This window comes from Thermoflexibacter ruber (assembly GCF_900113045.1).
GTDB lineage: Bacteria > Bacteroidota > Bacteroidia > Cytophagales > Thermoflexibacteraceae > Thermoflexibacter > Thermoflexibacter ruber.
In genome coordinates this window covers 173,014-230,684 of the sequence record NZ_FONY01000001.1, presented here as the reverse complement: position 1 = coordinate 230,684, position 57,671 = coordinate 173,014, and the positions used below count along the sequence as shown (strand labels likewise).

Sequence of the window (57,671 nt, the reverse complement as noted above, 5' to 3'; positions counted from 1 at the left end):
AAAAAGTAACTCTCTGTATTTCACTAAAGGCCATTCGTCATTATCTACAATGAGTTCTAACTTATCAGTGTGGTAGCGAATTACCTCAAAGAAAGGTTTTACTTTTTCGCAGTAAGCCACTGATTTTTCATGTCCTTCCAATTCATTGGCGGCTTTGCGGGCTTCTACCATATCATCTACATTTTTCTTGATAGTCAAGATATGGTGCGAAATAGTCTTGATGACATCTATGAAGTACTTAGCTTCTTCTTCTAAGCCAATGTCTTGTAAACCTTCCGCATTGTTAATCAGTTTATTCTGATAAGCTACCGCCGCAGGAATAATTTGATTCATGGCAAAGTTACCCAAAGCACGAGATTCTATCTGAGTTTTGAGCGTATATTGGTCGTGCATGATTTCTACTCTTGCATGGAGTTCTCTTTCGCTTACTATGCCGTTATCTACCAGCACTTTTTTGGCACTTTTGCTTAAATAAGCCTGCAAGGCATGAGGGGTAGTCTTGATATTGGAAAGTTTGCGTTTTTCAGCTTCTTTTACCCATTCTTCGCTGTAACCGTTGCCCTCGAAGCGGATTTTCTTAGAAGACTTGATATAATCCCTAAGTACCTCTACGATTGCCAATTCTTTCTTCACGTCTTTGGCAATTTTAGCATCTACTTCTTTCTTGAATTGTACTAATTGGTCAGCAACAATGGTATTCAATACTGTCATTGGGATAGCACAGTTTGCCGAAGAGCCTACGGCTCTGAACTCGAACTTATTTCCTGTAAAAGCAAAAGGAGAAGTACGGTTACGGTCAGTATTATCTAACAAAATGGGGGGAATCTTGTCAATACCTAACTTCATATACATATTGTCGCCTTTGTCTATCTTGATATTGCCGTTGTGTTCTAACTCGTCTAACACTTCTGTCATTTGCTTGCCAATGAACACAGACATAATGGCAGGAGGTGCTTCATTTGCACCTAAGCGGAAGTCGTTACCTGCTGAGGCAATGCTTGCCCGCAAAAGGTCTGCATTTTCATAAACAGCTTTGATAGTATTGACAAAGAACACTAAGAATTGGAGGTTTTCTTTTGCTTTGCTACTTGGAGCGAAAAGATTTACCCCTGTATTGGTTGCTAATGCCCAGTTATTATGTTTCCCGCTACCATTGATGCCTGCAAAGGGTTTTTCGTGCAATAAGGCTTTTAAACCATGACGCTCAGCGACCTTGTCCATGATGTCCATGATAAGTTGGTTGTGGTCATTGGCTAAATTTACCTCCTCGAAAGTAGGGGCGCACTCGAATTGACTTGGGGCAACTTCATTGTGGCGCGTTCTCAATGGGATACCTAACTTTAAAGCCTCAATCTCGAAATCTGCCATGAAATCCCTTACTCTTACAGGAATAGAGCCAAAATAGTGGTCTTCGAGCTGTTGCCCTTTGGCGGGAGAGTGTCCGAAAAGGGTACGTCCTGCAAGTACTAAGTCAGGTCTTGCATTGTACAAGGCTCTATCCACCAAAAAATATTCTTGTTCTATACCAAGCGTAGCGATTACCTTAGTTACATCTTTGTCAAAATATTCTTTAATGACTGCGGTTGCTGCTCTATCAATAAAGGATAGGGCTTTGAGCAAGGGTGCTTTGTTGTCGAGGGCTTCGCCAGTGTAGGAAACAAAAACAGTAGGGATACAAAGTGTTTTTGTTGCGCCTAAGTCTATGATAAAAGCAGGAGAGGTAGGGTCCCAAGCAGTATAACCTCTTGCTTCAAAAGTATTTCTGATGCCACCACTTGGGAAGGAAGAGGCATCGGGTTCTTGACGAACTAAGGCACTACCTTTGAATTTTTCAATGACTTTACCTGACCCTGCTACATCAAAAAAAGCATCGTGTTTTTCTGCGGTTACGCCAGAAAGGGGCTGGAACCAGTGTGTAAAGTGTGTTGCTCCTTTTTCAATCGCCCAAACCTTCATCGCAGAAGCTACTGCATCGGCTACGTTGTCATCAATAGAGTCTCCTTTTTCTATTGCGTCTTTGAGTTTTTTGAAGGTATCCGCCGAAAGGTTCGCTTTCATAGCCTCCTCGCCAAATACATTCATACCATAATAGTCTGATACTTTTTTTGAGGGAGGTGTAACAGTAACGGGTGTTCGTTTTTGTGCTTGCTCTAAGGCAATAAATCGTAGTTTAGCCATATTTTTGAGGTTTTTGTATGTTTGATTAAAAATTTTAGTCAAATTTGAGAAAAAGTTGTATTATTTTCAAATTTTTATCAAAAAAATAATGATTTTTTCAAAAAAATCTAATTTTTACGACCAAAATGGCATTTTTTTGAAGTAATTATTCTTTTTAGATAAGGAGAAACTGAATGTATAGAGGATGGGATTCTCCAGAAAAGAACACAAATTATACTAGATGATACAGATAAACGACAAACCTAAGTTGTAAAAAACTGTCTAACCCGTAAAATCTGTGTTTCAAATTAGTGAATAGGTAGTTTTTGAGAGCCATCAATTAAGATAATAAGGGCAGCGTTAAACTGATTGCAAATACATTAGTAAGCAATCTCCACATTGCCAAGCCAATAGCTACCGCGAATAGTCAAAGTGAATGAAGTGAGTGGTTTTTCTTCCTGATTGTTACCTGTAAGCATACTCAGCCAGTTTTTTCGCTTATCTTTGACAGTAAAATTTCCTGCAAACATTTGGGCTTCTCGCTGGATAGAACCGCCTTTGGGAATAAATATTTTGATGTCCCCTAACATTCCTCCTACCCAAATATCTATGTGCTTACCTTCTAAATTTTCATTTCTTAGGTCTATGATGGTACTACCAAGCAAATTCTCTACATTGATTTTTAGGTGATTACCCTGTAAGACGCTTTTTCGGAGGTCTATTTTTTGATTTCCCAGAATAGTAATGAAATGTTGGGTAGAGGCATCTAACAATGCGATTTGACGCTTATCATCTCCCAATATAACCCTGTAGCTATTGATGCTTTGCAAAGAGGAACTCGGCAAGGAAGAGCTGGAAGACGTTACTTCCTGCGAAGGAGCAGGAGCTAACTCTTTGGGAAATAGCTTATGCTTGACTTCCAAAGGGAAATCAAATACTATCACTTCTAAATCCTCGATAGATTTGGCGGCAAGAGCCTCATTCAAGCGGCTTTCATACTCTGCATCATCAAGATTTTGATTAGCAAAGGCTGTTTGCAATTCTTGGATAACTTCCTCTCTTTTCTTAGGTAGCCCGTAAGTAGTTTTCATATCAAATTAATTTATTCAGATTGTATGCTATCAGCATATTAGGCAAAAGTAAGATAATTATTTTTCAAAAATGCACTAAAATTATAGGCAAAACAAAAAACTTTTGCTAATAAATTTGATATGTAGGCAGAAAAGACTAATTTTGCACCCTGATTTAAAAGTTTCAAGGGGTAACAAATTCTCATAGTCATGAAAAAAGATATTCATCCAAATTACAGAGAGGTCGTATTCTTAGATACATCAAGTAATTTTAGCTTTATTACTCGCTCTACCGTAGAAACTAAGGACACTATTACCTTAGAAGACGGTAAGACCTATCCATTGGTGAAAGTAGAAGTAAGCTCTGCTTCACACCCATTTTATACAGGTAGCAAGGCTAACTATGTAGCGGCGGCAGGTAGAGTAGAAAAGTTCAACAAGAAATACAAAAAGTAATTTTTTTATTTTCCTCTCGTCATAAGCGAGAGGAAAAATTTTATCTACTTATCTTCTTCTAAACCCTTCCAACATCTCGTATCGTCTGCAAGGCTTTACTTATTTTCTTCTTCTGAAAATTCTAATTTTGTTTGGTTTAGATACGGTAGTATTCTATTTTCTGCCAACTTGACGTATTCCTCTGATATTTCATAACCTACAAATTTACGGTTATTTTTGAGGGCTGATACTGCACTCGTACCACTGCCCATAAAGGGGTCTAAGATAACATCATTCTCGAATGATAATAGCTGTATCAATCTATGAGGCAATTCTTCAGGAAAAGGTGCAGGGTGTCCTATCTTTTTTGCGCTTTCAGGGTTCATTGTCCAAACAGATTTTGTCCATTCCATAAATTGCTCTTTGGCAATGGTGCTTTTCTTATCTTTGCTATCCCTTTTGTAATCGCCTTTGGAAAATATTAAAATATATTCGTGTGTATCTCGCAAAACAGGATTAGAAGCAGACATCCAACTGCCCCACGCCATCGAGACTCCTGCCCCTGCCCCCTTCTGCCAAATAATTTCGCCACGCATATTGAACCCCATTTTTATCATCATTTGTGAAATATGGTCAGATAAGGGAATATAAGGTTTCCTTCCCAAGTTAGCTACATTGATACAAGCACGCCCTCCATTTATTAATACTCTGTATGTTTCTTTGAATACTTTATATAGCATTTCTAAATATTCTGATAAAGATAAATCTTCATCATATTCTTTGGTAACGTTATAGGGCGGAGAGCTTATCATTAAATGAATACAGTTGTCAGGTAATTCCTGCATATTCTCAGCGTTACCCAAAATGATTTTATTTTCGTATATTTTTGGTAATAGATTCTCCTCTGTAGAGAGTTTAATAGTTGGACTTACTTCTATATATAATTTTGATTTATAAAACTGTTCTGAATTATGATTAATCCGCGAACCTGTACCAAAACTACTTGTTGATGAACCATTATGATTTTTCATTAGTTTAAACTTAGTGTAATCACCTGTCTTAATTGATAAGAATACCGAATGTAGATTCTTTTGTTCGTAAAAACTTTGCTACTAAGCAAACTTCTTTTCTTTGAAGGTTTATAAAAGCTATCAATCATGTCCTGTACTATTCCACATATAAAATCAATACTTTTCTCTGAGGTATTTTTACTAATGATTTCGTTTTCAGAAAGCATTTGCTGAAAACTTTTTTTGGGTTTATGATACCATTGATGAAATACATACAGAACTTCCCACAGTTCAGTATCATTAATCTTAAAATTAACCTTTAATTTGGTTTTTAGATTCATAGAGCAAAATTCTACTTTCTTCATAAAAATAAATTTTAGTTTGTTTTACAAAACAAGAAAATGTTTCTAAAAGAAACAAATATTTCTTTTAGAAAATTTAGCTATTTAAAATTTGCTCAAACTCTTCTTTCTTCTGTTGAAAAAAACGCTCTAATTTCTCTATTTCTAATATACCAAAATCAACTTTACCGTTTAGTCGTTTACTAATCATAGAACGATAAGAGGAATTAACTTGTTCTTTTCCCCAAATAATTTCTATCAGAAAAGCCTGACTAAAACCTTGGCAGGCTTTCCGAATAAGGTCTTGTTTATTCTTCATTGTCCCAAAGTTCAATCCAGCGTTCAAAAGCATCAAACTCAATGCGTCCTTTTTGCCAATTTATGGATATTTTTAGTGTTTCGCTATGTTTTACTAAAAATTTCAGTGCTTTTCCTCTCATTTCTACTCCTCTTGGATTTGTACCTGCTTTGGGTAATTTGATGTATTCTGCCCTACCCATTTGCTCAAATATCTCTAACTGTACACTTTTAGGAATGCAATACAATCCTCCCTGCCTTTCCCAATAAATATGTTCAAAAATCATATCACAACTTGGCACATATTCCGTGCTAAATTTAACAGCACTTTCAGCATCTACCGTCCAAACCAATTTTAATCCATTTAATGAATTAGATAATGTTTTGATAGAAAAAGGTTTATCAAACACATAAACATCAGCTTCTGGTTCTGTGATAGGAATATCTGTTTTTACATTCTGTTCCCCAAACTTATAAATGAGCAAGGCAACCAATATTCTTTCTCTTAAAGAACCAACTTCCATGCCTACTTTCCCCCCTCTCATAGTTTCCAACTCTGCTATTTGAAAAAGTTTAGGTAGTTTTTCTTGAATTTTCTTTACTGTCGTTTGGTCTGTAAATAAGCTATCTATTGTTGTTTTTATTAAGGATTACTTTGTGAATATATGCTTACCATTTTTGAACGCTTTATTTCTTTCCTTCCACTTTGTTTTCTTCTGTTGCTTGCTCTTTTCCTTTGATAGGAGTGGTAATCAAACCCTTGCGTCTGAGCAGGGTGTCCATGAACTTGAGCTCGAGTTCGCCTTTGAATAGGTCAAAAGGAAGATGAATGAACTGCGCTCTGGAAATAGTCAAAATAAAAGCATCTTTGGTTTTTTCTGCTTTTTTGATTTTGTCCCAAGTAATCTGGCTGCCTTCTTTGGTATTGATTTTCATGAGTATTTGGCGGCTATCTATCTCATAAGAAAATTTCTCAAAGAGCATTTTATACTGGTCTAATTGGGTAATGGCGGTAAATTGTATGTACCAAAAACCCAAGTAAAGTACGACGAGCAGTATGGTAATAGAAAAGCACCACCAAAAAGCCCCACTGATGAAAATAGGCAAAAGCATAATAGCCAAAGGCACAAACCACACCCACCAAAATTCCTTCAGTACGCTTTTTAAGCACATATTGATATATTGCTTTTTAGGAAGTCCGTATTTTTTTGTTTTAATAACCATTTTGTAAAATTTATGAGTTTTAAAGTTTGAAGTAGTTATGAATTATAAGTTATAAATTACGAACCAATGCAAGTGATTGATAATTAGTAATTTGCGTAAATAATTATAATATAAATTAATTTTGCGTAGCTACTAATAATGAATATTTTTATCATTTTTATTTATTGTAAAGAAGTTTAGTTGGATTGATAATAGGTAATACAAAATTTTGTAGTGCCGTTCCTTGAAACCTTGTCAAAAGAATTCCTCGTGCAGTAGAATAGGTTACAGAGGAGAGAGCATTGGCTAAATCTGGGTGTAGTTCAATCAAATTATTTGTGTCGAGCTTTGCCAGCTCCTGTAAGTTTTCAACGTGGTAAATGAAAACCAAATGAAAATTTCCAGTGGCTTCTTTAGGGTTTTGACCTTTACTTTTCGTTCTTATTTCAATCGTAAAATCTGTTTTTACAAGTTTCTCATCGATGTTAAAACCTAATTGTAAAGAATTATCTAAATAATGTCCTTCTACTTTTTCTGCGTCAAAATCTTCAGGTACCTCTACCTGACTTTTTACTATCTTAAACTCAACGATAGTGATGTTTTCAGGGTCAAATATATGATTGTTATCCAACATTGCTCAATAGATTTAATTCATCAGTCTGTTGAAGCTTAATAATTTTTAATGGCTCTACAGATGCGATTTTTTTATAGACAACAAAGGTATGTAGGCTACGGCTATAGCCATTGATAAATGAGGCTTGGTTTTTTCGCTTAGGAACTTCTAATAATGGTTCACCAAGCTCAGCCGATAATTTTGCCAGTGAACGTAGTGTGAAATTATGCTCTCCATTCAACCATTTAGAAACTTCAGATGGCTTTTTATCAAGTTTTTCTGCTAATTCCTTTTTTGTGATTTTATTTTCACGCAATAGCTGATTGATGCGGACTACTAAGTCTGCATACCAATCTACAAAGATTTCTACATCTTTGGGAGTGTTTTTCAACAACCTATCTACTGTTTGGCTTCTCATTGTCTTATAGTATTATGTCTGTTGTTCCATCAAAGTTTTGCAAATACCTTTCATCACTTGATATTTCAATCATATCCAATTGCAGTGCTTCTTCAATTTTTTTGACAAAGGTTTGTGCTTCATAAAACTTTACACTTAAATTTTTACTTTCCTGTACTGAATCAGCATCTTTAATACCTCCATTGAAAAGAACAACGATTTGTTCACTTATGCGGTAACAAAATAGTCTAAGCGGAAAATTGATACCTAAGTCTTTTATTTCTTCTACCCATCCTTTGGGTTTGGGTGGTAATGCTTGTGCCTTATTTTCTGCTCTGTCAAAAAAGTCGTCGGTTGCGCCATATCTATTACCAATACTTTCAGTTATCAATCGGAATAATTGTAATGCCTTCTCCTCGAGTGGATTTCCTGATGCAGCATAGGTGTCAAAAAATCTGTCAGTTTCTGATGGTGCATCGTCTTCATTCGTAATCCACCTGACGGTATAGAATGTACAAATGTTTCCTTCATCATACCATATTTCTATTGCAAATTTATTCACTTATAACTGAATTACGCAAATTTTTGTTTCACTTTTAAGTTAATTGCTCGTGGTTTATATTTAGCTATCAGAATTGGACAATATTGCGATTTATTAAGCTACCTTACCTTTCATTGTTGCAACCAATTCATTCTATTGAATCTTATCAAAATGCTTTCAAACTCAAATCTACGGCTTTGGCAGAGTGAGTCAGCGCACCCATAGAAATAAAGTCGACTCCGCAAGCGGCAACAGCTGGCAGGTCTGCTAACTGCAAACCTCCCGAAGCCTCTGTCAGGTATTTGCCATCGATGAGCTTTACAGCTTCTTTCATCATTTCCAAAGACATATTGTCCAGCATAATTACTTCTATCCTGCCTACTTGCATGGCTTCTCTGACTTCTTCTAAGTTGCGGGTTTCTACTTCTATGCGTAGGTCTTTTCCTATTTTTTCCTTGTAAGCGATGGCGGCTTTGATAGCGTTGCTCACTCCTCCCGCATAGTCTATGTGGTTGTCTTTGAGCATTATCATGTCGAACAAGCCAAATCTATGGTTTTCTCCCCCTCCTATTTTCACTGCCCATTTTTCCATTAGGCGAAAGTTCGGTGTGGTTTTGCGTGTGTCTAAGACCTTGGTTTTTGTCCCAGCTAAAGCATTAACGGCTTTTCGGGTTTGGGTCGCAATAGCACTCATGCGCTGCATGCAGTTTAACACTAATCTTTCTGCCGTCAAAATGGATTGGGCTTTCCCTGCGACTACAAAAGCTACTTCCCCCTTTTTTACCTCAGTTCCGTCTGAAATAGCAATGTTTAGCTGTAATTCAGGGTTTACTCTCTTGAAAATACGCTCTGCCAAAGTTACTCCTGCTAATACACAGTCTTCTTTGACCAACAAGCGAGCCTTGCGGACAGCATGAGCGGGGACGGCAGAAAGTGAAGAATGGTCTCCTTCGCCCACGTCTTCTTGCAATGCCCTGTCTATAAATTGATTAATTGACTCGGAAGTAAGGTAATCGTATTTCATGCCACAAAGTTAAGAAATCTGCATTACTTTTATGCTTTTGTGTCTTTCAAAGTAATCTTTACCGTCTTAATGCGTTTTTTATCTGTTGCTATGACGGTAAAAATAAATTTGCGATAGCGTTTTTTCTCCCCAACGCGAGGCATACGACCAGAAAGTTCTAATAGTAATCCCGCTAAAGATTCGCTTTCTCCTTTGACTTCGTTGAAATAGTTAGGTTCTACATTAAGGATTTTGCAGAGGTCATTGATAGAAGTTTTGCCGTCAAAGGTATAGTTGGAACTATCCACTTTATTAAAAGCTAAGTCGTGTGTGTCGAACTCATCATTGATATCGCCAATGATTTCTTCTATAATGTCCTCTAAAGTAATCAATCCACGAGTGCCGCCGTACTCATCTACTACGATTGCCATGTGAACGCGCCTTGCTTGGAAATCTCGCATGAGGTCGTCTATTTTTTTGTTTTGAGGGATAAAATAGGTATCTCTGCGAATAAGTGTACGCCAATCAAAGTCCTCATTTTCCTCTATGTAAGGCAAGACATCTTTGATATAAAGAATACCCTCAATTTTGTCTAAATTTTCTCTATACACAGGCACGCGAGAATAACCTGTATGATTAATAGCCTCTATAAGTTGGTGAAAGTTCATTTCTATATCAAAAGCACTGATGTCTATGCGTGCTTGCATAATTTGCTTGGCGGAGATAGTCCCGAAATTGACAATTCCTTTGAGAATTTCTTTTTCTTCAGAGGTAGTCTCTTCGCTATTGGTAGTCATTTCTAATGCCTCATGCAGTTCATCTACAGATACTTGGTAGCCTTTTTTCTTAACAATTTTTTCTATTAGCACTCCCATTTGCATTAGAATCCATGAAAAAGGACTAAGTACTTTGTTAAGAAAGTTCATAGGACTGGCAGCAATGCGGGCTACTATAAAAGCTTTTTGCCCTGCTATTACTTTGGGCATCACCTCGCCAAAAAAGACAATAAGTACAGTGATGATAATTGTTAGAATAAAAATTTCCAGTCCTTGTCCTTCGTGTTCATCTATTACTCCAAGCATGAGGTAGTTAGAAATAGTTGCAATACTTACATTAACTAAGTTATTCATTATTAGTATAGTAGCTAATAACTTATTTGGATTACTTAGTAGATTAGCAATATTTCTCTCGGCTTTGTTTTCGCTATTGCGGCATTGGAGGAGCTGTTGGGGGGTCAGAGAAAAAAAACTCAACTCGGAGCCAGACATAAAGCCTGAAGCACCAAGCAGTAAAATAATCACTATGATTCCAATAGGCAATACCACCATCATTTCGCTGGGCGACATGGTGAGTAGGTCTGCTAAGATATTTATATGAAAATCGTCCAAAATAGTGTTAAAACTTAGTTTTTACTAAAAAGGCAAGTCGTCAGGTTCAGTAGCAGGGGGGATTTCCTCATTTACCGTACTTCCCACTGGTGTTTTAATCGCATAAGGAGGTTCTTCCATAGGTGGAGGAGGGATGTTGCTACTGCCTCCACTACCCCCTTTGGGCGTAAGCATATTCATCGTATCTGCTACTACTTCAGTAACGTATTTTTTTATTCCGTCCTGCTCGTAGCTTCTGGTAGTAAGTTTGCCCTCGATATACACCTTATCGCCTTTGTGCAAATATTTTTCTGCTACTTCGGCTAAGCCTCTCCAAAGCACGATGTTATGCCATTCTGTTTTTTCCTGTGGATTTCCGTCCTTGTCTTTGTAGCGTTCGGAGGTTGCCAAAGAAAAAGTAGCTACCGCTACCCCATTTTCAGTCCTTCTCACTATGGGGTCTTTGCCCAAATTGCCCAAAAGAATTACTTTGTTTACCATATCTTTTTTTTGAGTAAATTTTAACCAACAAAATTAAAATAATCTTTCCACTTAACAAGTGTTAAATATACGTAAATCTTATATATTTAAAAATTTTCCTTCAAATAATTTACTATCAGGATAGGTTTAGGAAGGTGGTTTATCTCTGCTAAGGTGTAAAGTTGCAAATTATTCTCCTCTCTTAAAACTTTTGCAACTTCTTGTGAATGAAGTTTTAAATGAATGAACTTCGCTGAGATTTGCTGGTGAGTCAAGATATGCTTGTAAGGTTTTGATTCTCGCTGAATCGTGATTGCTTTGAGCATCTCATCTTGATTGTCTAAGGCTTGTCCGCTTCGCATACTCAGCAAACCCACCTCTCCCAAATGCTCATAGATACTTGTCATCAATGGGAAATGTATATGATTGAGTTCGTTTTCTTCTAACAAGGTAAAGTCGTACAAACCTTGCCAAATATCACCTTCTTTTCTCATTTTCATCATGAGCTTATTTTCAAATTCAAAAACTAAATAATTGAAATTGCGGTATTTAGTTTTGATTTTTTTGATTTTTATGGGCAAGGTTTCTTGCTTTTTTTGAGCAAATGCAAGGCATTTGTCCGCAAAAATACAATGAGGGCAGTCAGGCGAAGTGGGTTTGCAATACACTGCCCCAAACTCCATGATTGCTTGGTTATAGACCGCACTTTTACCTTTGGGCAACAGTGCATTTGCCAATTCATTAAAAATCTTTTGCCCTTTATGACTGCTAATGTCCTCCTCTATGCCAAAAATACGCGCCAATACCCTGAATACATTGCCATCTACTACGGCGACATCCTCCCCAAAGGCAAAAGAAGCAATAGCTGCGGCGGTATAGTTGCCTACGCCTTTGAGTTGGAGAATTTCTTGGTAAGAAGTGGGGAACAGACCGTTCCATTTTTCTACCACCATTTTGGCACTGTAATGCATATTGCGAGCGCGGGAGTAGTAGCCCAACCCTTGCCATAGTCTTAATACTTCCTGCTCCTTCGCATCTGCCATGTCTTGGATGGTAGGGAAGGTTTCTATGAATTTTAAATAATAGGGAAGTCCTTGATTGACACGTGTTTGCTGTAAAATAACTTCTGAAAGCCAAATGAAGTACGGATTGTTGGTATCTCTCCAAGGCAGGTTGCGTTTATTCTGCTCATACCATTGTATCAATCGTTCTGCAAAGTCAAAAGAATCAGAGTTCATTGGTTTATTTTTCTTTTTTCTTTAAAAATTCCGTTGTATTGCCTGCCCATGTAGCTTCCCCACAAAATATTTTCAGGTTTCAAATGGCTTAGTTCTACCCGTCTAATGTTGAATCTGAGAGGAATACTGTAAAATGCACTTTCTGGGTCATGTTCTTTTTCTACCGCTCCTGCCAAATAAATAATGTCGGTCTTGCCGTTATTGTCCATATCTCCTACCCAAGGCGTTGATGCCCAATTCGTTCCTTTGAGCAAATCCAAGGGGATAGTTTGCTGATTTTTAACCTCTATGCAAACTAACTTAGTAACAGGTAAATTCTCTTCGTTTTGTTGGTTAAAAGTCAGCAATACCTCTGAAAATCCGTCATTATTTAGGTCTATGGAAAGAGGGGAAGTAAAAGAAAAGCCATTGCCTTGCAAATCTACTTGATAAATAAATTTTCCTGTTTTTCCGTCAATAACTGCTGTTTTGATGATATTTTTGAAAGAGGGCCAAGTGCCAATGCTAAAATTGATGAAAAAGTCAGGTATATCGTCTTCGTTGAAAAAGCCCACAGCAGGTTGATTATAGGCTTCTGTGCCTTCAAGACTTACTTGCCAAAGCAACTGATTGGTTTTACCGTCAATCGCAATGGTTTTTCCCTCTACCAAATTTTGCACGATGTCCAATACCCCGTCTTGAGTAATATCTACTAAAACAGGTGGAGCAATCACCCCTTTTTGATTAGTTTTGAAAAGTACCTCTGCTTTTGATATATCATTATTTAAGAGGTCTTTTAGTGTAGTTTTGTACAAATGCCCAGCAATAGTTTCTCCACCTGTACCAAAAATAATAGTGGGATTATCTTTTTCTACATCAAAAATGAGAGGGGAAAGGTAAGTTTCTTTGCCGTCTGGCATATCGGCTTGGGCAATAATTTTTTTATCTTTACTACTGATAATTAGTAATTTGCCCACAGGTCGGTTAGGATTATCCGCCCTCAGTGTAGCATCTCCCCCGTTGGCTATGAGCAAGTCTTTGTATCCGTCTGCATTTTGGTCAGGAATGAGTTGGGGAGTGGTAAAATTGAACCAGCCTAAGTTTTTGGGAACGTGGGCATCATCTGTTTGCAGAAATTCCCAAATTAGCTCGCCTGTTGCTCCATTGATAGCTTTGAGTTCGGCGGAGCGTCCCCCAATGAATACTTCTGGTACTCCGTCCCCTGTAATATCATAAAAAATCGCAGAGCCAACTACCTGATTGCGTGCAGGCTGATGCCAAAGTCTTTTCCCTGTTTTTCCGTCAAGGGCTAATACTCCCACATCAGTATAAATCCATTCACCGCTCCCTGTACCTACTACGATGTCTAAAATGCCGTCTTTATTCAAGTCTATGGTTCTTGGCGAGGAGTAAGCGGTAGTAACAGGGTAAACGGCTTCCCACAAAACTACATTTTCTTGGAAAGAGGGCTGACAAGAAAGAAAAAGAAGATGAACAAGAGTAAGGTAAGCAACTGTTTTTCTATGCTTTGGTTTCTTCATTGGTTTGTTCAAATACAACGCCTTCGTAAATATCTTTTAGTTTAATTTCTGTGTTTATAAATTTTAGTGTAAAAGTATCCTCTAAGTTATTTAAAATTTCCTGCTCCCACTTGTTTTTTGCAAGGCGTTGGAAAACATTAATTTGTACTTCAAATTGGGAGATAATAATGTAGGCTTGTAAGCTCTCTATTTGCTGATACTCTGTGAGTTTGTCAGATTTGTCTTTGGCTTGGGTGGACTTAGAAAGTACCTCAAAAATAGCCAAAGGATTGAGGATTTGATGTAGTTTATTGCGTTTTTCTTCTTTTTCACTTATCAAAATAATATCTGGATTTCTTCCTCTATTGAGTTCAGGAATGGCCACAGTGGTAGCTTGGGAATAAATTATTAGTCCAAGTCGTTTTGTGATTATGAACAAATTACCATACAAATTGGTAACTATTCGGTCGTGTTTTTGTGTAGGCATTTCAAATATAGTAGTTATTTCTTTTTCTTCAAAATCTTTGCTAAGCACATAGTCAATGAGGCTATCATCTACGGCTTTCATGCTTTGTACAGGAACGATTAGCCCATCTACATATTCAAACAAGCCAAAATCATTCATTCTTTCGCAGAACAACGCATAGTCTTCCAAAGTATATGTTTTAGTAAGTATCATAATGACAAAATTAAAAGTTTGATTACCCTACTTTATTACTATGCAATTTAGTAATTTTTCTATTTAATTAAAAAGCAAGGATTGGTTTTCTGTTTTAAGTCTTACTTTTGCAGTCTGAAAAACCTAAGGTAAAACTTTAAAAGAATGAATGACATACTTAGAATCGCTGTTCAGAAGTCAGGAAGACTCAGCGAGGACTCTTTTGCCCTTATCAAAGAATGTGGCATCGACTTCCAAAATGGGATTGGACAGCTCAAAGCACAAGCAACTAACTTTCCCGCAGAATTTTTACTGTTGAGAGATGATGATATTCCGGGCTATGTAGCTGATGGTGTGGCGGATATAGGAATAGTAGGGGAAAACGTCATGTTAGAGAAAAGCAAAGACACAGAGGTAGTCCACCGCTTAGGATTTAGTAAATGCCGTCTTTCTATCGCTATTCCCAAAAATGAGGAATACAAAGGCATTAAAGGTTTAGAAGGAAAGAGTATAGCTACTTCTTATCCCCGTATCTTGCGGCATTTTTTAGAAGCCAATCAAGTTTCGGCTGATATTCACGAAATTAGTGGCTCGGTAGAGATTGCTCCAAGTATAGGTTTGGCAGAGGCAATTTGCGACTTAGTGAGTTCAGGAAGTACTTTGTTTACCAATGGTTTAAAAGAGGTGGAAGTAGTGCTTAAATCTGAAGCGGTGCTTATCAGGCAAAAAAACTTATCAGAAAGTAAGACAAATCTATTGGACAAACTCCTTTTCAGGATAAAATCAGTGCAAAATGCAAGAAAGAATAAGTATATTCTCTTGAACGCTCCTAAAAGCAAAGTGGAAGAAATCAAAAAACTTATCCCGGGAATGCGTAGCCCTTCCCTCATGGAATTAGCTGACAAAGACTGGGTTTCTATGCACTCTGTTATCAATGAAAACGATTTTTGGAATGTCATAGAGGCATTGAGAGCTGCAGGCGCGGAGGGCATTCTGGTTGTACCCATTGAGAAAATGATTTTATAAAAAATTACAACCAATAAGAGGTTTCTATCAAACTTATTGGTTGTAATATGAAATATTAGCTTAGCTCGGCACCTACTTTTTCCAATAATTTCTTAGTTGCTCTTACTCCTTCTTCTTCTGAAAGTTCGTTACCTTCGTATTCTATACCTATATGACCCGTATAACCTGCATTTTTCACGATTTGGAGCAGTCTGCGGTAGTCCATATTTGCCTCATTCCCTTCTGCATCAAAAACATTGGACTTAGCACTCACTCCTTTGGCAAAAGGCATCATTTCTTCTACGCCCTTGTAGCGGTCATACATATTCTCACAGCCCTGCTTCCAGTCATCATTTTTGTATTTCATACAAAAATTACCAAAGTCGGGGAGCGTACCACAGTTAGCTTTTCCAACAGATTTCATGACATTGGCTAACCAAGCACCATCAGAAGAGTAGCTTCCATGATTTTCTACAATGACATTGATGCCTACTTTTTCAGCAAATTCGCTCAATTTGCCTAAGCCATCTATTGCCGCCTTAGAAACCTCCTCGGCGGTGCCTTTGCCGTAAGCGTTCACGCGAATAGAATGACAGCCTAAGAATTTCGCCGCTTCTACCCACTGGTAGTGATTTTCTACTGCTTTCATGCGCTCTTTGGCATCTGTTGAGCCTAAAAAGCCTTCTCCATCAATCATAATCAGTACGTTAGTAACGCCGAGGTCACCAGTGCGTTTTTTCAGTTCCGTCAAATAAGCGGTATCTTTGGCTTTGTCTTTGAAAAACTGATTGACATACTCCACAGCATCTATCCCAAAATCATTTTTTGCCTTAGCGGGAAAGTCTAAATTGTCTAACTTTTTGTCAAAGAGCATCTTATGCAAAGACCACTCTGCCAAAGAAATCTTAAAGAAAAGGGGCTTATTGGCTGTTTCCATAGTCGTTTGATTTGCTGTTGTATCTTTTGAGTTCTCTTCATTATTGGCTTGTGTGCCGCTACCGCAGGCAGACAAGAAAGTAGGCAAAATAAGAGCAGAGCCTGTATAGCCCATCATTTGTCTAAGGAATAAACGTCTTTCATTTTTCATTTTCAATTAGTTATTTAGTGTTACACAAAAAAATTAAAATTACAAAACTTGGCTTAAAGGTAGATGAAAATAGTATCTTTTTTAAAATTTTCTACTTTGAATTTGAAAATTATTTTCCTTTCTGATTTTTGATGTATAGTGCTATTTTTATAATTGTTGTTTTTCTTTTTCTTAAAATAAACTGCTTTTGATTATATTTTTTCTAAAAAATCATAATATTTGTAAGAAAACTAAACTTATTACCAATCAAAAAAAACTTAAAGTAAAGCGAAAATGAAAAAATTGAAAGTTGCCGTAGCAGGAACAGGTTTTATAGGTCCTGCACACATCGAAGCCCTAAGAAGACTCCCTGACGTAGAAGTAGTTGGACTGACTGACGTAACCCCAGAAATAGCCAAGCAGAAAGCCGAGCAGTTAGGAGTAGAAAAAGCATACGCTAACTACGATGAGTTGCTAAAAGATGACCTCGACTGCGTACATATTTGCACACCTAATTTTTTGCATTATGAAATGGCAAAAAAAGCCTTAGAAGCGGGAAAAAATGTAGTCTGCGAAAAGCCACTTTCTATGACTATCAAAGAAGCGGAAGACTTGGTAGCTATAGCAGAAAAAACAGGTTTAGTCAATGCGATTCACTTCAATTTGCGCTACTATCCGCTTATCCGCCAGATGAAAACCATGCGAGAGAAGGGAGATTTGGGAGAAGTATATTCGGTCATCGGTTCTTATTTGCAAGATTGGCTTTACTACGATACCGACTATAACTGGCGATTAGAACCCGATAAGTCAGGCGACTCAAGGGCAATTGCTGACATCGGTTCGCACCTTATCGACTTAGTGGAGTACATCACGGGTTTAGAGATAGTGGAAGTCATGGCAGACTTTAATACTGTTCATAAAATACGCAAAAAGCCACTCAAACCCATAGAAACTTACTCAGGAAAAATGCTTCAGCCAGAGGATTACGCCGAAGTACCCATCAATACAGAAGATTATGCTACTGTACTCTTGCGTTTCAACAACGGCAATAAGGGCGTAGTAACAGTAAGCCAAGTTTCCGCAGGACGTAAAAATAGGGCAAGTTTGGAGATAGCGGGAGGAAAACAAACCTTTGCTTGGTGTTCTGAAATGCCTAATGAAATGTGGATAGGCAAGCGAGAAACTTACAACGGTGTACTTATGCGCGACCCTTCGCTCATGTACCAAGAAAGCAGAGAATTAGTTTCCTTCCCAGGAGGGCATAACGAGGGATTCCCTGATACTTCTAAACAACTTTTCAAAGAAGTTTATAAAGCTATCAAAGAAGGCAAGCAACCCGCGCATCCTCTTTTCCCTACTTTTAAAGATGGATTAAGAGAAATGATACTTTGCGAACGCATTGTAGAAAGTCATAAGAAACAAGCATGGGTAAAAATCTAATCACCTTAAAATGAGATTTTTATGAAAAAAATATTATTCCTTGTCTTATGGGTAGGTACAAGTCTGATAGTTTATGCCCAGCAGGATTCCTTGTTGCTGTACCCAGATGGTGTACCCGGAGCAATTCCTTTGAATATTCCAGAAAAGGTAACGGTCAATCCCAACGACGGCGTAACTATTACCACCGATATTCAGCAACCCAAACTGTTTGTATATCGCCCTCAAAAGCCTAACGGGGCATCAGTGCTAATTTGCCCTGGAGGTGGTTATTATGTACTTGCCATAGACCATGAAGGACATCAACTTGCTAAGTGGTTCATAGAAAGAGGCGTCACTGCTTTTGTGCTTAAAAATCGCCTTCCTGACGAAAGGTTGATGACTGAAAAGCACATTAGACCGCTCCAAGATGCCCAACAAGCCCTAAGAATCATTAGGAAAAATGCTAAAAAGTGGAACTTGGACACTAACAAAGTAGGTATCATGGGCTTCTCCGCAGGGGGACACTTAGCAGCCACTGTAGGTACGCGTTTTCAGAAGCAAGTAGGCGAAATTACAGACAATACGCTTAGTGTAAGACCTAACTTTATGATACTCATTTATCCTCTTATCTCCTTTCGCATAGGCACAGATAGGCTCAAAGGAATACAGGATAAACTACTTGGCAAAGAGGCAAACGAACTGCTGATAGACGAGTATTGCCTTGATAAGCAAGTAACCAGCGAAACGCCTCCTACTTTTATTGTGTACGCAAGCGACGACTCTCTCAATCCCGAGCATGGCATTGTTTTTTACAGAGAATTGCAAAAAAACAAAGTCCCCGCTGAGTTGCACATCTACGAAAAAGGAGGACATGGCTTTAGCCTGTCAAAGAAAAATAGAGGACACGTAGAAGCGTGGGACAGGGAAATGGAAGGCTGGCTTAGAGATAGAAAATTGATTGAATGAACATAAAAAAACTAAATAAAAATGAAAAACTTATTTTTTACTATTTTATGTGTTCTTTTCGTGGCAGTGGAAGGTTTTGCTCAACAATCTTTTACCCTAAATTCACCTGATAATCGATTGACAGTCAAGGTAGAAATAGGTGAAAAAATCACTTATACGGTAGCTATCAAAGGGCAGGAAATTACCGCTCCTTCGTCTGTTTCCATGACTTTGGACAACGGAACAGTGTTAGGCACAAAACCTAAGCTAAAAAATTCTAAAAATCAAGCCATTAACCAAAGCATCAAAACCATAGCTTACAAGCGAAGCCTCATAGAGGACAAAGCCAATGAGTTACAGTTAGATTTTGGAGATTTTGGGCTAAATTTCAGAGCATATAGCGAAGGTATTGCTTACCAATTTACTACTAAGTTCAAAAATAAAATCAAGGTAAAAAATGAGGAGTTTTCTCTCAACTTGAAAGAAGATGCCTTGCTAAATGCCTCGCTGTTAAATACTTTTTGGTCATCTTACGAGCAGTTCTACGACCAAGTAAAAATCTCTGAAATTCCTAACGACAAGTTTAGCTACCTTCCTTTACTTGTCAATCTAAGCAACGGTGTAAAAATAGGCATCACAGAAGCCGATTTGTACGACTATCCAGCCGTGTATTTGGGTAAAAATAAAAATGTAAGCCACTCTTTATTAGGAGTTTTCCCAGCCTACCCTACCAAAGAAGAAATAGGGGGGCATAACAATTTTGGAATAAAGGTAGTAGAAACTGCCGACTACCTTGCTGATGTGCAAGGTACGCGTACTTTCCCTTGGCGAATTTTATTCATTGCAGATGAGGATAAGCAACTACTTGACAGCGACTTGGTTTACAAGCTATCTCGCCCTGCCTCCCAAGATTTTTCTTGGGTAAAAACAGGTAAAGTAGCATGGGATTGGTGGAACGACAACAACGTCTATCATGTCCCTTTCCAAAGCGGTATCAACATGGCGACTTATCGTTACTTTATTGACTTTGCGGCAGCTAATGGCATAGAGTATGTCAATTTGGACGAAGGTTGGTCTGAGCAGTTCGATTTGACCAAGCTAAAAAACGACATCAATGTAGAAGAATTGGTCAAGTATGGCAAGGCAAAAAATGTGGGCATATTCCTTTGGTGTGTTTGGCACGTCTTGGACAAGCAGCTGGCAGAGGTCATGCCCTTATTCGAGAAGTGGGGAGTCAAGGGCTTAAAAGTGGATTTTATGGACAGGGACGACCAAAAAACCATGAATTTTTACCAGAGAATTGCAGAGGAATGTGCCAAAAGGAAAATCTTAGTCAATTTTCATGGAGCAACTAAACCTACGGGCATGAATCGGGCTTATCCTAACATCATTAACCACGAAGGCGTAAGAGGCTTAGAGTATAACAAATTTGCCCAAGACGGTACTACCCCCGACCACGCCGCTCAGCTTCCTTTTATCAGAATGTTAGCAGGTTACATGGACTACACGCCCGGTGCTATGCACAATGCCCAGAAAAAAGACTTTAAAACACTTTTCTCTCGCCCTATGAGTCAAGGCACACGCTGTCATCAGTTAGGCTTGTATGTAGTCTTAGAAGCTCCCTTGCTTATGCTTTCAGACTCCCCTACGGAATACTTAAAAGAGAGAGAAAGTTTAGATTTTATTGCTTCTGTACCTACTACTTATGAGCAGACCGTTGCCTTAGACGGCAAAGTAGGCGAATACGCAGTCATCGCAAGGAAGCAAAACGAGGTCTGGTATGTAGGTGGCATAGCTAACTGGGAGGGTAAAGAGATAACATTGAATTTCAATTTTTTAGGAGAGGGAGTATATAAAGCCATTATCTTTACAGACGGAGTAAATGCCGATAGAGTAGGCGAGGACTACCAAAAGAATATCAGGTCTGTTACAAAAACTACTCAAATGAAAATAAAAATGGCAAAAGGAGGAGGCTTTGCCATGCGGATAGAAAAGATGTAGGCACAAAACTTTATACTTCCCTACATCTTTTTCTCACAAATACCCCTAAATTTGCAAGGAAAACATACGCTTTTAAAGTGTATGTTTTTTTTTAGTTTTTAGCAAACAGATTTTAGCTTAGTATAGACATGAATATAGAATTGGACATCGCTCAGTTAATCGCAAAGGGAATCAAAGCAACCTTTCATCAAGAAATTGCACCAGAGGAACTTACGATACAACCTACCAAAAAAGAATTTGAAGGGGATTTCACCTTAGTAACTTTTGCACTTACCAAATCTTTGAAAAGAAAGCCAGAGGAGATAGGAGAAGCCTTAGGCGAGTATGCAAAAAATAACAGCGAATTGATTGCTAACTATAACGTCATTAAGGGCTTCTTGAACTTAAAACTTTCTGAAAGTTTTTGGTTACAGACCTTAGCAAGCATTACCCATACCAAAGACTATGGCAAAGCCCCCTTTCACGGCACTAAGGTCATGGTAGAGTATTCTTCTCCTAACACCAACAAACCCTTGCACTTAGGGCATTTAAGAAACAACTTTTTGGGTTACTCAGTCGCCGAAATCCTCAAAGCAAGTGGATACGAGGTCATGAAAACTAACTTGGTGAATGACAGAGGAATACATATTTGCAAGTCTATGCTTGCCTACAAAAAATTTGGGCAAGGAGAAACTCCCCAAAGTGCAGGCATCAAAGGCGACCACTTAGTAGGGAATTACTATGTAATTTTTGATAAAGAAAATAAAAAGCAAATAGAGCAGTTAGTAGCTCATTATCAAGCTGAAACTCCCAATGAGGACATAGAAAAACTCAAAGAGAAAGCAGGAAAAAATACGCCTTTAATTCTTGAAGCACAGGAAATGCTCAGAAAATGGGAGGAGGGCGACAAAGAAACAGTGGATTTGTGGAAAAAAATGAATGGCTGGGTGTACGAGGGTTTTGAAGCAACCTATAAAATGATGGGGGTGAGTTTTGACAAAATCTATTATGAATCAAACACTTATCTACTTGGGAAAAATGTGGTAGAGGAAGGTTTGGAAAAAGGTATTTTCTTTAAGAAGGAAAATGGATCCGTCTGGATTGACTTGAAAGAGGAAGGGTTAGACGAAAAATTGGTCTTGCGGGCTGACGGAACTTCGGTCTATATTACCCAAGATTTAGGAACTGCCGATTACAAGTATGCAGACTTCCCTATGGAAAAATCTATTTATGTGGTTGGCAATGAGCAAGATTATCATTTTAAAGTACTGTTTACCATTCTGAAAAAATTAGGGCGAAACTATGCCGATGGAATGTATCACCTCTCTTATGGCATGGTCGAGTTGCCTTCGGGAAAAATGAAATCGAGAGAAGGCACGGTAGTAGATGCTGATGATTTGATAGAAGAAATGATAAGCATTGCAGAAACTCGCACCAAAGAGTTAGGGAAAATAGATGATTTTTCAGCAGAAGAAGCCAAAAATTTGTATAGAATGTTGGCTTTGGGTGCGCTCAAATACTACTTGCTCAGAGTCGACCCAAAGAAAACCATGCTCTTTAATCCAGAGGAATCTATTGACTTTCAAGGAGATACAGGGGTTTATATCCAATACATTCATGCTCGTATCTGCTCTCTGCTAAGACGCGCAGAAGTACTCAATATCGATTACAACTTAGCTAACATTCCTAATGCCCAACAAGCTATCAAACTACACCAAGTCGAAATAGAACTGATTAAACTCATTGCTTCTTTGCCTAAAAAAATCAAAGAGGCAGCAGAGGAATATGCCCCTTCGGTGATGGCAGATTTTGCTTATACGCTTTCCAAAGCATACAGCAAGTTTTACAACGAACTTTCTGTGTTCAATGAACCTGATGAGGCGAGTAAAAGTATGCGCTTAGCCCTCTCTGCCGAAACTGCAAAGGCTATTAAAACGGCTATGGGGCTGATAGGGGTAGAAGTGCCAGAGAGAATGTAAGAAAGGGTATAAAAATTTATAAAGTGTTTTATTTTTTATTAGATTTGTAAAATAAAAAATGGGTGATGATTCCAATTGTATGATGGTATTTTATCTACCTGTTCTCAATTTGATGAGAAAAGTATTTGTTGAATAAAAATCTGTGTTTATCAGCCCAATCCGTATTATCGGTGTTCTATTTGGGAACACTGATGACACAGATTGTACCGATGAAAACGGATTTTTTTAACACATAAAATTATCATACATTTGAAAGTTCCACCATAATTTCATGGCAGAAATATACAAACTTTTTCTTAGTTTTGCAAGTACCTAAATAGTTACTATTTTTTCTATGCCCATTCTTTCTGCCAAATCTCGCAAATCCGTTACTACAGACTCGACAACTGGAATGCCATTTTCCAGTCTTTCAGTTTCCATTTCTCGTTCAGGGTCGCCGGGGATAAGTACTTTGTCATAGCCATCAGCTGGTTTAGTTGCTCTGAAGCGATTTATCCATTTGTCCATATTAGCCTTAAATTCCTCAGCAGGACGGAAAGCATCTATACGCATAGCCCCTAAGAAGTGTCCTAAACCCAGCCCTACAGGGTCAGACGGCAAGGGCAAAAAACTAACAAAGGGAGGCGCCCAAGGTCCGTAATTTGCTCCAGAGAAAACCGCAGAAAAAATATCTACAATCGCTCCTAAGCAGTAGCCTTTATGACTACCATGCTCCCTATCACTTCCCAAAGGCAATAAAGCCCCACCATGTTTGAGTTCATGAGGATTGGAAGATGGCTGCCCTTTTTTATCTTGAATCCAGCCCAAAGGAGCCTCTTGGTTTTTGCGTTGTAAGATTTCTAACTTCCCATTAGCGGCGGTAGTAGTAGCAAAATCTGCTACAAAAGGAGGCTGATGCAAGGCAGGAATGGCTACTGCTATTGGATTAGTGCCTAACATTCTTTCCACAGCAAAAGTAGGGGCGACCAAAGGACTTGCATTGGTCATGGCAATGCCTATCATATCATTTTTGACTGCTTTTAGCGTATGGTAGCCTGCAATCCCAAAATGATTGGAGTTTCGCACCGCCACCCAGCCTGTCCCTGCTATTCTTGCCTTTTCTACGGCTATTTCTATGGCTTTGGAAGCGATGACCAAACCCAAGCCAGCATCGCCGTCAAGGGTAGCGGTAGAGGGGGTTTCATGCACTATTTGGATATGAGGACGAGCATTGATTCGCCCTGCTTCCCATAAGCGTACATAACCAGAAAGCCTTGCCACTCCATGAGAATCAATACCTCGCAAATCTGCGGCAACCAATGCCTCAGCGGCTAATTCTGCATGCTCGGTGGGACAACCCATTTTGAGGAAAACTTGGTAGGAAAGATTTTTTAGGGTTTCGTATGAGAAAATTTCCATGATGTATGATAAGATTGAAATTACCTAAGCTATTTTTAGACTTCAAACTTATTCAAATCACTTTATATTTGAAAGATGAAAAGCAAAATATCATCTATATTTTATTAAGTGTAAACGAAATACGCCCGTAAGATTTTGTCAAATCATACAGGCGTACAAAATTTGCTGTTAGAACTTATTGTTCTATTACTAATTTTCTTCTTAGATTTTCCTTTTCTGTACTTACCTGTAAGAGGTACATGCCACCAGCCAAATTTACATTTAATTCGGTTTCCAGACTACCATCTACCTGTTGCAAAGTCTTCTGATAGACTACTCTACCACTGAGGTCTAACACACTGATTTGAGCATTTTTCCCTTTCAATTCGGAAATGGCAATACCAAAACTACCATTATTTGGATTAGGATAGAGTTTAAATATATTGTTTGAAGTTTCTTCTTCGATGCCTAAGATGATAGACGGGCGGGCAGAAACAGTGTTGGAAAAACCGCTACGTATATTGAAGTTTGTTAACAGAGCTACTACACGAAAATAATACGTAACACCATTTTCTAAGCCACTCACAACGAAAGAGTTATTGGTGGTAGTGCCTACTAATCTTTGGGCTGCACCATTAGAATACATGAAAACCTCGTATTGATTGGCAGAAGGAACATTCTGCCATGTCAAAATAACTTCTTTGCTACCCGCTTTGGCAGAAATTTCTGGTTCTAAAATGACCTCATTAGCATCTATTACATTGGTAATATGAATGTTAAATATTCTATCATAAGAGCCAAATGAACCAAAAGTACGCACCAATACATTGTATCTATTTCTTGCCTCAAAATCAAAGGACGTAGAGGCTCTCAGTTGATTATTATTGATATTAAAAAAGTTGTTATCCAACTGACCAGCAACGAGTGTATAGCTTGTAGCTTGAATACAAGGATTCTCAGTAGGAATACTTAGCGTACCAATTATACTATTTACTGCGTTGTTCTCTTGAATAGCATTATTGCTTAATATCAAATTATTCAAAGTAGCAGGTCTAAAGTTGCAGTTTCCACTTACACCGTTACCACTCATTACCCAATTAGAAGCACATGAAGAGAGCAGACTGAAATTGTTAAGTGTGCCATTGAAAACCACCCCAGAAGTTGCATTATTGGTAAGTGTTGTTCTACTGATGTTTATACCTCCTGCTATTCCTTGATTAAAATTGTAGTAGCTTAGTAGCCCTGGTTCATTACCACTTAGTTCACAATTTATAGTGCTTTTTATATCTGTTTCGCAGCGAGCATAATTCCATACTCTTACTTCGTCTAATAACCCATTCAGGTAACGCTGACCTGGTGCTATACTTGTAAAGCCAATATCAAAAGGACCGTTGGCAGTAATACTGCCTGCAATAGCGAGTTGGGCATCTAAATTTCCATTGACATACAAGCGCATCACTGCCCCATCGTAAGTGGCGGCGATATGATACCACTGTCCTGTGTTTAGCACGGTATTTCCATCTAATCTTTGATAGTTGCCATTGATAGACAAAGCAAATTGCGGCCTATTATTAGGTAGTGCCGCATCGCCTAAGCGAATAAGTGCAGCATTCCCAAGACTTGTTTCTACACCGATTAAAGAGGAAATAAATGGGAAGAAAGTTTGGAATTGTTTAGCATTAACCCAAGTTTCAAGTGTTATCTGATTACCTGATAAATTCATATTACCAACACTGACAAAATCATTGAATCCATCAAAATCCAAAGCGCGATTGCCAGTCATAGCAGTAGGTACGGCAGTAGTATTACAAGTACCACTTACACCATTTGTAGCACTACTTACCCAATTGGAAGTAGCTCCTGTAAGGGCAAAATTTTGTAAAAAACCATTAAATGTCATTCCAGAAGCAGTAGCATTACTTAATAAAGTGCTTACTGTGGTGTTGGTCCCCCCAGCAGTTCCTTGGTTAAAGTTGTAATAAACTGCCAAATTGCTTTCATCTCCTCGCAGTTCGCAGTTCATGGTTGCCATGATTTCTGCTTGTGTTCTTACTTTAGTCCATATCCTGAACTCGTCTATGGAACCCCTATGAAATACTCCTCCTCCGATGCCATCAGAGCCTAAAATTAACCCATTCAAATCCACATCAGGTCCATCAGAACTATTGATAGAAGCTACTAAAACACCATCAAGATAAATACCTCTGAAATTTCCATTATTCCCCTCTGAAACTAAGGCTACGTGAGTCCACTTGCCTAAATAAGGGGTATAATCAGCTGTAATGCGTCCATTGCCAACAGTATTACCATAATCCCAATACAAAATATTATCTATCCAAGGTGTATGAGAACTGATGCGATGAGTAGAGTTACTACCTAACATGAAGGAAGTAGAAACTTTGCCTGCATCTACTCTGTTCCAAAACTCGACTGTAATAGGACAACCTTTGCTTGACCAGTTGATATTTGGAATGACTACCCTGTCATCAACGCCATCAAAGTTCAAGCCTCGATTTTGACCATAAATAGGCAAAGAGAAAAAGCCTATTAGCAAGATAAAAAAGTAGAATATCTTTCTCATTTAATTTATAAAGTTTAAAGTATGTAAATTATGCTTTGATGAGTTCGATGCGGTAGGTAGTAGTTACTTTACCGGGAATATTTACTTCCCACTCAAAGACGAGTTTGTTAGCGGTACGAAGGTTTTTCAATTCTCTAACGATAACTGTTCCGTCAAAGATAATAGTGTTATTGCTTCCTTCCTTCCAATTTCCTAAAAGGGAAGGAGTAAAAATGACAGAGCCATCAGGATTGACAACTACATAAGTGCCGTTGTTTCTAAACTGAATAGTGAAGCGGTCGTACATTCCTCTTGGAGCTTCCTCATCACCAAATTTGGCATAAGTTACTTTCCAAGTTCCACCTCCTTCGTAGAGAATAGCGGCAAGGGTAGCATTTACTTTTTCGGAAGTACAGGCTGTCGTAGCTATTATCCCAAAAAGTAGCAAGGATAAAATGCTTTTTATCATATTTATATAATTAGGTTTATTAAATGTTTGTAATCTTACAACTTTTTTCTATAATCTTATGGATTTTGGGTTGAAAATATAAAAAAAAGGGTGTTTCGACTTTCGGACACCCTCTTTTTGTTTTACTTTTTCAAAATCAGATACTTTGTTTCACATCAAACTTTTCTAAATAATCTGCCACCCTACGGACAAATGAGCCACCCAAAGCCCCGTCAATAATTCTATGGTCGTAAGAGTGCGAAAGGAACATCATTTGGCGGATAGCAATGACATCGCCGTACTCGGTTTCTATGACCGCAGGCTTTTTCTGAATCGTTCCCAAAGACAAGATAGCCACTTGGGGTTGCAAGATGATAGGCGTTCCCATGACATTGCCAAAAGAGCCTATGTTCGAGACTGTATATGTCCCCCCAGAAAGCTCGTCAGGGGTAAGTTTGTTTTCTCTTGCTCTTTTTGCCAAGTCATTGACCTGCTTGGTCAAACCAAGTAGATTGAGTTGGTCTGCATTTTTGATAACAGGAACTATCAGGTTGCCACTTGGCAAGGCTACAGCCAGCCCGATATTGATGTCTTTCTTGACGATGATGTTATCGCCGTCTATAGAAGAATTGACCAAAGGATAGTCTTTCAGTGCTTTAACAACTGCCATGATGAAAATAGGCGTGTAGGTTAGGCTTACTCCCTCTCTTTCTTTGAGTAGCTTGGCATGGGCATTTTTCCAATTGACGATGTTGGTTACATCTGCCTCCACAAAAGAAGTTACATGCGGGGAAATACGCTTGGAGTCCACCATGCGTTGGGCTATCATCTTCCTCATTCGGTCCATCTCGATAATGTCCACATTTCCTGAGTAAGAAGCTGCGGGAGCCACAGGCTTAACTACTTCTACTTGTGGCTTTACTGTTTCTACTACAGGTGTTTTCTGAACGGTAGGTTCTTGTTTGGGAAGACTTGGCTGAGGAGATTTTTTCTTTGCCTCTACGTATTTGAGAATGTCATTTTTGGTTACTCTGCCTTCTTTGCCTGTGCCAACAATACGACTAAGTTCTTCGCTACTAATGCCTTCTTCCTTTGCAATGCTCATCACCAGAGGAGAGTAGAATCGACCCTCCACAGGGGCTGTAAGCAGTTGGGCAAGGTTTTCTGAAGTCATTGGCTCGTCTAATATCATGCTTTCTGCCAAGATTTTATGCTTCTCCTCCGCATGAGAGGGTAGGGTAGGGGAGGTTTCTGCCTTGCCTTCTGTCTGAATCAGAGCGATAGGCTTGCCAATAGGGACTACCTCGCCAACCTGTGCCAATATTTCGGTCAGAATGCCTGCATGAGTTGCTGGAATTTCAGTATCTACCTTGTCGGTGGCTACTTCTAAAACAGGCTCATCTTGCTCTATTTTATCACCTACTTTTTTTAACCAATTCAAAATCGTGCCTTCCATGACACTTTCGCCCATTTTGGGCATGACCATTTCCACTAATGCCATATATGTTGTTTATTTTAAGGTTTTTATTTATTCTAAGGATGCGCTGCTACCCATATTTCGCCGTTCTCATAGACCTCTTTTTTCCAAATCGGTACGTTTGCTTTGATGGTATCTATGATGTATTTGCAAGCCTCAAATGCCGCTTGTCTGTGAGGAGTAGCTACGGCAATGACTACCGCCGCCTCCCCGATTTGCAATATACCTTTGCGATGTACTACAGCATATTTGAGTATATTCCATTGCTGAGTTGCTTGACTGACAATCTCTTGTATCTTTTTAATCGCCATAGTATCGTAGGCTTCGTATTCCAGACGCACTACCTTCTTATCAGAGGTTTTACTGCGTACCGTGCCGATGAATATATCTACAGCTCCTGCCTCTTCGTGTTGGACAAAATCAAGCAAGTAGTTTACATCTATCTTATTTTCTGTGAGATAAATCATGCAAAAGTTATTATCAAAGTTTTAAACGGTAAAGATAGGAAAAGAATTGTTTTGTTGGAAACGCCAAAAGATTTTTCTATCTTAGTGTTTAGGATTTAAAGTAATACTTTAAAGGTACTAAAATAAAAAGTTGATTTATAATTGTAAAACAAAAAAAATTGCTATTTTTGGTAGTCTAAATTTACCAATTGACCATGGACATTAAAGATAATGATGAGGAATTAGAAGAAAAAAACAAGTCCAAAGCAGGAATTAATGAAGTTGAGGATTTAGCAAAAAGGATTGAAGATTTTAAAAGGGAAGTAGCTGAGCATAGGAAAAGAATTAGCAAAGACGATTCCTTTAAAAATATGGACGACGACCCGCAATACAAGTTATTGTTGGATAAGAGTGCTTTTTCTATACAAGACGATGAGGAATTAGACCTGAGTCATTATCCTTTTGGGCATACGCTAAGACATACTAAGAAGAAAAATAAATTAGAAGACCCAGAATATCCTACCATAGATTTTGATAAAATTACAGGAAAAGAATACAAAAAAGTATATCTCAAAGCCTTTTATGAGGAAGATGAGACCCAAGAAGAAATAGATATTGAGAATTTAGATGAAAAAAATAAAAGAGAAATTGCAAGAAAGATATTAGCCCAAACTAATAAAGACACAGAAGAATATATCTACGAAAATATCATTAACAAAGTAGGTATGGTTATTCTTACTTTGGGCGTAATTTTCTTGATTAATCAAGGAGTAGAAACAGGTTACTTGGCGGAAGGGAATAGGTTACTTATGGGGCTAATTTTTGCGGGTATTTTTGGCTTTTTTGCCCACCAACTCAGAGATGAGAATCCTAACCTGAGTATGCTCTTTGTAACTTCTACGGTTACGATTTTGTATTATACTTCTTATTTAGCCTATCGGGACTATGACCTGTTCCCTCAATTTATTGCTTTTACAGCAAAAATTCTCATTACAGCCTTAGCCTTATTCTTTGCTGTCTATCACAATCGGTACATCTTGGCAATTGTGGCATTGCTGGGGGCATACAGCACTCCATTTTTAGTCAAAGCTAACGAAGATTATGTAGCTTTCTTTATTTACATTTTTGTTATTAACTTGCTTATCATGGGTATAGCCTATATAAAAAGGTGGCATATTATCAATAACTTAGTTTTTGTTTTTACGCTCCTTTTCTTTGATTCGTGGATGAATTTTACGGAGCGGACAGGAGAAGATGTTTTCACAGGAGGGGTGATTTTTGCTACCTTGTTTTTCTTACAATTCTTGGCAATGACCATTACCCGCAGCCTTAGACCTTACATCGCTAAAGGAGAAGTCAAACTGAGCAGTTTGGATTATAATTTCTTTTTTATCAATGCAGTTTTATATTGTTATTCTATTTATCATTGGCTCAGCCACATGAGCTTAGTCAAAGAATATTTTGGCGTATTTTGCTTGGCTTTGGGCTTATTCTATGGTTTATTGGTGGTCTTTATCAAACCTCACCCGCGTCATGATGAGAAGTTGATGACTTATTCACTTTTTATAGCCTTAGGGTTGGTTTCCTTGTCGCCACTTGTATTTGCGGATACACCTTTGCAGTTAAATATGTTTTGGGGGCTGGAGGCAGTTGCACTTTTGTGGCTGGCTTATAGAAGTCGAATCCAACTTTTTGCCGATGCAAGTGCGGTTATTTTTGCTCTTTCCCTTATCATGCTATTTACCGTATGGTCAAGGACTTACTATTTCAATGCCAATATAGATGTAGTAGCCTTCTTTAATGATGCAGTGTATGGAAGTTTCTTTACAGTAGTAGGCATAGGCATTTCTATTGCGATTTTGTTACAGAAAGCCAAAGGAAGTATGTTGCTTACTTTCACTGCTGAAACTTACACAGGTATTTTGGGAGGTTTGCTGATTGCTATTGTCTATGCCACAGGAGCAATAGAACTGAACTATCACCCTTTTACCAACAAAGACCTGACTCGCCTGATTATTGGCATTTATAATGGCTTTTTTGTCATGCTATTTTGGCTTTGGGCAGACCGCAACAGCGTTAGCAAGGTACAGACCTACGCAGAGTATTTGATGGTGATTTTGATAGTGTCTTATCTATTGTATGGACACTCAAGCACTATAGAACTAAGAAATAGATATTTGGAAGGCGACCCTGCTACCCCGCTTAGTCACTTCATGACACACTACATCAACATAGGGATTGCCTTTGTCGCTATGTATTTACTTTTAGTAAGTGTCTATAAAAAAACCAAAGAGAGCAACTCAGAGTTTGCTTCTTTGCTATGGGTAGTGAGTGCAGTCATGATTTTTCACCTCAGTGCAGAGTTAGACCACCTTGTGGTACTATTGGGCTATGATGCTGCTAATCCTGAAAGCATGGGCGAACTCTTGGAAGATACTCATCGCTTGCTTTATCCTATTCTCTGGGGAGTAATCTCCTTTGGAATGATGTATGCGGGAATGAGATATAAGATTCAGGCTTTGCGCATGATGTCTTTGGTGCTTTTCACGGCTATTTTGGTGAAGTTCTTTGTACTTGATTTTAGAAATATCAGTATGTTTTCTCGTATTATTTCCCTGATTTTTATTGGTGGCTTGCTCTTATTTATTTCCTATCTATACAATCAGCTTAGAATCATGGTCTTAGAAGGAGAGTTGGATACGGAAGCAGTCAAAGCAGTCTTACAAGGCAAGCAAGCAAGAATCAATAAAGACAAAGAAGAAAGAGAGGAGCGAAAGAGAGTCAGAGATATTCAAAAAGAAAAAGCCTATTTTCCAGAGGAAGACAGCAAAGAAGAATCAAAGTTTGATGATGAGCCACCACCACCAGAGGAAAGTAAGCCATGAAATGTTTTTATTTGTGGAGATAAGTGTTTATTTTTCCATTGGATTATTCCATAACCCCAAAAGCAAGTATTTATAAAGAACTATCAAAAGCCCCAATGCAAAATAGCATTCAAAAAGTCGAGAAATTTACAAATTTTGTATGGACAGACATTTGGCAACCAGATAGAGCAAGTCTGAATAGAATTGCAGAGGAACACAACTTAGATGTTTTCCAAATCAAGGACAGCTTAGAAGCTGGGCACTTGCCAAAGTTTGAAAAGCAAGACACTTACAATTTTTTAATTTTGCGGGCATTTACCTCCACTATTGAGCAAGGTGCCACTACTATTAATGAGCTATCTAACAAAATAGCTTTCTTTTACAATAAAGATAAGCTAATTTCTATTCATAGAAAGCCTTTTGATTTCTTAAATAACCTACATAAAGAGTTTACAAAGGCAGAAGACCTTTTACTTTACTTGATTCATAAAATGGTAGAAACTTATCAGCCGCCTCTCAATGAATTAGATAAAAAAATAGAGGACTTTGAAAAAACGATTTTCTTAAAAGATTACTCAAAAGTATCCCTCGAGGATTTATATTTTCTCAAAACACAAACTCGCATCACCAAAAAACTATTGCAATTATTTCAGAGTGTTGTCAATCAGATTGAAGTAAGTGAAGATAGCAAAACAGCATTGCAAGACATCAAAGACCGCCTGCTAAGCCTGATTTTGAACTACGACGAGGTGTTAGAAAATGCAAACAACTTGCTGAATACCTATCATTCTGTAAATGCTCAAAAAAGCAATGACGTGATGAAATTGCTGACCATATTCTCGGCTTTTTTTCTACCTTTAACATTTGTCGTAGGAATATACGGAATGAACTTTGAAAATATGCCTGAACTCAAATGGCAAAATGGTTATTTTTTGACCTTAGGGACGATGGTAGTAATATCAGGGATAATTTATCTGTGGTTTAAAAGAAAGAGAATAATCTGAGAGGCTATTTTTTTGTTTTCATTAAAAAAAACTCAGCAAGAACTTTGAGCTTCTACTGAGTTCATTATGAAATACTTAGTGCTTATCCTAAGAATGCAAGTAAGGTTGTCCAATCTTTACTTTTTGCATACTTTTTATTATACTCAATCAAAAGTATTTTTGAAATTTTCTTTACTACAAAGTCCCGTTTCTCTGACACTTCCTTTGTAAAACTTATGTAAGCATTGGACTTTCATCTGCCTTTGACTAACACCGAAGGTGTGCTATTTTTTTAGAAAATAATGAATAAAACCGCGTAGCGGTGGCATATTTCACACCTACGGCGTTACTGTGGGTGGGTTGGGTTTACTCTTTTTTACTAAGATAATAGTCCTACAGGCTTAAAGTTACATGTAGTATTGTTCATTGGAAAAAGTGTCAGAGAGCCAAAGTCCCTTTCTTAACAAAAGAAAGGGATTGAAAAATCATTTGATTTTGAGTACAACTAAATATTACAAAAACAGATTTTAAAAATATGAAGACCTTGCTAAACAGATAGATGACTTGCACGAACTATTGCTAAATCTAATCCAAATCTAAGTCCCAACCTAAAATATTTATCTCCAAAACAATACCTAAGGGGTTTGGATTTTCCGGGTTGGGTATAAGCAAGCCAGAGCATAACTGTATCCTTCTGGAGGCATTATACATGCCACCAATCACTGCTACTGAGTGGATATTATTCCCACTTATCCAGTCCCCCATCAAGTAAAATCTCTTAGAAAGTTTCACCTCATAGCCTAACATTACACCAGCGTTGTTTCCTTCTCCTACAAAAAAATCGTTGGTATGGTACAGCCCACCTACCACACGGCTTTTTTTACCCATAAAATAGTACACCCCAAGCATATAGTTAAAAAATGCTAACTCTTTATTCGAGATTTTCCTACTTAAGTTAAAGCCAGTTTGTGTACCAAAGTTTAAATCAAATTTTTCGCTGAGATTAAACTGCTTCTGAGCTGTAAACATGAGATAAGGAAACAAAGCCCCTAATTGGGGGTTGTCGTTGTAGTTAAACTCCCAATCTGGATAGAAATTAAACTCTTTCCCAACTATGTTTGCACCAATATCCCAGCCTTTTCCCAAGCCATAGACAAAATGCCCTTTTGACTCCAATTTATTTGGATATACATTAATTTGGTGTTGATAGAAAGTCTTATTTCGAGCAGTTATGTCTCCAGATGGTATATTGAAAAGATTTTGTTGAGCTAGTGCTTGTGATGCAGATACTATAAAAACAAAAAGAATAAAACGCATAAATAAAATTTGATTGTGTTTATTTAAGCCCTCAAGTTGTAATACCATATATAACCAAGTCGGGTAAAATTTGTTTAAGAATTTGATAACAATAACTCTAAAAAAGAAGATGTTTTTGTTAGGGTAGTTTGGTACAGAATCCTTACTAAATAAATGTTAGTCAAGGTTTTGAAGTCTTGGCTACGGCTGAGTAGCCTATTTATTTACTGCATTTTTTAACATCTTGGAGGAAAATTTCGCCAATCAATGTTTTGAAAGGCACTACTGCATTCTAAGTCCTTGTAATTGTGCTGTACCTCAAAGTGAAAATAGACTCCAAAAAACTTCATAAGCACATTGCAAATCAAAGCAAAAGTAATATTTAGAAAAAAGTTTGCAACTTTTGTAACAAATTAGTCGCCTGCGTATCTAAAAGACAAAAAATTAGAAAAATTAAAAATTAGTCAAGATGAACGCAGTAAAAATTACCTTCGCTTTCTTATTTTTTGCTTTGACTATCAATGGGTTTGGGCAAACAAATAATTATACTTTTGAGTCTAACAAAAGTGGAAAAGGAAAAAAAGCTATTATTTTTATTCCGGGTTTTGCCTGCTCAGGAGAAGTGTGGAGCGAAACTAAAAAAGAGTTTGAAAATGAGTACACTTGTTACACCGTAACGATGGCAGGTTTTGCAGGCGTAAAACCGCAAGCCAACGCAAGTTTTAAAAATTGGGCAAGCAGTATCGTTCAGTTTATCAAAGACAATAAAATTGATAAACCTATTCTTGTCGGACACAGCATGGGCGGTGGTTTGGCAATGGCTATTGCTTCGGATTTTCCTGACTTGCTTAGTAAATTGATTGTAGTTGATGCCTTGCCTTGCTTACAAGCACTTTCCAATCCAGATTTCATTTCTAAGGAAAACAATGACTGTTCGCCAATGATTAGTCAAATGGAGGGTTTAACTGACGAGCAGTTTTACCAAATACAAAAACAATCTATTCCTCAATTAGTTGCCGATACTACTAAGCAAGATTTGGTGGTGCGATGGAGTGTGCAATCAGACAAAAAAACTTTTGCCACTATGTATTGCGATTTTTACAACGTCGACTTGCGGGAAAAGATAAAAGCGATTAAATGTCCCTCTTTAATTTTGTTAGAATCGTATTTTGTCAATATCAAGCCCCAAATAGACGCTCAATACAAAAACCTAAAAACAGCCAATCTGCAATATGCCAATAAAGGTTTACACTTTATTATGTATGACGATAAAGATTGGTATTTGAGCCAACTAAAAACTTTTATAACAATGAAATAAGATGAATTTCGACCATATTTATAGTACCTATTGGCAGAAAATATTTCGCTTGTGCATGGGCTATGTAAACGACTTTGACTTGGCGAAAGATTTAACACAAGACACCTTTGTTATTGTGTGGCAACAGCTGCCCCATTTTAGAAATGAATCTGCCATAGGTACTTGGATTTTTAGAATAGCAAGCAATAATTGTTTGCGACAAATAGAAAAACAAAATCGCACACAAAAAGTGAAATTACCTACTCATTTACAGGAAGATAATAGCGAAAGTATGGAATCGCATATTCAGTTTTTATACCAATGTATCTCCGAACTTCCTGAGATAGAGCGTATTATTATTTCATTAGAATTGGAAGACGTAAAACAGGCTGAGATAGCCCAAATTGTTGGGCTTTCAGAAGGTAACGTTAGAGTGAAAATACATAGAATCAAAGAAAAGTTAGCACAAAAATTAAAAGAAATATGGACAACGATATAAACTTCAAGGACTTGTGGGCAAAGCAAAAAGTAGCAGAACCCGACAAAGAAGAATTGCTATTAAAAATGGAGGCGTTTAAGAAAGAAAATATTAGAAAAATAATATTCTCGAACATATTATTAGTGGCAACTTCCGCATTCATTATTTTTATTTGGGTGTACTATCAGCCTGCGATGCTTACTACCAAAATAGGAATTGTATTGATAGTTTTGGCGATGGCAATTTATATGTTTGCCAACAACAAAAACAAGCCTGTTTTTAATATAACTACCACAGAAATAAGCAATAAAGAATACTTAGAAGCATTATTAGCCATAAAGAAAAAACAACAATTTATGCAAACCACCATATTGAACTCTTATTTCGTCTTGTTGTCATTAGGTATCGCTTTGTATATGTACGAATATGCAAGCAAAATGAGTATCGCTTGGGCTTTGGCAGTGTACGGACTCACAGTACTTTGGATTTTATTCAATTGGTTTTATTTCAGACCTAAACAAATTAAAAAACAACAGCATAAATTAAATGAAATTATTAGTAAGTTTGAGAGGCTAAACCAACAAATTGCAGGGAATCAATAGGGCTGTAACCCCGCCTTTGCCAAGTCTTTTCTATTGATTGACTATTTTTTTTAAAGGCACGGTCATGACAAGAGCAGTTTATCTTTTCCTTATTGTTTTATGTCCATTGATTTGTTTTGGGCAGGAAAACAAACCTATGTATGATATATCATACTTTGGAAGAAATCTTACCCATGCGGGTATTTCTTTGGGGGTAAACTATCGTTTTCATAAAACAAATAAAATCGATACCTTACATTTAAAGTTACACTCACGGTTTTTATCAAAAAATAAATTTACCCTCTACTATCACAAAAACAACCACTTAGGCTTGTTATTTAGTAGTGAAATGGCTTATCAGTTGGTTTTTAAAAAAGGAATCTACTTAGAACTTGTCGTTGGGCTTGGATACCTAAGAACATTTTATGACACAAAAGTTTTTGAAGTAGATAACAAAGGACAAGTGAAGCACATTCCGCTGGCAGGTGCAAACTATTTCGCTCCAAATTATGCCTTAGGATTTGGTAAATACTACTGGAATAGAAAAAGTAAAATAACATCTTGGTATCTGAACTTAGGGGCATACTATATGTATCCTTTTAATACTAAATTTCTAATCAACCCTTACATACAGTCGGGCTTAACGCTTAATCTAAAAAGATGAAAAAAGCAATAATTGGCTTTGCGTTACTTTTTTGTATGCAAAGTTGCAATCAAGATAGATTTATGCTGCGAAGTAATGGTTCGGATATGCCATTATACGTAAAAGGAAATGTAAACTCGGGAGTTTTCATTTTGTTCCTTCACGGAGGTCCTGGGGCAAGTGCATTTTATGATGAGTTTGGGGGATTTTTCAGTGATATTGAAAGCAAGTATGCTGTAGTGTATTGGGAGCAGAGAGGCTCTGGAATTTCACAAGGAAATGCCCCTAAAAATAGCATCAATATACCCCAGTATCACCAAGATATTGACAAAGTTTTTGCACTTTTGAATCATTTATACCATCAGCCCAAAATATTCTTGATGGGGCATAGCTGGGGTGGGGGCTTGGGAGTTTCTTATTTGACCTATGCCTCTGATAAGAATTTTAATAACATAAAAGGTTGGGTTGAGATAGATGGGCTGCATAATGTTCCGCTAAGTTTTTCTAAATCAAGCCAATTTGTGATAAATTATGCCAGACAACAAATCCAGCAAAACCCCAACTCTGACTGGCAATCAGTCTTAGATTTTTATGCTTCTAAGACCACCAACGATTTATTGCATTATCCTCATACCGACCAACATGCTAAGTATGTTCAGAAGTGTGGCGGTTATTGGTACAGCAAAACATATAATTATGCCAATCTGAACAATATATTTTTTTCGTGCTCAACCGGTTTTGATTTTCTATCAAATAATCATTACATTCACCAACAGTCCCTTGAAAGTTTTTTACAACCCTACATTAATCTTGCTAAGATTAAGATTCCCTCTTTGATATTGTGGGGTAGGCACGATGGAGCCATTCCAGTAGAACTCTCAGATGATGCCTTTATCCATATAGGAACACCCACATCAGATAAATCCATTTTCATTTTTGAAAACTCGGCACATAGTCCATACATTGAAGAAAAAACGCTTTTTAATCAGAAGGTCGTAGAGTTTGTAAACAAATATAAGTAAAACGTCAAGTAATATTTTACAAAAAATAAATTGCGTTGAGGTTCATTATAACCAAACATGAAAAGTTTTTTCAAAACCTTAAAAGTTCGGAAGCAGTGGAAACTTTCGCTTGGCTTTCCTAAACCGCTTGGCTTATTGTGTGGTAAAAATCTCTTTTAAATCCAATTCAAAATCTACCAATACTCCCTCTCCTGAAAGTTTTTGCTCAAAAGATTGGATAATAATTTCGCCGTTTTCCCTGTAAATAAATACATTTCTGTCTTTCGTATTGATGAGCCAGCCTAAGCGACAACCATTTGCTCGCCATTCCTCCATTTTTTCCTTTGCCTCTTTCAAGCTATCTGATTCTGAAAGCAACTCTATCACAAAATCAGGACAGACATGGGCAAACTTCTTTCGGTCTTCAGTAGGTACTGTAGCCCACCTTTCTTTGCTTATCCAAGCGATGTCAGGTACACGCATCGCTCCATTAGCAAGAATATAGCCCCCATTAGATTCGCTTACAAAGCCTAATTTCTTTTCATAGTTCCAATTACCAAGCCTTCTACCAAGCTCGTTATTGTGAAAACTTGTTTCTAATCCTGTGGGTGGCATAATTTCTAACTGTCCTTTTGAGTTTCTTTCTATACGCAAGTCTTTGTTTGCCATGCAAAAAGCATAGAGTTCTTCATCTGTGAACTTTTCAAAGCTACGTGTTTCTATGATGATAGCCATAAATTCCTTATTTTTGGTAAGCAAATATAAGAAAAAAAATGAAAGTAGCTGGCAGTTGCCCCAAAACTTCTACTTGCTTCTCCAAACCAAGTTTTCTGAATAAGTATCATTTCTTCATTCACCCTTAATTCTTCACCGAATCCGCCTTTACTTCCTCTTTTTTCTTGCCTATGCCAAAGCGGTTGAGTAGCTTGTTTGCTGCATCTTTTACCTTGTCTTTGGAAGTTTCGCCTATGTTTTGGAGGACTGTACCGCTTTTCTTGGTGCTGTCGCCTAATGCAGTGCTGTCATTCCTATTTCCCCCTGTAAGCAACTGATTAAAAGCATCTTTGGCAACATCTCTCACTGTTTCCCTTGCTACTTCTTTGGCTACTTCTTTTTCTTGGGCTATCTTTTGAGCTATCTCTTGTTTGATAGCTTCTGCTGTGCCACCTTTTTCCAACTTGAACTGCGGATTATTGTAAGTTCCTGAAATTCTTAGGTTTACTTGTACGGTTTGGTTTTGCGACTGAGTACCCCCTGTGATTGCGTCTAACTTTTGGCTGAGTTCTGCCGCCATCTGGTTTTTAGGTACGTCCAATTTGAGGAAGTAGTCTATCGCTCCATCAAAGCCAATGCTTCCTGCGATATTTGCCTTGTAATCATTGAGTTTGACATCAAAAGGGTCGACAAACATTTTCCCATTGACAAACTGGGCTTTCAAAAGTAAGTCTTTAACTTGCCCAGCCAAATTATTGAGTTTAGTAAACTGACCTATTTTTTCTAACAATCCCGATTGTTTTAGTCCTAACTCTGCTATTTGTATTAGTCCTGAGCCTGTGAGAGTAGCCAAATTGGGCATGAGGTCGTTTTTTAACTCGCCTTTGAGGTTCAAATCGGTGGAAAAAAAGCCCGACGCACCATTGGCGATAGGAGCAAAAGTCTTGACCGTAGTAAAATTAGCAAAGGCATTAGGGATACCTAAGTCCTTGATAGCGAAGCCAAAATCAAAAAGTGGGTGTGCCAAGTTGCGAGGGTCATAAGTCCCTCTGGTCATGAATTTGCCACCAAGCATGGAGAAATTGAAATTATCCAATTTTAATATGCCATCTTTCACGGTAACTAAACCCTTATTGTCTGTCATTTTGTAGCTGGAATATAGGATTTCTCCCACATTGGCATTAAAAGTAAAGTCTATGTTTTTAGGAACTTCTATGACTTCCAAAGGAGGCGACTGGGCTGTATCAGGTTTGCTTTCATCGCTTATCCACTCATTGGCATCTAATTTTTGGGAAGTAAGGTTCAAATTTCCTTTGAGAATACCGTCTTTTTTCAAAATAAAAGCAATGTAGTTGCTAAGTTCTCCTGTCATGCTCACATCACTTTTGCCCATGTAGCCTTTGTATTTTTCCAAGATAATTTTTTGTGGGGTAAAAGTCATGACGCCCTCATCTATTTTAACAGGTTGGGCTACGGAAGGGCTGGTATAAACCAAATTTTTGATTTCCATTTTTCCGCTTGTAGGCAGTTTATCATAGCGTTGTGCCTGAGCATCAGAGAGTTTGCCTTTGGTTGCCAAGTCTGCTTTGATATTGCCTTTGACAGTCATATTTTCTAATGGAAAGACTTTAGTAATTTTTTCTAAATCTATTTCTCCATTAGCAGTCAAGTCGTATTCCAAATCATCAAAATTTTTAAACGTACCTTTCGCCTCAAAAGGTTTGCCTTCCAAGAGAATAGCTGATTTCTGCAAATTCACATAAGTATCTTGCATTTTGCCTGTTTCATTTTTGGCAAGTGCCTGAATATTCATATTTTCTATGGGGACAGGATAGCTTTCTGACTTCACATAACCGTCTTTCAAACTCATTTGAGCGTCTATTTTGGGAATAGATTTGAGCTTTTCGTCATAGTCCCCGTTGGCTACAAGTCGCAAGTCAAACAACCCTTTGAGGGTAGTCCCTTGAATCGGAAAAACCTGCGTCATTTCAGCCAAATTCACTGTTGCTTTTACGTCTGCGGAAAGATTATATTTGGTTAAGCCTTTGATTCTCAGTTTTCCGCTGATAGGGTTTGCCCCCAAATCCATGCTAAACTTGCGAATGTCCACCACATTTTTTTCCAATACCCCCTCTTTATTGTCTATTTCCATATCTACATTGATATTGGTAACAGGCATAGGCAGGCTTGGGTACTGAAACATCGCATCAAAAGCCTGCAAACGAAGGTTATAGATAGGGAAACGCTTGTCATTATAAATACCCTTGACATAGCCTTCAAAAACTGCCTTGCCTTGTGTTTTGATACTTTTGAAATTTTCTGTATAAATGCTTGGTATCAAGGACAATAAAGTTCTAAAATCAGTTTGTTTGGCATTCAAACTGATATCCATGTCATAGCCATTCTCCAACATTTGAAACCAACCATAGAAAGCGAAAACGAAGTCATTGATGCGCGATTCGTTATCTTTAAAGGTAAATTTCATGTTTTTCATGTCCGCCCCCAAAGTCATTTTTACCTCTATCTGCTTCTTATTCATATAGTTAGTTTTCTCGTAGCTTGCAGTAAAACTCTCAATTTTCAGTTTCAAGCCCAAGTCAAACAAGTCCGTTTCAAAGTCGCCCTTTCCTTCATGATTCAAGCCTTTCATCTCCATAAAGGTCTGATATACTGCATCATCATAGACAAAAAAGCCATCTTTGATTTGCCAATGGTCAATTTTGGCAGAAAAAGAAGACTGAGCGGTATCTGCTTCTGTTTCAGTGGTTTCTTTGGCAATATTGTAGTTGGCATCACCATTTTTTAAGACCTTAATCTTGATTTTAGGTTGGTTGAGCAAAATACCATTTATCCTAAACTGTTCTCCAAACAAACTCCAAAAGTCGATGCCCATGCCAAAACTCTTGGCAGCAAGTAAGGTATCGCCCTCAAAAGGAGCAAGATTCACTACGCCAAAATCGTCCAAAGAGGCAGTTAGGTTGGGGAAATCCCTAAAAATGCCTAAGCTAAAATCCTTAAAATATACCTTGGCGTTGATATTTTTATTGATTTCTTCCGTAATTTTTGCCTTGATTTCATCTGCATAGATGATAGGCAAAAGGATAGCCGCCAATAGGACTATATTGATGAAAATAAGAGAGATAAGAATAAATTTTTTCATAAAGATTGAAAATACTTTGAGCTTGGATTTTGTTTGATTAAACAAAAATACATTAATTTCCTCTCAACATAGTTACTGTACCTTTGAAAGTTTTTTTCTTGTAAAACAAATGATAAAAATATACTCCCGCAGGAAAATCTCCCCCAGTCCATGCAAAATTGCGGTCTGTACTACTAAATACCAAGGTTCCCCAGCGATTATAGATTTCTATTTTCTCAAACTCATCGTTACAAGTATCAGGAGGCAGGTTTGGAATGGTGTAAGTATCATTTTTCCCATCGCCATTAGGCGTAAAAACGTTAGGAGGTTGGAAATTGACATCTTCGGAAAAATCCTCTAAAATGACCCTTACCCGAATTGTATCCGCTTTTTCCACGCCACAAGAGTTTTGGTCTTTGACAATGAACTGCATAGGGTACTCACTTCGCCTTGCCAACATATCGCAATCCGTATCCCAGCTGAAGGTAGTGGTTTGCGGAGAAGTGCCTGTTACTGGTGTAAATTGCATATTAAAATCCTTGAAATCATAGCCAATGCCATTTCCTGTAATGCTGATGATGTCCCTGTCTGGGTCTGTTCCTGTCAGTCTGAAATTCAAACTTTGTCGAGGGGCTACGCTGGCAAAGTACTCACGCTTTGCTTGGTCATAGTTCAAATCTGCAACTAACTTAGGTGGATTGGGATTAGGTCTTGGATAAATCCTAATTTTTACCCTAATAGAATCGTATTTATTGAGGTTGCAAGGGCGTAAGTCATTGATGCTAAAAATCATATCAAAGTCTTTGGGTGCATCAAATTTCCCTTGTAAAAGGGCACAGGCTGTCTGCCAAGTAAAAGGCACAACAAGCGGAGCGACTCCCTTCGTATCGTTGAATTGGATACCTACGTCTTTGAAATTGAAGCCAATTCCTTTGCCCGTTATGATTACGCTGTCCCTATCGGCATCTTCTCCTAACAGATTAAATCTAATTGTTTCTCCAACAATTACTTCCTTGAAATAGACAAAGGTATTAGGATTTTGAACGAGGTCAGTACTGATTTTAGGCTGTCGATTGTTAGCGGCACGGTAAATTAAAACCAATTTTACTTTGACAGAATCCCTAAAAGTTCTTTGGCACAGACGAAAATCTCTGGTTTTAAAAGTAATCAAAAATTCTTTCTGAAACTCGCCCAAAGCCAAGTTGAGCATATCGCAAGTAGTTCGCCAACGGAAAGGAGCGGTGAGCGGTGCTATACCCGAAGTATCTCTGAATACCATGCGGAAATCTGAAAAGCGGAAACCTTCGGGCAAACCTTCTATCACCACCGAATCCCTGTCCACATCACTTGCCAATACATTGAAATTGATACTATTACCTATGTAAACGGTATCCACATATACCTTTTCTTTTTCATCAAAAGGCAAGTTCGTACTTACTCTCGGAGGGCGATTAGGCGTAGTTCTTGGTTTGACGGTGAGGATTACTTTGGCAGTATCTGTTTTCGCCTGCCCGCAAAAGTCTTTATCTCTCACTAAAAAAAGTAAGGTATATTCCTGCGGATTAATCGTATCTTTGAGGGCATCGCAGGGAATCTGCCAATTAAACCTATTTCGCAAAATCGGTCTGCCTGAGAGCGTAGGGTAACTCATGCCCAAAGCCTGCGCATTCCCTCCGCCAAGCAGTTGGTAAGTCATGGTGATGCTGTCCTTCTCGGGGTCATCACCTCTGACAAAAAAGTTCAATCTATCTCCCACAAAAGCCTCTGCCACATAGACTTGTCTGGCGGCATCGTACTGGATTTCGGGCGTTACTATGGGTTTTTGGTTTTCTTTTCTTTGTACTAAAATCGCTACTTTGACTATGGAATCGGCAAGTAAAATTTTGCAGCGATTGTATTCTTTGAGATTGAGGTCAAAAATAAATTCCTTGCTGTCCAAATTGCTATTTTGGAAAATGTCGCAAGGTGGTTGCCAAGAAAACATTTGGCTAACAGAAGAAATACCTCCACGAGTAGGGAAATTGGCTCTTACGCTTGCCATGTCAAATCCTACCCCTTTGGCACTCAGCGCCAAACTGTCGTTCTTGTCTTGGTCAGTGCCTCTGACGGTAAAGGTGGTCGTTTGCCCTATAAAAACCGTATCTACATACATCTGCCGCACAGGGTCAAAGACTAAATTGGCAGAGAGAACAGCAGGGTTGTTTTGCTTTTTCTTTTTGACAATAATCCTCACTGTGGTAGTGCTTTTGATTTCCTGCTCGCATTTCGGTTTTTTGGTAGAGTTGAAAGTCAAAACAAATTCTCTCTCGTCCTCATTGGGTTGGAGCAGGTTACAAGGCGGAGTCCAAGAGAAACTGCCCCGCAAGGGTGAGCCTCCTGATAAACTATTAGGGAAGTTCATGCCTGCTATTAAACCTTGCACGGTCAGGTTAATTTGTTCGTTTTGCAAATCTCTGGCAATCGCTTCAAAATTAATGGGTTCTCCTTGTTCTATTTCTATGGTGTATTCCTTTTTCAAAGAATCGTATTTTGCCAAACTCGTAGTAATGATGGGAGGGTCTTGCTTTTTAGGTTCTATTAACATGTTGATTCTCACTGTATCCAAAAGGGGAACGGCACAGCTATTGTCTTCTATGATAATATCAGTAGAATACAGCCCTCCATTAGGCAGGGGACACTCAGGAGCGCAGACCTGAATATTTAAGGCACTATTGGCATTGGGAATATTTCCCCCCATAGCGGAAAGCGTAATGCCTGCGCCAGTTCCTCTGACATCAAGGGTTCTTAGTTTGATAACGGTATTAGGGTCTATGTCTGTGATTCGCAAGTTAGTGCATCTATTAGCCTCTCCTTGTTTGAACTTAATCGTATCTCTATCCGTCAAAAAGCGAGCTGGATTAGCAGGGTCGGCAATGCGTCCCACAGGCGGGTTGGCTGTGCGACAGTCCAAGACCATCAATTGGAACTCTCTGACTACTTCGCCTATTTGCACGCCGTTTCTAAACTCTTTGACAGAAACAGCAAAGACAAAAAGTCCTGTACGAGAGGCATTTAGCCTAATAATACCCGTAGCATCTATGCTCAAAGGGGGATTGCCCGGAATCATATTATTTACACCAATCCCACTGATGAAACGCACTGAGGGATAAGGTCCGGCAATCGGATTAGGTGGCAAGGGGTTTTGTACGCTGCTAAAACCATTGGTAGGAGCTTTCAGAGAATACTCCAAGCGGTCTCCATCAGGGTCAGTACCAGTAAAATTGAAGAAAAAAGGCTGGTTCACGCAAGCATAATCACTTAAAGGAGGGAAAAGTTGAGGAGAGGAATTGAGAAATCGCTGACCATTTCGGATTAGGGGGGGAAACTCCATATAAAAAGCCTGTCCAGCTCCCCCCGGATTGACGATGTTATCTATTACCCCATTCCTGCAACAACGCTCCCAAACAGCGTAATAGCCACCTTGGTCAGCGTACTCATTCGGATTCAAAGTGAAGGTACGTTCATAAACAATTCGCCTTGTAACCAGACTGCCTACGGCACAAGCAGGATTAGTATAGTTCACTAAGGTATTGGAAGTCAGAGGCAACAAATAGCTTCGCACAAACCTGTTTCCTGTCTTAGCAAAAGTATGCACGTTTACATTTTGGTCTAAGGCACCAGGATTTCCATTGACCGCATCAAAATACAAAATCAATCGAAAGCGATAATTGTTCATTGAAATATGTGTCATTTCCAATTCTCCACCAACAATGTGCGTAGCATAGCTTGTAAAGGGAAGAAAGCAAAGTAGAAAGACAAATAAGAACGCAAAAGCGAGCAAATATTTTTTATTCATAACCTAAGTCGTTATACATTTTTCAGAAAGTTACATCAGCAGTGCCAATACGTTTTATCCTTATATTTTCGTTGCAAAAGTTTTTGCATTTGTTTGCAAAAGTTTTGGATACTTTTATATTTATTTCTGCAATTTAGGAAAATGTTTACAAAAGAGTGGCTTTTGCCTTTGCCAAAATTTGTGATGGAGAAAGGCGTTTTTTAATGCTTATTATATTCAATCAAAAGTGGTTTGGAAATTTTCTTTACTGGAAAGTCCCTTTCTTAACAGGAGAAAGGGATTAAGGTTGCGGAAAACAACCATTTTATTTTGAGTATAAAATCAAATTTGTACACTACCGAATAATATTTTCAAGTCATTTTCAGTAAAGTCTTTATCTGTATGATTATCATAGAAATTGATAAGGTCTTCTTTGAACAGATATTGAACTTTGTTTTCTAAATAAATGGGATGCCTTATGTAAGTCGAATTTCTAAATACATCATTTAATTTCTTTTCTCTTGACTTAGGAGCAACAATAAATAGTTTTTGGGCTATATCATGCTGTACGTCTAATAAATTCATAAATCGCTCAAAACCGCTTATTATGGTGGTGCTTTCTTCTATCTCAAAAGCATAGCGAGGAAATCCCAATTTGTCTATCCAAATCACATCTATTTGTTGTATTTTACTTTTTTGAGACTCTGTGATATTTTGCATAATCGGAAAAGTAGGTAAAGAAATTTCAGAGAACTTGATTCCTTGGAAGCTATCACTTATCTGTTCTCTTTTGCCTATCCAAGTTTGGAACCCCAAATACTTGCCAATTTCTACCAAACGAAAAATAATTTCGCTATGAGTATGCTTATTGGATTTGATTTTGAGAAGCCTCTTTTTTTCTATTGCTTTGCCAAAGTCCAGCGTAATAGGGGAACTTTGCTTGAGCATCCAATTGCCTGTCTTTGTGCTTTGAAAAGCGATTTCATTGAGCAAGATAGGCAAATCTTTTTCTATTGGAAATTTTTTATCTTCTGCAAAAATATCAAAAAGTTCCTTGTGTATTTCATCTATAGTCATTGCCTTGTTTTTAATGAGTAACTCTCGCAAATAAATGCGTAACTCATCTTTATTTGCATAATATTGTCTTCTTATCTCATCTTCATCTTTCCTACCACGTACATAATAAAGATTAGAGGCACTATCATAAAAAATATTATCTTGGCTTTCTAATAAATTATTTAGCTTGTTGCTACTTGTATAACTTCTCTTTTTTGCCTCAATATTTAACAAGTTATCAGTCAGTTTATCCACTACTCTGTTATAAATCATATCCAAAGTTGCTCCATTCATTTCTAAGCAAGCCCTTTCTACTTCATTTAAAATAAATTTTTGCAAATCATCAGGCTTTTGCCTGACTGGCTTTACAAATGTTTTTTTAAAATTTCCAATACGCTGACTGCATAAGACATTAGCAGGATTTTTCTTATAATTCAAAGAGCCATTACTTTGTGGTTGATAAACAGAGCCTTTTAGTTCCATACCATTATTTTCGCAGGCTTCAACAATAGTATTCCAAAACTCAAATTTTTTATGAGCAAAAACGCAACTCAACCAGCCATCTTTTTTCAGGACTTTACCAATTTCTTCAAAACTTTTTGTGAAAAGTTCTTCGTAAGTAGCTTGTGTTTTTTGTAGTGAGCCTCCTTCTATACATTCTTGTTCTAAAAGTATATTTAATTGCTTATCAATAATTTCTGGAAACAGCCAAGCATTCCACATAGTTGATAAATCCAAGTAAGCAATATTATGACCATAAGGTGGGTCAGTATAGACATAATCTACGCTATCAAGAGGAATATATTTAGAAATTTCCAAAGCAGAACCATGAATTACTTGTAAGTTCTCATTTGCCTCATAGCCATTAAGTAAATCATTCCACTTTTTTTTCCCTTTCAAAATATATTCAAATTTTTTAGTAAAGTTCCTCCAAACAGGTAACTCAACTATTTTGGAAGGAATCCAGTAATCATAAGCTCCAAAAATAGCGGGACCGCCTCCGTTTGCACCTCGATTAGGATTATCCAAATAAGTCAAATTTACTTTTGCCATAGTTGATGAAAAAACGTATTTCATCATTTCTTGCATTTCTATATCACTGATTTTCTTTATCTCTTCCAATAAGTAAGCATAGATGAGTAGTTGTCGAGGGGTAAAAAGGTCTTCTACATAAGTCGTATTACTGCTTTTTCCTAATTTTACATTTTTAGGAAACCAAAATTTTTTTATCTCTAACTCTTTCCGAGCCTCAGAATCAGAAAGCATAGAATAGTTTTCAATATCATTTTTTACTTTATGTTCTAAATCAGAAAAAGTAGTAGCTAATTTGTTTGTATCTACTTTCCAGCATGTTTGTTTTGCTAAAAAACAAGCTAAAGGGTTCGTGTCTATTACGATTGCTTTTCTTCTTAGCCTTAAAGCCTCAATCGCTGTTACTCCTGTGCCTCCAAAAGGGTCAAGAATTGTATCTCCTTTTTTAGAATAATGCTCTATATAAGCAGAAACAACATTATGTGCTTGCTTAGTAAAATATGGATGGCTTTTGTAATGCCATGCTTTTTCTTTCTCGGGTTTAATAGGATAATTAATGATTTCCATTAAGTTTTTCTATTCTATGTAGAAAATTCACTTTTTCAAAGATACGAATGAAAAGAAAAAAATACAAGTTTTTGTAGCGGAATGCCTAAATTACTTCTCCCGCCTCTGTCAAATATTATCTAAATTTTTTTATTCTTCCCTACCTTGTACCTTTTTAAGTTTTTGTTATTATGATAGTAAACTCTGTCTAATGTTTTGAATTTACAATCTTATCTATAACTTTGAATCCAAAATTCTTAAAAAAATTATTTGACCATGGAGCTATTGCTTGATTTAGTAAAAATTATCCTGCCTTCTTCTCTGGTTTTGTACGGAATGTACCTCACTGTAAAGTCTTTTTTAAGTAAAGATTTTGACAATCAGCTTATTAAACTTAAAGCGAAAAATGTAGAAACCGTTTTGCCTTTGCGTCTGCAAGCATATGAGCGAATGTCTTTGTTTTTGGAAAGAATGACACCTAACAACCTGCTTATCAGGCTTAATGACAATGCGTATAACGTGGGGGAGTTGCAGGAGATACTTTTGTTTGAGATTAGGCAAGAATTTAACCATAATCTTTCTCAGCAGATTTATATGAGCGATGAGGCTTGGCAACACATCAAAGATGCAGTAGAAAACCTACTCGCTCTCATCAATGATGCTGCTTCGGAATTGCAAAAAGATGAACCGGCTTTGCAGTTGGTCAAGAAAATATTTGCCAGAGTAATAGATAATCAAGATGACATCACAGGGCATGCCTTGCGATTTATTAAAAATGAGGTAAGGACTTATTTTTAACGATTTGAAAATGAAAAAAATATATTTGCTTTGTCTTGCTTTTTGGGTTTGCTTTTCTGCCTTTGCCCAAATAGAAATTGCTCATATAGAGCCACCTAATTGGTATGTGGGCATGAAAAACCCAGAAGTGCAGATTTTAGTACATGGGAAAGATATTGCCAAAGCCAATGTCAAGTTAGGAAATAGCTTAGCCATATTAAAAGAGGTGAGAAAAGTAAGTAATCCCAATTATCTTTTTTTGAATTTGACTGTGGGGAAAAAAGCAGGTACACTGCCCATTGTCTTTTCTCAGGGAAGTCAAACAAAAACAATCAATTACAAACTTAACGAAAAATCCAAAGACAAGAATAGAATACAGGGTTTTGATGCTTCTGATTTGATTTACCTCATCATGCCTGACCGCTTTGCCAATGCTGTGCCTGAAAACGACAATGTAGAGGGAATGTTGGAGAGGGCAAATAGGAATGAACTTTATGGAAGGCATGGCGGTGATTTACAGGGAATTACTAATAACTTATCTTATCTCAAAGACTTAGGCGTAACTGCCCTTTGGCTCAATCCTGTTTTGGAAAATGATATGCCTCAGTCCTCTTATCATGGCTATGCGATTACCGACCTCTATAATGTCGACAAGCGATTTGGAGGAAATCAAGCCTACTTGGATTTTATCAATCAAGCACACCTGTTAGGCTTAAAAGTCATTCAAGACATGGTTGCTAATCATATCGGCTTGCACCACTGGCTGATGAAAGACCTGCCCGAAGCCTCTTGGATTCACCAATTTGATAGCTTTACAAGGTCAAACTACCGCTTGGCAACTGCTTCTGACCCCCATGCTTCGGAAAATGACAAAATGCTCATGGAAAAAGGCTGGTTCGATACCACTATGCCTGACATCAATCAAACCAATCCCTTGTTTGCCAAGTATCTGATTCAAAATAGTTTATGGTGGATAGAATATGCAGGCATAGACGGAATCCGCATGGATACTTACCCTTATAACGACAAAGAGTTCATGGCAACTTGGGCGAAGACCTTATTGGACGAGTACCCGACTTTTAACATAGTAGGCGAAGTTTGGATTCATTCCGTTCCAATGGAATCTTATTGGCTCAAAGGGACAAAAAATAGGGATAGGCACATTTCTCATCTGCCAAGCATTACGGATTTTCCTTTGTATGAGGCGATTAATGCAGCATTGAACGAGCCTAATGGTTGGAATAATGGCTTGTCAAGGGTATATCATACTTTGGCGGAGGATTTTTTGTATGAAAACCCAATGGAAAATGTAATTTTTTTGGATAATCATGATTTAACCCGCTTTTATACAGTGGTAGGCGAAGATTTGAATAAATACAAAATGGGTTTGGCTTTGCTGATGACCATGAGAGGCGTACCGCAACTCTACTATGGTACAGAGGTGCTGATGACAGGCGGACCCGAGCATGGCTATGTCAGGCAGGATTTTGCAGGAGGTTGGGCAGGAGATAAGGTGAATGTATTTAAAAATGAGGGACTTACTTCCGCTCAGAGCGAGGCTTTGAATTATTTAAAAAAATTAGCCAACTGGCGTAAAAATAAAAAAGTCATTCATACGGGAAAACTCACGCACTTTATTCCTGACAATGATACGTATGTGTATCTCAGGCACAATGAGCAGGAAAAAGTCATGGTCATTATCCATACAGGGAAAGAAAGTAAGAAGTTGAATACCAAACGTTTTGAGGAATTTCTGAAAGGCATAAACAAAGGGAAAGAGATTATTTCAGGGCAAACTTTGGCAGACCTCCAAGAAATCAACCTTCCCGCCCAAAGTGCTATGATAATAGAGTTGGAAAAATAAAAGCTATAGAAGCCAATGAATATCAGTAATTTCCGCAAATATGCTCATCAGGTAGCAGACTGGATGGCAGATTACTATGAACATATAGAACAGTACCCTGTTTTAGCCCAAGTAAAACCCAAAGAAATTTACGAGCAGATTCCTGAAAATCCCCCACAAAGAGGAGAAAGTTTTGAAAGTATTTTTGCAGATTTCCAACAAGTGATTATGAAAGGAATGACCCACTGGCAGCACCCTTCTTTTTTTGCTTACTTTAATGCCAATGCCAGTCCGCCCTCTGTATTGGCGGAGATGCTCATAGCAACTATGGGGGCGCAGTGCATGATTTGGCAAACTTCTCCTTCTGCCGCAGAGTTAGAGGAAAGAATGATGGAATGGCTGGCTCAAATGTGCGAAATACCTGCTGATTTTCATGGGGTTATCCAAGATACAGCTTCTACGGCAACGCTCTGTGCCTTGTTGTGTGCCAGAGAGAGATACACCAACTACCAAATCAATGAAAAAGGCTTTGCCAACTCGCCACGATTCACTGCGTACTGCTCTGAGGAAACACACTCCTCCATAGAAAAAGATATAAAAATAGCAGGTCTGGGCAAGGAAAACCTGAGAAAAATACCTACTGACGAGGCTTTTGCGATGCTCCCAGAGCAGTTAGAAGAAGCCATTAAAAAGGACTTAGCACTGGGGCTTACACCTCTTTTTGTAACGGCTACTATAGGCTCTACAAGCTCCACAGCCATAGACCCATTGAGAAAAATTGGAGAGGTTTGTAAAAAGTACCAGATTTGGCTACACGTAGATGCGGCTTATGCAGGTAATGCCATGATTTTGCCCGAGAAAAGATACATGATAGACGGAGTAGAATTAGCTGATAGCTACTTGTTTAACCCACATAAATGGCTTTTGACTAATTTTGATTGTACGGCTTTTTATGTCAAGGACAAGGGAAATCTGATTCGTACTTTTGAGATTTTGCCTGAATACCTCAAAACAAAAAACGACCAAGTAGTGAACAATTATAGGGACTGGGGCATACAGTTAGGCAGAAGATTTAGGGCTTTAAAACTATGGTTTGTACTGAGGACTTATGGTGTGGAGGGCTTGCAAAATATCCTGCGCACCCACCTCCAACTGGCAAATTATTTTGCAGAGCAATTATTTAAAAACCCTGATTTTGAACTCATTGCACCTATCTCTCTGAACCTTGTTTGTTTCCGATACAAGCCTGCCCATGTCCAAGATGAGCAAGTATTAGAAGTCATCAACAAAAAAATCATGGACAATCTGAATGCTTCAGGTAAGGTCTTTTTAACCCATACTAAACTCAGAGGAATTTTTACGTTAAGAGTAGTTATCGGGCAAACCTTCGTCAATCAAAGCCATGTGGACAATTTGCTTGCTTTGATAAATGCACAAATAGAAAAATAATAGCATTATCAATACGAACTGTACCTTGAACTCATAGTTCTGTATCAATTAGAGATAGGGATAGTGCGTCTAAAGTACAGCATATCACTGATTTTTTTGATGTGCTTAGCGCACTTTTGGTGCTTTTGTACTATTACATTACCCCAGACAGGTAATATTTTTGTAGTAACTAAATTTTTATTTGTTCTTAATCAATTAGTTAAGTAGATGGCTTTTTTAGATAATAATTTTAGAACACAGATTTTGCAGATTAGACAGATTTTCACTGATGAATTACTCAAAAAATCTGGGCGATGATTCCAATTGTATGATGGTATTTTATCTACCTGTTATCAATTTGATGAGAAAAGTATTTGTTGAATAAAAATCTGTGTTTATCAGCCCAATCCGTATTATTTTTGGAACACTGATGACACAGATTGTACCGATGAAAACAGATTTTTTTAACACGTAAAATTATCATACATTTGAAAGCACCACCGCTTTTTGCTGACCAAACAAAACAAGCGATTGCAAAATCTATGTCCGAAAATGGCATCAATGATGTTCGTTTTCGGATATTTTATTTTTAATGATAATTGTAAGTTGCTCTATATCAAAGATTTAAAAAAGCGGTATTGAATTTGCGAAAAAGTTATTGACGATAAGCTAATTTTTTTTCACGCCGAGCAACCTTTCTATTTAATCTTACATCATTGTCAAAAATTAATTTATATAAAAACTTAAACTTATATCTCTTTATGAAAATGACTGCTGTTAATTCCATAGCTATCGCACCTTCTCCTCAAATAACATCTGTAGAAAGAATCAAAATCATAGATGTTTTGCGTGGCTTTGCCTTGCTTGGTATTATCATCGTGCATGTAGTAGAGCAATACTATGCAGGCGACAGTTCTATTTTTGCCAAGAATACTCCTTTGGATATGGGTATATCAATTTTCATGGGTATTTTTATTATAGGCAAATTTTTCCCTATTTTTTCCTTCCTTTTCGGGCTAAGTTTCGCTATTCAGATGAATCAAGCGAAGGAAAAAGGCAAAAAATATACAGGAAGGTTTCTCTGGCGATTAGTAATCCTACTGGGTATAGGAGCGGTTCACCAGGCGTTTTATCGTGGCGATATTTTGATGCTATACGCTATTTTGGGTTTAGTATTGCTTATTTGCCAATATTTCAATGATAAAATCTTATTAATCCTTTCCTTAGCCCTTGTACTCAATGTAGTTGGTTTTGTAGAGAGAAGCATAGAAGTAGGCAAATCTATTTTTGTAAGTTCTTCACAAGCACAAACTATGCAAAGTCAAGAATCTAACCCTGCCCCACAGACTGAGGTAGAAGATTATCAAAAAGCAAATAAAGCATATTTTGACTTGATAAAAACGGGAAGTTGGTGGGCTATCGCCAAGCAAAATCTATTGGGAGAATTAGACGATAAAATCAATTTTCAGATAGGTTCAGGAAGAATTTGGCTGACTATGGGCTTATTTATTCTGGGATTGTATGTAGGGAGAAAGAGGATTTTTGAAAATTTAGTTGAGCATTTGCCTTTGGTAAGGCGAATTTTCAAATATTGTGCGTGGTCTATTGTGGTGAGTTTACTTATTGTAGCGATAGTCATGGGGATTTATCGAGGCAATCCACCCCCAGCCCCTTGGTTAATGCTTTTAGGAGGGACTATTTTTGATGCGGCGAATGTTACTTTGCCTTTTCTCTACATTACAGGGGTTATTTTACTTTTTCAAAAAGTAAAGTGGGAAAAAATCTTGCTTTGCTTGTATCCTGTGGGAAGAATGGGTTTAACCACTTATGTAATGCAAGCTGTTATTGGAACTTTTATTTTCTATGGATACGGTTTAAATCTCATTGGAAAGTTGGGCAATGCGTCTTTGCTGCTCATGGCTTTGGGAATTTATGCTATGCAGATAGTATTTAGCCGTTGGTGGCTCAGTAGGTTTCACTATGGGATTTTAGAATGGCTGTGGCGGTCAGCGACTTACCTCCAATGGCAAGAGTTAAAGAAAAAATAGTTTTTTGAATTAGGTAAGTACGAGTCAGGGAACTCGTACCTACTTGATTTATTTTTAGCTTACCTTCTCGGGGCAATTACCTGATTGACTCCTTCTTTGCTGAGAAGCTCATTAAACGATTTTAGTCCTGTACTTAGCAGTACTTTCAGTTGGTCTAAATGCACTGCCAGTTCCTTTGTTAAATCCTCCAAACGCTCATAACAGCCTTGCGTGGGTTTGGCATCTTGGTAGTTCACTACGCTGTAAAGGTAGGCAATTTGGTCGTCTAACTTAGGAGGGTAGTTCACAGGGTCTTGCCCGCTTTCGCTACGTGTTTGGATAAGTTCCTCCTCTAAGGCATTGAGTTTTTTGATAATTTCGTTGGCTTGTGTTTCTATTTCTTTGCTGAAACCTGCTTTTATCGCTCTTTTGGATACATCAGTAAGTTGGTAACGCACATCTCTGAGCCTTCGGATAGCTTGGTGGCACTCTGATAACTTGCTTTTTATTTCTTTGGCTAAGGTATATTGGGCTTGTAAGTCCTCATCTGTTACTGTCCAATTAGGATTTTTCAAAACTTCTAATTCTTGCTTCTGTACAATTTCTCCTGCTGTCAGTCGCACTTGGTATTTTCCTGTGGGCAGGTTAATTCCCCCTACATCGGCTAAGGAGAAAAATGAACCCTCTATTATGTCAGGGGCAGTCCCTTTCAAGTTCCATACTAAGCGGTTCATTCCCGCTACTGCACTTATGTTCTGCTCTTTCTTCTCTCGGTCAGCTTTGGTAGCAAAAACTTTCACCATCTGTTCGTTTTTATCTAAAATTTCTATCCTGACATTGCTTTCATAGCCTTTTGTTAAGTAAAAATAAAGGATAGCCCCATTGGGAGCGGGTTCAGGGAAGTTAGCACCTCTTCTTTCGCTAAATTGGGCTTTGTAGGCAGTTCTTGGTTTAAAAAGTTGGACTTTGGCTTGTTTTAGGCTTTCTGAAAATTGGTGCAAAGGACTTAAATCGTCTAAAATCCAAAAAGAACGCCCTTGTGTTGCTACTACTAAGTCTTTTTGATGCACTGCCAAGTCGGTAATAGGGGTTATAGGCAAATTCAGTTGGAAAGATTGCCAAGTTTTGCCTTCATTAAAAGAAATATACATCCCGTACTCTGTGCCTGCATAGAGCAAGCCTTTTTTGTCCTTATCCTCTCTTACCACCCTTACAAAGTGATTTTCAGGGATTCCATTTTTGCCGTCAGTGAGTTGTTTCCAAGTTTTTCCGTAGTCCTCTGTGAGGAAAATGTAAGGTTGGAAATTGTTTTCCCTGTACTTATGCACCGCCAAAAAAGCACGACCTTTGGCATGGTTGGAAACTTCTATCATATTCACCGTAGCATCTTTGGGCATAAAAGGTGGAGTGATATTTTGCCAATTTTTCCCTCCATTCATAGAAATATGCACCAGACCATCATCGCTCCCCACCCAAAGCACGTCTTTTTCAATAGGCGATTCCTCAAAAGCAAAAATGGTAGTAAAAAGTTCTACGCCTGTGTGGTCGTGCTGGATAGGTTCACCGGGTAGGTTTTGATACTTTTGGTTATTGGTCGTCAAATCTGGACTGATGACCTGCCAAGTTTGTCCTGCGTCTATGGACTTGTGAACGTACTGCGAGCAGTGGTAAAGCACATCAGGATTGTGAGGGGAAAGGCGAATCGGTGCGTTCCATTGAAAGCGATATTTGATGTCTTTTGGGGCTACGCCATCGTGCATTTGTGGATAGGCGACTACATTCCTTTCATGCCCTTTCTCGAGGTCTATACGGTCTATCAAACCAATGTAATTGCCTGAATAGACAATTTTAGGATTGCGAGGGTCGACGGCAATATGCCCACTTTCGCCCCCTGCTACCGCGTACCAATGCTGATAGGGAGTTAAACCACCATTGTTGCGGCTCGGAACGGAAATAGTAGTGTTGTCCTGTTGCGCTCCGTAGATACGATAAGGGAATTGGTTATCTACCGTAACTCGGTACATTTCTGCCGTAGGTTGGTTGTAGATGCTCGACCAGGTACGACCTCCATTAAAAGAAACATTTGCTCCTCCATCGTTACCTTGAATCATGTATTCAGGGAAATTGGGATTAATCCAAAGGGCATGATTGTCTCCGTGAGGCGTATCTATTTCATAAAAAGAAACTCCTCCGTCTATGCTTTTGAAAAAGTCCACGTTGCAAACATATACCGCATTTTCATTTTTTGTATCTGCATAAATATTGTTGTAGTACCAAGCTCGCTGACGCAACTTGTGTTCTCTGTTTACTCTCTGCCAAGTTTCTCCCGCATCATCAGAACGATACACCCCCCCTTTGGTTTCTTCTGCAGTTTCTATGATAGCCCAAACTCTATTGGGATTCACAGGGGAAACGGCTACGCCAATTCTGCCCAGCAAACCCGAATCAGGGAAACCACCTCCCAATTTTTTCCAAGTATCGCCTCCGTCAGTGCTTTTGTAAAGCCCTCCTGTATGCCCTCCATCTATCATATTCCAAGATTTTCGTTCCGCTCTCCACATTCCTGCATACAGCACGCGAGGATTTTTCACATCAATCACCAAATCCACACAACCTGTCGAGTCGTTAAGAAACAAGACTTTTTCCCAAGACTTTCCGCCGTCCTTGCTTCTAAAAACACCCCTTTCCTTATTCTTGGCAAAAGGATTTCCTAAGGCAGCAGCATATACTAAATCAGGATTTTGTGGGTGAATGGCAATTCTTCCGATTTGCCCAGCTTTATCTAAACCGATAGGTTTCCATGAATTTCCTGCGTCAGTGGACTTATACATTCCGCAACCTATGGTAACATTCCCCCGAATCGCCGCTGAGCCTGTGCCTACATAAACTACATTATTGTCCGAAGGTGCGACTTCCACTGCTCCAATAGGAGCGCAAGCAAAGTAGTTATCTGAGATATTTTTCCAAGAAATTCCGCCATCTGTCGTTTTCCAAACGCCCCCACCTGTGCCGCCAAAGTAATAGGTCATGATTTCATTTGCCACCCCTGTAACTGCGGTAACTCTGCCTCCGCGATAAGGTCCGACTAAGCGATATTTCATTCCTTGCAAAAAAGTGGAATCATAGAGAATATTGCTCAGT

General features: G+C 38.1%; 44 protein-coding genes (2 of these 44 only partly in view). 17 read left to right on the top strand and 27 right to left on the bottom strand.

Features of this window, described 5'->3' with window-relative positions:
• A protein-coding gene (locus tag BM141_RS00875; protein WP_091538557.1) for a glutamine synthetase III family protein crosses the window boundary here: on the bottom strand, positions 1-2,178 show its 5' portion. It extends 9 nt beyond the left edge of the window; the window shows 2,178 of its 2,187 coding nt (coding positions 1-2,178); the start codon lies at positions 2,176-2,178; its stop codon lies off the left edge, out of view.
• A 359-nt stretch (positions 2,179-2,537) separates the two neighbouring features.
• The gene (locus tag BM141_RS00870; RefSeq protein WP_091538416.1) at positions 2,538-3,248 is read right to left on the bottom strand and encodes a DUF1707 SHOCT-like domain-containing protein; all 711 of its coding nucleotides are present in this window, start codon (positions 3,246-3,248) and stop codon (positions 2,538-2,540) included.
• A gap of 189 nt (positions 3,249-3,437) precedes the next feature.
• Between BM141_RS00870 and BM141_RS00865 the strand changes: the two genes are divergently transcribed.
• Positions 3,438-3,683 carry a type B 50S ribosomal protein L31 gene (locus BM141_RS00865; protein ID WP_091538414.1) on the top strand — a complete coding sequence of 82 codons (246 nt, stop codon included), beginning with the start codon at positions 3,438-3,440 and terminating at the stop codon, positions 3,681-3,683.
• A gap of 95 nt (positions 3,684-3,778) precedes the next feature.
• Here the strand turns inward: BM141_RS00865 and BM141_RS00860 are convergent, their stop codons facing one another.
• From BM141_RS00860 to BM141_RS00795, 13 genes are all read right to left on the bottom strand, one after another.
• Positions 3,779-4,693: a DNA-methyltransferase gene (locus BM141_RS00860; RefSeq protein ID WP_091538413.1), complete on the bottom strand. Its 915-nt coding sequence runs from the start codon at positions 4,691-4,693 to the stop codon at positions 3,779-3,781.
• Positions 4,694-5,110: 417 nt separating this feature from the next.
• Positions 5,111-5,332, bottom strand: a complete 222-nt coding sequence (locus tag BM141_RS00850) for a hypothetical protein (protein WP_091538410.1) — start codon at positions 5,330-5,332, stop codon at positions 5,111-5,113.
• Entirely contained in the window at positions 5,322-5,942 is a 621-nt protein-coding gene (locus tag BM141_RS00845) for a ThaI family type II restriction endonuclease (protein WP_091538408.1), read from the bottom strand. The genes BM141_RS00850 and BM141_RS00845 overlap by 11 nt, the downstream gene beginning before the upstream one ends.
• Positions 5,943-5,997: 55 nt before the next feature.
• Positions 5,998-6,534: a YcxB family protein gene (locus BM141_RS00840; RefSeq protein ID WP_143090736.1), complete on the bottom strand. Its 537-nt coding sequence runs from the start codon at positions 6,532-6,534 to the stop codon at positions 5,998-6,000.
• A 157-nt stretch (positions 6,535-6,691) separates the two neighbouring features.
• Complete coding sequence (locus BM141_RS00835; protein ID WP_091538407.1) at positions 6,692-7,147, bottom strand: hypothetical protein; 456 nt, start codon at positions 7,145-7,147, stop codon at positions 6,692-6,694.
• On the bottom strand, positions 7,137-7,544 hold the full coding sequence (locus BM141_RS00830; RefSeq protein ID WP_091538405.1) for a helix-turn-helix domain-containing protein: 408 nt from the start codon (positions 7,542-7,544) through the stop codon (positions 7,137-7,139). The genes BM141_RS00835 and BM141_RS00830 overlap by 11 nt, the downstream gene beginning before the upstream one ends.
• A 4-nt stretch (positions 7,545-7,548) precedes the next feature.
• Complete coding sequence (locus BM141_RS00825) at positions 7,549-8,085, bottom strand: hypothetical protein (RefSeq protein WP_091538403.1); 537 nt, start codon at positions 8,083-8,085, stop codon at positions 7,549-7,551.
• A 145-nt stretch (positions 8,086-8,230) separates the two neighbouring features.
• Positions 8,231-9,088, bottom strand: coding sequence for a carboxylating nicotinate-nucleotide diphosphorylase (gene nadC, locus BM141_RS00820; RefSeq protein ID WP_091538401.1), 858 nt, complete (start codon positions 9,086-9,088; stop codon positions 8,231-8,233).
• 29 nt (positions 9,089-9,117) lie between these two features.
• Positions 9,118-10,455 carry a gliding motility-associated protein GldE gene (gldE, locus tag BM141_RS00815; protein ID WP_143090735.1) on the bottom strand — a complete coding sequence of 446 codons (1,338 nt, stop codon included), beginning with the start codon at positions 10,453-10,455 and terminating at the stop codon, positions 9,118-9,120.
• A 24-nt stretch (positions 10,456-10,479) separates the two neighbouring features.
• The gene (locus BM141_RS00810; protein WP_091538397.1) at positions 10,480-10,935 is read right to left on the bottom strand and encodes a single-stranded DNA-binding protein; all 456 of its coding nucleotides are present in this window, start codon (positions 10,933-10,935) and stop codon (positions 10,480-10,482) included.
• An 86-nt stretch (positions 10,936-11,021) separates the two neighbouring features.
• Positions 11,022-12,152, bottom strand: a complete 1,131-nt coding sequence (mutY, locus tag BM141_RS00805) for an A/G-specific adenine glycosylase (RefSeq protein WP_091538395.1) — start codon at positions 12,150-12,152, stop codon at positions 11,022-11,024.
• A complete protein-coding gene (locus tag BM141_RS00800) occupies positions 12,149-13,672 on the bottom strand; it encodes an outer membrane protein assembly factor BamB family protein (RefSeq protein ID WP_091538393.1) in 1,524 nt (507 codons plus the stop codon). The genes mutY and BM141_RS00800 overlap by 4 nt, the downstream gene beginning before the upstream one ends.
• Positions 13,653-14,330: a Uma2 family endonuclease gene (locus BM141_RS00795; RefSeq protein ID WP_091538391.1), complete on the bottom strand. Its 678-nt coding sequence runs from the start codon at positions 14,328-14,330 to the stop codon at positions 13,653-13,655. Before BM141_RS00795 ends, BM141_RS00800 begins: the two co-directional genes overlap by 20 nt.
• 144 nt (positions 14,331-14,474) lie before the next feature.
• On the opposite strand from BM141_RS00795, the gene hisG reads away from it, so the two are divergent.
• Positions 14,475-15,335, top strand: a complete 861-nt coding sequence (gene hisG, locus BM141_RS00790; protein WP_091538389.1) for an ATP phosphoribosyltransferase — start codon at positions 14,475-14,477, stop codon at positions 15,333-15,335.
• Positions 15,336-15,390: 55 nt separating this feature from the next.
• On the opposite strand, the gene BM141_RS00785 is transcribed toward hisG, so the two are convergent.
• The gene (locus BM141_RS00785; RefSeq protein ID WP_091538387.1) at positions 15,391-16,401 is read right to left on the bottom strand and encodes a sugar phosphate isomerase/epimerase family protein; all 1,011 of its coding nucleotides are present in this window, start codon (positions 16,399-16,401) and stop codon (positions 15,391-15,393) included.
• Positions 16,402-16,674: 273 nt separating this feature from the next.
• On the opposite strand from BM141_RS00785, the gene BM141_RS00780 reads away from it, so the two are divergent.
• From BM141_RS00780 to argS, 4 genes are all read left to right on the top strand, one after another.
• The gene (locus BM141_RS00780; protein ID WP_091538385.1) at positions 16,675-17,820 is read left to right on the top strand and encodes a Gfo/Idh/MocA family protein; all 1,146 of its coding nucleotides are present in this window, start codon (positions 16,675-16,677) and stop codon (positions 17,818-17,820) included.
• Between the two features lie 21 nt (positions 17,821-17,841).
• Entirely contained in the window at positions 17,842-18,765 is a 924-nt protein-coding gene (locus tag BM141_RS00775) for an alpha/beta hydrolase (RefSeq protein ID WP_091538383.1), read from the top strand.
• 21 nt (positions 18,766-18,786) lie between these two features.
• Entirely contained in the window at positions 18,787-20,745 is a 1,959-nt protein-coding gene (locus tag BM141_RS00770; protein ID WP_091538381.1) for a glycoside hydrolase family 97 protein, read from the top strand.
• A gap of 128 nt (positions 20,746-20,873) precedes the next feature.
• The gene (gene argS / locus BM141_RS00765) at positions 20,874-22,703 is read left to right on the top strand and encodes an arginine--tRNA ligase (protein WP_091538379.1); all 1,830 of its coding nucleotides are present in this window, start codon (positions 20,874-20,876) and stop codon (positions 22,701-22,703) included.
• 312 nt (positions 22,704-23,015) lie between these two features.
• Here the strand turns inward: argS and BM141_RS00760 are convergent, their stop codons facing one another.
• From BM141_RS00760 to BM141_RS00740, 5 genes are all read right to left on the bottom strand, one after another.
• Complete coding sequence (locus tag BM141_RS00760; RefSeq protein ID WP_091538377.1) at positions 23,016-24,101, bottom strand: Ldh family oxidoreductase; 1,086 nt, start codon at positions 24,099-24,101, stop codon at positions 23,016-23,018.
• A 175-nt stretch (positions 24,102-24,276) separates the two neighbouring features.
• Complete coding sequence (locus BM141_RS00755; protein ID WP_091538375.1) at positions 24,277-26,661, bottom strand: T9SS type A sorting domain-containing protein; 2,385 nt, start codon at positions 26,659-26,661, stop codon at positions 24,277-24,279.
• 28 nt (positions 26,662-26,689) lie between these two features.
• Positions 26,690-27,109 (bottom strand): hypothetical protein, encoded by a 420-nt coding sequence (locus tag BM141_RS00750; RefSeq protein ID WP_091538373.1) that lies wholly within the window; start codon positions 27,107-27,109, stop codon positions 26,690-26,692.
• Between the two features lie 136 nt (positions 27,110-27,245).
• Entirely contained in the window at positions 27,246-28,589 is a 1,344-nt protein-coding gene (locus tag BM141_RS00745; RefSeq protein WP_091538371.1) for a dihydrolipoamide acetyltransferase family protein, read from the bottom strand.
• 32 nt (positions 28,590-28,621) lie between these two features.
• Positions 28,622-29,032, bottom strand: coding sequence for a molybdenum cofactor biosynthesis protein MoaE (locus tag BM141_RS00740; protein ID WP_091538369.1), 411 nt, complete (start codon positions 29,030-29,032; stop codon positions 28,622-28,624).
• 194 nt (positions 29,033-29,226) lie between these two features.
• On the opposite strand from BM141_RS00740, the gene BM141_RS00735 reads away from it, so the two are divergent.
• A complete protein-coding gene (locus BM141_RS00735; RefSeq protein WP_091538368.1) occupies positions 29,227-31,896 on the top strand; it encodes a DUF2339 domain-containing protein in 2,670 nt (889 codons plus the stop codon).
• A gap of 95 nt (positions 31,897-31,991) precedes the next feature.
• The gene (locus BM141_RS00730) at positions 31,992-32,879 is read left to right on the top strand and encodes a CorA family divalent cation transporter (protein WP_091538367.1); all 888 of its coding nucleotides are present in this window, start codon (positions 31,992-31,994) and stop codon (positions 32,877-32,879) included.
• Between the two features lie 564 nt (positions 32,880-33,443).
• Here BM141_RS00730 and BM141_RS00725 read toward each other — a convergent pair.
• Complete coding sequence (locus tag BM141_RS00725) at positions 33,444-34,034, bottom strand: hypothetical protein (protein WP_245763950.1); 591 nt, start codon at positions 34,032-34,034, stop codon at positions 33,444-33,446.
• Between the two features lie 589 nt (positions 34,035-34,623).
• Here BM141_RS00725 and BM141_RS00720 point away from each other — a divergent pair.
• The 5 genes from BM141_RS00720 to BM141_RS00700 all read left to right on the top strand — a co-directional run bounded on the left by BM141_RS00720 (position 34,624) and on the right by BM141_RS00700 (position 38,175).
• Positions 34,624-35,472, top strand: a complete 849-nt coding sequence (locus BM141_RS00720; RefSeq protein ID WP_091538365.1) for an alpha/beta fold hydrolase — start codon at positions 34,624-34,626, stop codon at positions 35,470-35,472.
• 1 nt (position 35,473) lies between these two features.
• Positions 35,474-35,950, top strand: a complete 477-nt coding sequence (locus BM141_RS00715) for an RNA polymerase sigma factor (RefSeq protein WP_091538361.1) — start codon at positions 35,474-35,476, stop codon at positions 35,948-35,950.
• A complete protein-coding gene (locus tag BM141_RS00710) occupies positions 35,935-36,531 on the top strand; it encodes a hypothetical protein (protein WP_091538359.1) in 597 nt (198 codons plus the stop codon). The genes BM141_RS00715 and BM141_RS00710 overlap by 16 nt, the downstream gene beginning before the upstream one ends.
• Positions 36,532-36,667: 136 nt before the next feature.
• Positions 36,668-37,174, top strand: coding sequence for a hypothetical protein (locus BM141_RS00705; protein WP_143090734.1), 507 nt, complete (start codon positions 36,668-36,670; stop codon positions 37,172-37,174).
• Positions 37,171-38,175 carry an alpha/beta fold hydrolase gene (locus BM141_RS00700; RefSeq protein WP_091538355.1) on the top strand — a complete coding sequence of 335 codons (1,005 nt, stop codon included), beginning with the start codon at positions 37,171-37,173 and terminating at the stop codon, positions 38,173-38,175. Before BM141_RS00705 ends, BM141_RS00700 begins: the two co-directional genes overlap by 4 nt.
• A 132-nt stretch (positions 38,176-38,307) precedes the next feature.
• Here the strand turns inward: BM141_RS00700 and BM141_RS00695 are convergent, their stop codons facing one another.
• From BM141_RS00695 to BM141_RS00680, 4 genes are all read right to left on the bottom strand, one after another.
• Positions 38,308-38,889: a Uma2 family endonuclease gene (locus BM141_RS00695; RefSeq protein ID WP_091538353.1), complete on the bottom strand. Its 582-nt coding sequence runs from the start codon at positions 38,887-38,889 to the stop codon at positions 38,308-38,310.
• Positions 38,890-39,013: 124 nt separating this feature from the next.
• A complete protein-coding gene (locus BM141_RS00690; protein WP_091538351.1) occupies positions 39,014-42,028 on the bottom strand; it encodes an AsmA-like C-terminal region-containing protein in 3,015 nt (1,004 codons plus the stop codon).
• A 52-nt stretch (positions 42,029-42,080) separates the two neighbouring features.
• Complete coding sequence (locus BM141_RS23500) at positions 42,081-45,842, bottom strand: T9SS type B sorting domain-containing protein (protein WP_091538349.1); 3,762 nt, start codon at positions 45,840-45,842, stop codon at positions 42,081-42,083.
• A gap of 321 nt (positions 45,843-46,163) precedes the next feature.
• Positions 46,164-48,476, bottom strand: coding sequence for a DNA methyltransferase (locus tag BM141_RS00680; protein WP_091538347.1), 2,313 nt, complete (start codon positions 48,474-48,476; stop codon positions 46,164-46,166).
• 255 nt (positions 48,477-48,731) lie between these two features.
• On the opposite strand from BM141_RS00680, the gene BM141_RS00675 reads away from it, so the two are divergent.
• The 4 genes from BM141_RS00675 to BM141_RS00660 all read left to right on the top strand — a co-directional run bounded on the left by BM141_RS00675 (position 48,732) and on the right by BM141_RS00660 (position 54,551).
• On the top strand, positions 48,732-49,253 hold the full coding sequence (locus BM141_RS00675; RefSeq protein WP_091538345.1) for a DUF7935 family protein: 522 nt from the start codon (positions 48,732-48,734) through the stop codon (positions 49,251-49,253).
• Between the two features lie 10 nt (positions 49,254-49,263).
• A complete protein-coding gene (locus BM141_RS00670) occupies positions 49,264-51,096 on the top strand; it encodes a glycoside hydrolase family 13 protein (RefSeq protein ID WP_091538343.1) in 1,833 nt (610 codons plus the stop codon).
• Positions 51,097-51,111: 15 nt separating this feature from the next.
• Complete coding sequence (locus tag BM141_RS00665; protein WP_091538340.1) at positions 51,112-52,524, top strand: pyridoxal phosphate-dependent decarboxylase family protein; 1,413 nt, start codon at positions 51,112-51,114, stop codon at positions 52,522-52,524.
• 740 nt (positions 52,525-53,264) lie between these two features.
• Complete coding sequence (locus BM141_RS00660) at positions 53,265-54,551, top strand: DUF418 domain-containing protein (RefSeq protein WP_091538339.1); 1,287 nt, start codon at positions 53,265-53,267, stop codon at positions 54,549-54,551.
• Positions 54,552-54,610: 59 nt separating this feature from the next.
• Here BM141_RS00660 and BM141_RS00655 read toward each other — a convergent pair whose 3' ends face one another.
• Positions 54,611-57,671, bottom strand: the 3' portion of a protein-coding gene (locus tag BM141_RS00655) for a WD40/YVTN/BNR-like repeat-containing protein (protein ID WP_177217219.1). Its footprint extends 44 nt past the window's final position; the window shows 3,061 of its 3,105 coding nt (coding positions 45-3,105); its start codon lies off the right edge, out of view — the gene reads right to left on this strand; it ends in the stop codon at positions 54,611-54,613.

What these genes read in the sequence shown, in the direction of transcription:
- BM141_RS00770 (WP_091538381.1), top strand. Translation starts at nt 18,787, where the DNA reads ATGAAAAACTTATTTTTTACTATTTTATGTGTTCTTTTCGTGGCAGTG.
- BM141_RS00760 (WP_091538377.1), bottom strand. Translation starts at nt 24,101, where the DNA reads ATGGAAATTTTCTCATACGAAACCCTAAAAAATCTTTCCTACCAAGTT.
- BM141_RS00840 (WP_143090736.1), bottom strand. Translation starts at nt 6,534, where the DNA reads ATGGTTATTAAAACAAAAAAATACGGACTTCCTAAAAAGCAATATATC.
- BM141_RS00810 (WP_091538397.1), bottom strand. Translation starts at nt 10,935, where the DNA reads ATGGTAAACAAAGTAATTCTTTTGGGCAATTTGGGCAAAGACCCCATA.
- BM141_RS00870 (WP_091538416.1), bottom strand. Translation starts at nt 3,248, where the DNA reads ATGAAAACTACTTACGGGCTACCTAAGAAAAGAGAGGAAGTTATCCAA.
- argS (WP_091538379.1), top strand. Translation starts at nt 20,874, where the DNA reads ATGAATATAGAATTGGACATCGCTCAGTTAATCGCAAAGGGAATCAAA.
- BM141_RS00755 (WP_091538375.1), bottom strand. Translation starts at nt 26,661, where the DNA reads ATGAGAAAGATATTCTACTTTTTTATCTTGCTAATAGGCTTTTTCTCT.
- BM141_RS00795 (WP_091538391.1), bottom strand. Translation starts at nt 14,330, where the DNA reads ATGATACTTACTAAAACATATACTTTGGAAGACTATGCGTTGTTCTGC.
- hisG (WP_091538389.1), top strand. Translation starts at nt 14,475, where the DNA reads ATGAATGACATACTTAGAATCGCTGTTCAGAAGTCAGGAAGACTCAGC.
- BM141_RS00680 (WP_091538347.1), bottom strand. Translation starts at nt 48,476, where the DNA reads ATGGAAATCATTAATTATCCTATTAAACCCGAGAAAGAAAAAGCATGG.
- BM141_RS00700 (WP_091538355.1), top strand. Translation starts at nt 37,171, where the DNA reads ATGAAAAAAGCAATAATTGGCTTTGCGTTACTTTTTTGTATGCAAAGT.
- BM141_RS00695 (WP_091538353.1), bottom strand. Translation starts at nt 38,889, where the DNA reads ATGGCTATCATCATAGAAACACGTAGCTTTGAAAAGTTCACAGATGAA.
- BM141_RS00665 (WP_091538340.1), top strand. Translation starts at nt 51,112, where the DNA reads ATGAATATCAGTAATTTCCGCAAATATGCTCATCAGGTAGCAGACTGG.
- BM141_RS00735 (WP_091538368.1), top strand. Translation starts at nt 29,227, where the DNA reads ATGGACATTAAAGATAATGATGAGGAATTAGAAGAAAAAAACAAGTCC.
- BM141_RS00800 (WP_091538393.1), bottom strand. Translation starts at nt 13,672, where the DNA reads ATGAAGAAACCAAAGCATAGAAAAACAGTTGCTTACCTTACTCTTGTT.
- BM141_RS00750 (WP_091538373.1), bottom strand. Translation starts at nt 27,109, where the DNA reads ATGATAAAAAGCATTTTATCCTTGCTACTTTTTGGGATAATAGCTACG.
- BM141_RS00715 (WP_091538361.1), top strand. Translation starts at nt 35,474, where the DNA reads ATGAATTTCGACCATATTTATAGTACCTATTGGCAGAAAATATTTCGC.
- BM141_RS00710 (WP_091538359.1), top strand. Translation starts at nt 35,935, where the DNA reads ATGGACAACGATATAAACTTCAAGGACTTGTGGGCAAAGCAAAAAGTA.
- BM141_RS00675 (WP_091538345.1), top strand. Translation starts at nt 48,732, where the DNA reads ATGGAGCTATTGCTTGATTTAGTAAAAATTATCCTGCCTTCTTCTCTG.
- BM141_RS00785 (WP_091538387.1), bottom strand. Translation starts at nt 16,401, where the DNA reads ATGAAAAATGAAAGACGTTTATTCCTTAGACAAATGATGGGCTATACA.
- BM141_RS00780 (WP_091538385.1), top strand. Translation starts at nt 16,675, where the DNA reads ATGAAAAAATTGAAAGTTGCCGTAGCAGGAACAGGTTTTATAGGTCCT.
- BM141_RS00690 (WP_091538351.1), bottom strand. Translation starts at nt 42,028, where the DNA reads ATGAAAAAATTTATTCTTATCTCTCTTATTTTCATCAATATAGTCCTA.
- nadC (WP_091538401.1), bottom strand. Translation starts at nt 9,088, where the DNA reads ATGAAATACGATTACCTTACTTCCGAGTCAATTAATCAATTTATAGAC.
- BM141_RS00720 (WP_091538365.1), top strand. Translation starts at nt 34,624, where the DNA reads ATGAACGCAGTAAAAATTACCTTCGCTTTCTTATTTTTTGCTTTGACT.
- BM141_RS23500 (WP_091538349.1), bottom strand. Translation starts at nt 45,842, where the DNA reads ATGAATAAAAAATATTTGCTCGCTTTTGCGTTCTTATTTGTCTTTCTA.
- BM141_RS00730 (WP_091538367.1), top strand. Translation starts at nt 31,992, where the DNA reads ATGCAAAATAGCATTCAAAAAGTCGAGAAATTTACAAATTTTGTATGG.
- BM141_RS00745 (WP_091538371.1), bottom strand. Translation starts at nt 28,589, where the DNA reads ATGGCATTAGTGGAAATGGTCATGCCCAAAATGGGCGAAAGTGTCATG.
- BM141_RS00740 (WP_091538369.1), bottom strand. Translation starts at nt 29,032, where the DNA reads ATGATTTATCTCACAGAAAATAAGATAGATGTAAACTACTTGCTTGAT.
- BM141_RS00830 (WP_091538405.1), bottom strand. Translation starts at nt 7,544, where the DNA reads ATGAGAAGCCAAACAGTAGATAGGTTGTTGAAAAACACTCCCAAAGAT.
- BM141_RS00775 (WP_091538383.1), top strand. Translation starts at nt 17,842, where the DNA reads ATGAAAAAAATATTATTCCTTGTCTTATGGGTAGGTACAAGTCTGATA.
- BM141_RS00835 (WP_091538407.1), bottom strand. Translation starts at nt 7,147, where the DNA reads ATGTTGGATAACAATCATATATTTGACCCTGAAAACATCACTATCGTT.
- BM141_RS00865 (WP_091538414.1), top strand. Translation starts at nt 3,438, where the DNA reads ATGAAAAAAGATATTCATCCAAATTACAGAGAGGTCGTATTCTTAGAT.
- BM141_RS00670 (WP_091538343.1), top strand. Translation starts at nt 49,264, where the DNA reads ATGAAAAAAATATATTTGCTTTGTCTTGCTTTTTGGGTTTGCTTTTCT.
- BM141_RS00860 (WP_091538413.1), bottom strand. Translation starts at nt 4,693, where the DNA reads ATGAAAAATCATAATGGTTCATCAACAAGTAGTTTTGGTACAGGTTCG.
- BM141_RS00705 (WP_143090734.1), top strand. Translation starts at nt 36,668, where the DNA reads ATGTATGATATATCATACTTTGGAAGAAATCTTACCCATGCGGGTATT.
- BM141_RS00660 (WP_091538339.1), top strand. Translation starts at nt 53,265, where the DNA reads ATGAAAATGACTGCTGTTAATTCCATAGCTATCGCACCTTCTCCTCAA.
- mutY (WP_091538395.1), bottom strand. Translation starts at nt 12,152, where the DNA reads ATGAACTCTGATTCTTTTGACTTTGCAGAACGATTGATACAATGGTAT.
- BM141_RS00850 (WP_091538410.1), bottom strand. Translation starts at nt 5,332, where the DNA reads ATGAAGAATAAACAAGACCTTATTCGGAAAGCCTGCCAAGGTTTTAGT.